The 57,671-nt window shown below is 71.6% G+C and carries 44 protein-coding genes (1 of these 44 running past the window's edge); 25 read left to right on the top strand and 19 right to left on the bottom strand.

Going from position 1 to position 57,671, the window contains the following annotated elements:
* From ACRWK8_RS20225 to ACRWK8_RS20210, 4 genes are all read left to right on the top strand, one after another.
* On the top strand, positions 1-634 hold the 3' portion of the coding sequence (locus ACRWK8_RS20225) for a Bug family tripartite tricarboxylate transporter substrate binding protein (RefSeq protein WP_431872177.1). The gene continues 359 nt to the left of window position 1, outside the view; only the last 634 of its 993 coding nucleotides appear in the window; its start codon lies beyond the left edge, outside the window; its stop codon occupies positions 632-634.
* Positions 631-1,227 (top strand): tripartite tricarboxylate transporter TctB family protein, encoded by a 597-nt coding sequence (locus ACRWK8_RS20220; RefSeq protein ID WP_378737271.1) that lies wholly within the window; start codon positions 631-633, stop codon positions 1,225-1,227. Before ACRWK8_RS20225 ends, ACRWK8_RS20220 begins: the two co-directional genes overlap by 4 nt.
* A 1-nt stretch (position 1,228) precedes the next feature.
* Positions 1,229-2,782, top strand: coding sequence for a tripartite tricarboxylate transporter permease (locus ACRWK8_RS20215; RefSeq protein WP_378737273.1), 1,554 nt, complete (start codon positions 1,229-1,231; stop codon positions 2,780-2,782).
* A gap of 298 nt (positions 2,783-3,080) precedes the next feature.
* On the top strand, positions 3,081-6,068 hold the full coding sequence (locus ACRWK8_RS20210; RefSeq protein ID WP_431872174.1) for an NB-ARC domain-containing protein: 2,988 nt from the start codon (positions 3,081-3,083) through the stop codon (positions 6,066-6,068).
* A 124-nt stretch (positions 6,069-6,192) separates the two neighbouring features.
* Here the strand turns inward: ACRWK8_RS20210 and ACRWK8_RS20205 are convergent, their stop codons facing one another.
* From ACRWK8_RS20205 to ACRWK8_RS20195, 3 genes are all read right to left on the bottom strand, one after another.
* A complete protein-coding gene (locus ACRWK8_RS20205) occupies positions 6,193-7,125 on the bottom strand; it encodes an ornithine cyclodeaminase family protein (protein WP_378737277.1) in 933 nt (310 codons plus the stop codon).
* Positions 7,122-8,471: an MFS transporter gene (locus ACRWK8_RS20200; RefSeq protein ID WP_431872172.1), complete on the bottom strand. Its 1,350-nt coding sequence runs from the start codon at positions 8,469-8,471 to the stop codon at positions 7,122-7,124. Before ACRWK8_RS20200 ends, ACRWK8_RS20205 begins: the two co-directional genes overlap by 4 nt.
* A gap of 145 nt (positions 8,472-8,616) precedes the next feature.
* On the bottom strand, positions 8,617-9,309 hold the full coding sequence (locus tag ACRWK8_RS20195; RefSeq protein ID WP_378737281.1) for a GntR family transcriptional regulator: 693 nt from the start codon (positions 9,307-9,309) through the stop codon (positions 8,617-8,619).
* A 361-nt stretch (positions 9,310-9,670) separates the two neighbouring features.
* Here ACRWK8_RS20195 and ACRWK8_RS20190 point away from each other — a divergent pair, with 361 nt between their 5' ends.
* Together ACRWK8_RS20190 and ACRWK8_RS20185 are read left to right on the top strand one after the other, a co-directional pair.
* Complete coding sequence (locus ACRWK8_RS20190; RefSeq protein ID WP_431872168.1) at positions 9,671-11,275, top strand: sensor histidine kinase; 1,605 nt, start codon at positions 9,671-9,673, stop codon at positions 11,273-11,275.
* Positions 11,276-11,299: 24 nt separating this feature from the next.
* A complete protein-coding gene (locus ACRWK8_RS20185; RefSeq protein WP_431872166.1) occupies positions 11,300-11,971 on the top strand; it encodes a response regulator in 672 nt (223 codons plus the stop codon).
* 58 nt (positions 11,972-12,029) lie between these two features.
* Here ACRWK8_RS20185 and ACRWK8_RS20180 read toward each other — a convergent pair whose 3' ends face one another.
* Positions 12,030-14,570 (bottom strand): FtsX-like permease family protein, encoded by a 2,541-nt coding sequence (locus ACRWK8_RS20180; RefSeq protein ID WP_431872164.1) that lies wholly within the window; start codon positions 14,568-14,570, stop codon positions 12,030-12,032.
* Positions 14,564-15,319: an ABC transporter ATP-binding protein gene (locus tag ACRWK8_RS20175; RefSeq protein ID WP_378737289.1), complete on the bottom strand. Its 756-nt coding sequence runs from the start codon at positions 15,317-15,319 to the stop codon at positions 14,564-14,566. The genes ACRWK8_RS20180 and ACRWK8_RS20175 overlap by 7 nt, the downstream gene beginning before the upstream one ends.
* A gap of 412 nt (positions 15,320-15,731) precedes the next feature.
* On the opposite strand from ACRWK8_RS20175, the gene ACRWK8_RS20170 reads away from it, so the two are divergent.
* Positions 15,732-18,809 carry an alpha-mannosidase gene (locus tag ACRWK8_RS20170; protein ID WP_431872162.1) on the top strand — a complete coding sequence of 1,026 codons (3,078 nt, stop codon included), beginning with the start codon at positions 15,732-15,734 and terminating at the stop codon, positions 18,807-18,809.
* 86 nt (positions 18,810-18,895) lie between these two features.
* Here ACRWK8_RS20170 and ACRWK8_RS20165 read toward each other — a convergent pair whose 3' ends face one another.
* The 3 genes from ACRWK8_RS20165 to ACRWK8_RS20155 form a co-directional block, all read right to left on the bottom strand.
* Positions 18,896-19,729: a carbohydrate ABC transporter permease gene (locus tag ACRWK8_RS20165; protein WP_431872160.1), complete on the bottom strand. Its 834-nt coding sequence runs from the start codon at positions 19,727-19,729 to the stop codon at positions 18,896-18,898.
* 80 nt (positions 19,730-19,809) lie between these two features.
* A complete protein-coding gene (locus ACRWK8_RS20160; RefSeq protein ID WP_378737295.1) occupies positions 19,810-20,646 on the bottom strand; it encodes a carbohydrate ABC transporter permease in 837 nt (278 codons plus the stop codon).
* Positions 20,647-20,706: 60 nt separating this feature from the next.
* On the bottom strand, positions 20,707-22,068 hold the full coding sequence (locus tag ACRWK8_RS20155; RefSeq protein WP_378737297.1) for an extracellular solute-binding protein: 1,362 nt from the start codon (positions 22,066-22,068) through the stop codon (positions 20,707-20,709).
* 175 nt (positions 22,069-22,243) lie between these two features.
* Between ACRWK8_RS20155 and ACRWK8_RS20150 the strand changes: the two genes are divergently transcribed.
* Positions 22,244-23,452: an ROK family transcriptional regulator gene (locus ACRWK8_RS20150; RefSeq protein ID WP_378737299.1), complete on the top strand. Its 1,209-nt coding sequence runs from the start codon at positions 22,244-22,246 to the stop codon at positions 23,450-23,452.
* 13 nt (positions 23,453-23,465) lie between these two features.
* Here ACRWK8_RS20150 and ACRWK8_RS20145 read toward each other — a convergent pair whose 3' ends face one another.
* The gene (locus tag ACRWK8_RS20145) at positions 23,466-24,038 is read right to left on the bottom strand and encodes a TetR/AcrR family transcriptional regulator (RefSeq protein ID WP_431872157.1); all 573 of its coding nucleotides are present in this window, start codon (positions 24,036-24,038) and stop codon (positions 23,466-23,468) included.
* 43 nt (positions 24,039-24,081) lie between these two features.
* The gene (locus ACRWK8_RS20140) at positions 24,082-24,447 is read right to left on the bottom strand and encodes a DMT family transporter (protein ID WP_431872154.1); all 366 of its coding nucleotides are present in this window, start codon (positions 24,445-24,447) and stop codon (positions 24,082-24,084) included.
* A gap of 138 nt (positions 24,448-24,585) precedes the next feature.
* On the opposite strand from ACRWK8_RS20140, the gene ACRWK8_RS20135 reads away from it, so the two are divergent.
* A complete protein-coding gene (locus ACRWK8_RS20135) occupies positions 24,586-24,909 on the top strand; it encodes a DMT family transporter (RefSeq protein ID WP_378737305.1) in 324 nt (107 codons plus the stop codon).
* Positions 24,910-24,914: 5 nt separating this feature from the next.
* Here ACRWK8_RS20135 and ACRWK8_RS20130 read toward each other — a convergent pair whose 3' ends face one another.
* Positions 24,915-25,961: a hypothetical protein gene (locus tag ACRWK8_RS20130; protein ID WP_378737307.1), complete on the bottom strand. Its 1,047-nt coding sequence runs from the start codon at positions 25,959-25,961 to the stop codon at positions 24,915-24,917.
* A gap of 306 nt (positions 25,962-26,267) precedes the next feature.
* On the opposite strand from ACRWK8_RS20130, the gene ACRWK8_RS20125 reads away from it, so the two are divergent.
* Positions 26,268-27,575, top strand: a complete 1,308-nt coding sequence (locus ACRWK8_RS20125) for a helix-turn-helix domain-containing protein (protein WP_431872151.1) — start codon at positions 26,268-26,270, stop codon at positions 27,573-27,575.
* 118 nt (positions 27,576-27,693) lie between these two features.
* On the opposite strand, the gene ACRWK8_RS20120 is transcribed toward ACRWK8_RS20125, so the two are convergent.
* The 3 genes from ACRWK8_RS20120 to ACRWK8_RS20110 form a co-directional block, all read right to left on the bottom strand.
* Positions 27,694-28,869 (bottom strand): hypothetical protein, encoded by a 1,176-nt coding sequence (locus ACRWK8_RS20120; RefSeq protein ID WP_431872149.1) that lies wholly within the window; start codon positions 28,867-28,869, stop codon positions 27,694-27,696.
* Positions 28,866-30,401 carry a hypothetical protein gene (locus ACRWK8_RS20115; RefSeq protein WP_431872147.1) on the bottom strand — a complete coding sequence of 512 codons (1,536 nt, stop codon included), beginning with the start codon at positions 30,399-30,401 and terminating at the stop codon, positions 28,866-28,868. The genes ACRWK8_RS20120 and ACRWK8_RS20115 overlap by 4 nt, the downstream gene beginning before the upstream one ends.
* A gap of 554 nt (positions 30,402-30,955) precedes the next feature.
* The gene (locus ACRWK8_RS20110; RefSeq protein WP_431872145.1) at positions 30,956-31,807 is read right to left on the bottom strand and encodes a TIR domain-containing protein; all 852 of its coding nucleotides are present in this window, start codon (positions 31,805-31,807) and stop codon (positions 30,956-30,958) included.
* Positions 31,808-32,071: 264 nt separating this feature from the next.
* Here ACRWK8_RS20110 and ACRWK8_RS20105 point away from each other — a divergent pair, with 264 nt between their 5' ends.
* The 4 genes from ACRWK8_RS20105 (at position 32,072) to ACRWK8_RS20090 (ending at position 36,803) form a co-directional block, all read left to right on the top strand.
* Positions 32,072-34,132: an acyltransferase family protein gene (locus ACRWK8_RS20105; protein WP_431872143.1), complete on the top strand. Its 2,061-nt coding sequence runs from the start codon at positions 32,072-32,074 to the stop codon at positions 34,130-34,132.
* 175 nt (positions 34,133-34,307) lie between these two features.
* Positions 34,308-34,604: a YciI family protein gene (locus ACRWK8_RS20100; protein WP_378737318.1), complete on the top strand. Its 297-nt coding sequence runs from the start codon at positions 34,308-34,310 to the stop codon at positions 34,602-34,604.
* Between the two features lie 133 nt (positions 34,605-34,737).
* On the top strand, positions 34,738-35,370 hold the full coding sequence (locus ACRWK8_RS20095; RefSeq protein ID WP_431872141.1) for a transcriptional regulator: 633 nt from the start codon (positions 34,738-34,740) through the stop codon (positions 35,368-35,370).
* A gap of 23 nt (positions 35,371-35,393) precedes the next feature.
* Complete coding sequence (locus ACRWK8_RS20090) at positions 35,394-36,803, top strand: PEP/pyruvate-binding domain-containing protein (RefSeq protein ID WP_431872139.1); 1,410 nt, start codon at positions 35,394-35,396, stop codon at positions 36,801-36,803.
* A gap of 57 nt (positions 36,804-36,860) precedes the next feature.
* Here the strand turns inward: ACRWK8_RS20090 and ACRWK8_RS20085 are convergent, their stop codons facing one another.
* Both ACRWK8_RS20085 and ACRWK8_RS20080 read right to left on the bottom strand, forming a co-directional pair.
* Complete coding sequence (locus ACRWK8_RS20085; RefSeq protein ID WP_431872137.1) at positions 36,861-37,964, bottom strand: TAXI family TRAP transporter solute-binding subunit; 1,104 nt, start codon at positions 37,962-37,964, stop codon at positions 36,861-36,863.
* A 64-nt stretch (positions 37,965-38,028) separates the two neighbouring features.
* The gene (locus ACRWK8_RS20080; protein ID WP_431872135.1) at positions 38,029-38,502 is read right to left on the bottom strand and encodes a YkvA family protein; all 474 of its coding nucleotides are present in this window, start codon (positions 38,500-38,502) and stop codon (positions 38,029-38,031) included.
* Positions 38,503-39,198: 696 nt separating this feature from the next.
* Between ACRWK8_RS20080 and ACRWK8_RS20075 the strand changes: the two genes are divergently transcribed.
* The 8 genes from ACRWK8_RS20075 (at position 39,199) to ACRWK8_RS20040 (ending at position 46,981) form a co-directional block, all read left to right on the top strand.
* Positions 39,199-40,464 carry a chromosomal replication initiator protein DnaA gene (locus tag ACRWK8_RS20075; protein ID WP_378737328.1) on the top strand — a complete coding sequence of 422 codons (1,266 nt, stop codon included), beginning with the start codon at positions 39,199-39,201 and terminating at the stop codon, positions 40,462-40,464.
* Positions 40,465-40,527: 63 nt separating this feature from the next.
* Entirely contained in the window at positions 40,528-41,307 is a 780-nt protein-coding gene (gene cpaB, locus ACRWK8_RS20070) for a Flp pilus assembly protein CpaB (RefSeq protein WP_378737330.1), read from the top strand.
* A gap of 6 nt (positions 41,308-41,313) precedes the next feature.
* A complete protein-coding gene (locus ACRWK8_RS20065) occupies positions 41,314-42,714 on the top strand; it encodes a CpaE/TadZ family protein (RefSeq protein WP_378737332.1) in 1,401 nt (466 codons plus the stop codon).
* Positions 42,715-42,772: 58 nt separating this feature from the next.
* Positions 42,773-43,150, top strand: coding sequence for a pilus assembly protein (locus ACRWK8_RS20060; protein ID WP_378737617.1), 378 nt, complete (start codon positions 42,773-42,775; stop codon positions 43,148-43,150).
* Between the two features lie 110 nt (positions 43,151-43,260).
* A complete protein-coding gene (locus ACRWK8_RS20055; protein WP_378737620.1) occupies positions 43,261-43,626 on the top strand; it encodes a TadE/TadG family type IV pilus assembly protein in 366 nt (121 codons plus the stop codon).
* Between the two features lie 55 nt (positions 43,627-43,681).
* Positions 43,682-45,007: a TadA family conjugal transfer-associated ATPase gene (locus tag ACRWK8_RS20050; protein WP_378737334.1), complete on the top strand. Its 1,326-nt coding sequence runs from the start codon at positions 43,682-43,684 to the stop codon at positions 45,005-45,007.
* A gap of 85 nt (positions 45,008-45,092) precedes the next feature.
* Positions 45,093-46,025: a type II secretion system F family protein gene (locus tag ACRWK8_RS20045; RefSeq protein WP_378737336.1), complete on the top strand. Its 933-nt coding sequence runs from the start codon at positions 45,093-45,095 to the stop codon at positions 46,023-46,025.
* Positions 46,026-46,069: 44 nt separating this feature from the next.
* Positions 46,070-46,981: a type II secretion system F family protein gene (locus ACRWK8_RS20040; protein WP_431872131.1), complete on the top strand. Its 912-nt coding sequence runs from the start codon at positions 46,070-46,072 to the stop codon at positions 46,979-46,981.
* A 90-nt stretch (positions 46,982-47,071) separates the two neighbouring features.
* On the opposite strand, the gene ACRWK8_RS20035 is transcribed toward ACRWK8_RS20040, so the two are convergent.
* Positions 47,072-48,034 carry a nitroreductase/quinone reductase family protein gene (locus ACRWK8_RS20035; protein ID WP_431872198.1) on the bottom strand — a complete coding sequence of 321 codons (963 nt, stop codon included), beginning with the start codon at positions 48,032-48,034 and terminating at the stop codon, positions 47,072-47,074.
* Positions 48,035-48,585: 551 nt separating this feature from the next.
* Between ACRWK8_RS20035 and ACRWK8_RS20030 the strand changes: the two genes are divergently transcribed.
* A complete protein-coding gene (locus tag ACRWK8_RS20030; RefSeq protein ID WP_431872129.1) occupies positions 48,586-49,827 on the top strand; it encodes a DUF418 domain-containing protein in 1,242 nt (413 codons plus the stop codon).
* A gap of 22 nt (positions 49,828-49,849) precedes the next feature.
* Here the strand turns inward: ACRWK8_RS20030 and ACRWK8_RS20025 are convergent, their stop codons facing one another.
* Positions 49,850-52,093, bottom strand: a complete 2,244-nt coding sequence (locus ACRWK8_RS20025) for a serine/threonine protein kinase (RefSeq protein WP_431872127.1) — start codon at positions 52,091-52,093, stop codon at positions 49,850-49,852.
* Between the two features lie 475 nt (positions 52,094-52,568).
* On the opposite strand from ACRWK8_RS20025, the gene ACRWK8_RS20020 reads away from it, so the two are divergent.
* Complete coding sequence (locus tag ACRWK8_RS20020; protein WP_431872125.1) at positions 52,569-54,017, top strand: MATE family efflux transporter; 1,449 nt, start codon at positions 52,569-52,571, stop codon at positions 54,015-54,017.
* A gap of 1,933 nt (positions 54,018-55,950) precedes the next feature.
* On the opposite strand, the gene ACRWK8_RS20015 is transcribed toward ACRWK8_RS20020, so the two are convergent.
* Positions 55,951-56,229, bottom strand: a complete 279-nt coding sequence (locus ACRWK8_RS20015) for an ArsR/SmtB family transcription factor (RefSeq protein WP_378737624.1) — start codon at positions 56,227-56,229, stop codon at positions 55,951-55,953.
* A gap of 244 nt (positions 56,230-56,473) precedes the next feature.
* Here ACRWK8_RS20015 and ACRWK8_RS20010 point away from each other — a divergent pair, with 244 nt between their 5' ends.
* Complete coding sequence (locus tag ACRWK8_RS20010) at positions 56,474-57,526, top strand: LLM class flavin-dependent oxidoreductase (RefSeq protein WP_431872122.1); 1,053 nt, start codon at positions 56,474-56,476, stop codon at positions 57,524-57,526.
* The last annotated feature ends 145 nt before the right edge of the window (positions 57,527-57,671 follow it).

The raw sequence follows: 57,671 nt of genomic DNA, 5'->3' as shown, positions 1-57,671 counted from the left end.
GGACGTCGTCCCCATCGCACGGGTGGCCGACGACTACGAGGTCTTCGTGGTCCGCGACGACTCGCCCCTCCGGGACATGAACGACCTGATCGAGGCCTGGGAGGACGACCCGGGCGCGGTGGCCGTGGGCGGCGGTTCGCTCGGGGGCACCGACCACCTGCTGGCCGGACTCGCGGCCCAGTCGCAGGGACTCGACCCGACCGACGTCAACTACATCCCGTTCGCGGGCGGCGCCCAGGCGCTCACCTCCCTGCTCTCGGGCAGCATCGACGTCGGCGTCTCCGGCTACAACGAGTTCAGCGACCAGGTGGAGACCGGGAGCCTCAGGGTCCTCGGTGTCTCCGCCCACGAACGCGTCACCGGACTCGAGGACCACCCCACCCTCCCCGAACAGGGCGTGGACGCCGTACTCCCCAACTGGCGGGGATTCATGGCGCCGCCCGGGATCACCGAGGAGGAGCGCGCGGAGCTGACGGCCATCGTCGAGGAGATGGTCGCCACCCCCGAGTGGCAGGACACCCTCGAACGCAACCGCTGGGACGACACCTTCCAGTCCGGTCCGGAGTTCGAGGCCTTCCTCAAGGACGAGATCACCCGCATCACCGACGTCACCAAGGACCTGGGGCTGTCATGAACCCACAGAGAGAATCAGCGCCGCCCGCGTCGTCGCGGGCGGCCCACCCGGCCCGTGCCTGGCTGCGGGGGCGCAGCGAGGTCTTCGTCGGCCTGCTCGTCATCGGGGTCGGTGCCTTCCTGGGCGCGCAGACCATGGCCATGCACGTCCCGGACACCTCCACGGGGCCCGGCCCCCAGCTCTTCCCCGGCCTGGTGTCCGGACTGATGCTGGTGCTCGGAGCGCTGCTGATCGTCCAGGTCGCCCGCGAACCGGCCGTCCCTCCGACCGACGCGGACCCGGACGCGGAGTCCGCCGGGATCGTCGGTGAGCTGGTCGAGGGCCGGGAGGCCCGGCGCACCGCCACCCACAGTGACTGGCGCACGGTCGGTCTGGTGCTGGGGGCGGTCGTCGCCTTCACCCTGCTGCTGCAGCCCCTCGGCTGGCTGCTGTCCGGCGCCCTGCTGTTCTTCGGTGTGAGTACGGCGTTCGGGGGTCGGCGCTCGCTGTTCGAGGCGGCGGTGGCACTGGTCTACTCGGCGGTCGTCCAACTCGCGTTCGTCGCGGGCCTGGGCCTGAACCTCCCCTCGGGGATCCTGGGCGGGGTGCTCTGACATGGACACACTCGTACTCCTCGGTGGCGGTTTCGCCTCCGCCCTCACCCCCGAGAACCTGTTGTGGGCCTTCGTCGGCGTGGTCCTCGGCACGGCGGTCGGGGTCCTGCCGGGCCTGGGTTCGGCGATGGCCGTGGCCCTCCTCCTCCCGGTCACGTTCAAGCTCGACCCCACGGGCGCCTTCATCATGTTCACCGCCGTCTACTACGGCGGGCTGTTCGGCGACTCCACCACGTCCATCCTGATGAACACGCCGGGTAACAGCTCGGCGATCGCCACCGCGATCGAGGGCCACCGGATGGCCCTGCGCGGCAAGGCCTCCCAGGCGCTGGCGACCTCCGCGATCGGGGCCTTCCTCGGCGCGGTGGTCTCCACGGCGGTGGTCGCGTTCTTCTCCGGCGTCATCATCGACATCGCCCTGCGGTTCGGCCCCGCCGAGTACTTCGCCCTGGCGGTCTTCGCGTTCGTGGCGACCTCCGCGGTGGTGGCCCAGTCCATGGTCCGCGGTCTCATCGCCCTCTCCCTGGGTCTGGCGATCGCGATGGTCGGCATCGACGCGCAGAGCGGCGCGGCGCGGTTCACCCTCGGCGTGCCCTCACTGTTCGAGGGGATCGGTATCGTCACCGTGACCGTCGGTCTGCTGGCTCTGGGCGAGGTGCTCCACGTCGCCTCGCGGATCCACCGGGAACGGGACGACGCGCAGCTGGTCAGGACCGGCGGGACCCTCTGGCTCAAGCGCGGCGACCTGCGTCGGGCCGTCCCCGCCTGGCTGCGCGGCCTGGGCTTCGGTCTGCCCTTCGGCACCATCCCGGCCGGAGGTTCGGAGATCCCGACCTTCCTGGCCTACGGCACGGAGCGCAAGCTCTCCCAGCTGAGAGCCCGGCGCGGCAGGCGCCCCGACGAGTTCGGCAAGGGGGCCATCGAGGGTGTCGCGGCCCCGGAGGCCGCCGCGAGCGCGACGGCGGGCACCGCCATGGGCGCCCTCCTCGGGCTGGGCCTGCCGACGTCAGCCACCGCCGCCATCATGCTGGCCGCGTTCCAGCAGTACGGCATGCAGCCCGGCCCCCTGCTGTTCGAGCGCAACGCCGACCTCGTGTGGGCGCTCCTGGCCAGCCTCTTCGTCGGCAGCGTGATGCTGCTGATCCTCAACCTGCCCTTCGCCCCGCTGTGGGCCAAGCTGCTGCTGATCCCGAAGAGGTACCTGTACGCGGGGATCACCGGATTCGCGGTGCTCGGTGTCTACGCCTCCTCCTACTCGGTCACCGACCTGTGGCTGCTGATCCTCCTCGGCCTGTTGGGGTTCATGATGCGCAGGTACGCGATTCCCGTAGCCCCGGTGCTCATCGCCGTGATCCTGGGCCCCCTCGCGGAGACCGAGCTGCGCCGTGGGCTGGCGATCGGGCAGGGGGACGTCGGAGTCATGTTCACCGGCCCCATCACCCTGGGCATCTACGCCGTCATCCTCCTGGCCGTCGGCATCGTCGTGGTGGCGCGGATGCGTGCGGCCAGACGCGCGGACGCACCCTCGGATCGGACGACCTCCCCGACCGCGTGACCCCGCCCGCCCGTGCCCCGAGGGGCGCGGGCGGGTTCGCTTCGGCGTCTCGTCTCCGTGCGCCCGGAGTGGGGGTGGTTCGTGCCGCGACGCCGGTCCGGCACGCGCCCGGGACGGTACGGCTCGCACGGAACGCGGACCGTGCGCCCTGGGGGTGACCGAGGGGTGAATGCCGGGCTACCGGTCCCCCCGGGTCTGGACACCGGGGCGCAGGCACACCAGGATCAGTTCACTGCCGGGCTCGCCAACCCCCACGGGCCCGGCACACCCGGAGTCCTGGGGGTCACGGAGGACGACTGTGCGCCGACGGCCCGAAGACCTGGGTGTTCCCTCGCAACGGCGGTGGCGTCCGCTGCACACGGGGGTGGTCGGGGTCCTCGCGACCATGGTCGGCCTCGGGACGGTGGCCCAGAGCGTGCCGGAACTGGTCCCGGGCGACGGTGGACTGCTGCTCGCGCTGGTGGGGCTGCTGGGCACCGGCACCGCCGTCACCGCCCAGGCCCTGCTCGAACGCCTGCCCCAGGGGTCGGGGCCGCGAGAGCGGCCGGCTCTGCGCCGACGCCTCCCCCCGCCCGTGGACCACTTCACGGGGCACGCCGCACTCATGGCGGAGTTGTTGGCGGAGTTCGACCGCTTCCCGCGCCCCGGGCCCCGCGGGCTCGCCCGCCGGGCGTTCGGGCAGGAGCGGAGACGGCGCCTCCGAGGACCGCTCGTCATCGCGATCACCGGGGAGGGCGGCACCGGCAAGAGCCAGTTGGCGGCCCAGATCGTGGCCCGGGTCGCCGACCGTTTCCCCGACGGCAAGCTGGAGTTCGAGCTCTACGGCGGCGCCGACCACGACTCATCGGGACGGCGGGAGCCACGGCGCCCAGAGGAGGTCCTCGCCCAGATGGCCGCCGAACTCGGCGGGCGCCCCGCGGACGGTGCCGCCCTCGACGACCTCGCCGGTACGTGGAAGACCGCTACGGAGGGGCGACGGCTCCTCGTCGTCCTCGACAACGCCAAGGACTACGCCCAGGTGGAGCCGCTGCTCCCCAGTGGTCCGGGCTGCGCCGTCCTGATCACCGGCCGCTCGGGATTCCCCGACGCTCCGCCGCCGATGCTGCGGCGCGGACTCGCCCCGCTGTCACCGCCGGAGGGCCTGGAGCTGGTCGACCGCCTGGTCAGCGCTTCGGGCCGGGGGTTGTCCGCCGATGATCGGCGGGCCCTTCCCGACCTGGTCTCGGCCTGCCACGGCCTCCCCCTGGCCCTGTGCCTGGCGGGCACCCAGCTCACCCTGGAGAACGGTCCGGATGTGGTGAGCCTTCTGGACCGTATGAGCACCCTGGACGTTCCCGGACCCCGGGCCGTGGCCCGTTCCCTCGCCTTCGGCCTCCAGCAGTGCACGCCCCAGGAGCGTCTGCTCCTGAACCGGTTGGCCGGGGCCGGACTGACCACCTTCGCGCCCTGGGCCGCCGCCGCGCTGCTCGACACCGAGGAGGAGGAGGGCGGGCGGATGCTGTGGGACATGAGCCACCGCTACCTGGTGACGTACCTGTACCGTGCGGGCGGCTTCGACCGGTTCCAGCTCCACGACCGGGTCCGTGACACCCTGCTGGCTGCGGGCCCCCACGTGCTCGGCGTGCCCGAGGACGAGCGGCCGGACTGGTCGGCCGAGCGGCTGCGCACCTCAGTCGACCGCCTGCTCCGGGCCTTCGAACGTCTCGCCGAGGCCACCGCCCGAGCCGCCGCGCCACACGAGTGGAGCTTCGGCTCACCCGTCCCCGGCCGGGTCGGGCAGGGTGGGGACGCCCCGGCCGTCGTGCGGGCTCCGGCCGATCCGCTGGCCTGGCTGGAGTCCGAGCGCCGGGGGTTCGAGGTGTGCTTCCGGTGGACCGCGCCGGAGGGGGACGGGCGGCGCTCACCCGAGCGCGGACTCCGACTGCGACGGGCCTTCACGGTGCTGTCCCGCTCCGGCCGCAGGCATTGGGGAGCCGTGGGCGAGGCCACCCGGCAGTCCACCGCGCTGGCCCTGGAGATGGACGACCCCTTCTCCTACGGCGTGGCCCTCCTGGAGCGCGCCGAGGTCGTGGGGGCCCAGGGCGACCACGACACGGGCTACGAGCGCGCGCTCACCGCCCTGCGCGTCCTCGAACAGCTGGACCCGCCCGTGGATCCGCGCTGGTCCGCGCGGGCACACCGGGCGGTCGGCGTCAACCTGTACCGCAGGGGCGACCTCGACGACGGGCGGGCGGAGATCGAGCGGGCGGTGCGGACCTTCGAGGAGCACACCGACCACTGGTGGTGGGCGCGGACCCTGTGCAACCTGGCCGAGGTGGACCGGTTCCAGGGGCACCTCGAACGCGCCTACGACCTGCTCTCCCAAGCCGAGTCCCTGCTCGAGGGCTCCCGGGACGTCCCCGAGCAGTGGGCGCGGGTGCGGCTCCAGCGCGGGGAGGTGCTGCGGTTGCGCGAGTACCCGCTCAACGCCTGGTTCGTGCTCTCCGACGGCCTGGAGCGGCTGACCGACGCGCCCGAGGAACACTGGTACCGGGCCCGCTACCTGCGTTCCCTGGGGCAGCTGCCCACCAACGAACTGAACCGGGCGGCGGAGAAGTGCGAGCTGCTGCTCAGCCCCCAGCGTGAACGGGACCGCCGCTACCGGACCGCGCGGAAGGCGGGTTGGCCCGAACAGCAGAGGAGGGCAGTGGAGAAGCTGTTCGTCGACGGCTACCCGGAGTACGCGTACCGGTGCGCCGAGCCCGGCCCGCCGCGCGGACTCCTGCGTCGGCGCGGGACGCTCAGGGACACGTGGCGGGGTGAGCGCCAGGTCGAGCGGCTACGCGAGGCGGAGCGCTCCTTCGAGGAGATCGGCGACGACTGGGGGCGCTGGCGCACCTGCCTGGTGTTGGGCCAGGTGCTGCTGGCCCGTGACGAGGGCGAGGGCAAGGAGGAGTTCCTGCGTGCCGCGCGGGGGTTCCGCGACCTGGGTGACAAGTGGTGGCAGGCACGGGCCCAGCGTATGGCCGCCGAGTCGCTCCACAAGGCGGGGCGGCTCGGCGAGGCGGAGGAGCTGGCGCGGGCGGCGATCGCGGGGTACCGGGGCTTGCGGCATCGTTCGGGTCAGCTGCGGGCCATGCGGCTGCTGGCCGCGATCGTGGTCCGAAGCGACCAGTTGGAGGCGCGGCGCATCCTCAACCGGGCCACGGAGATCGCGGAGGAGGGGGTCCGGTTGGGGGTGGTGCCGGGGTGGATGGTGGCGTGGATCGGGGCCCTGCTCTCGGAGGTCGAGAACAGCAGCTACTGAGCGGGGCCGGGCCCGGGCACGGAGAGGGGCTCCGCACCGCGAGTCACCTCGCGGTGCGGAGCCCCGGTGTCACACGGGCCGGCAAGACGGTCCGGCCCGGGCGACTGGTCCGCCCTCGGACCGGTCAGAGCGCGGGCGCGACACCCACGGCGACGGCCAGGTCCTCCCACGACATCCCGGAGCCCTTGAACACGTTGGGCCGGTCGGTGCGGCGTGCGACCTCGCCCCGGACGAGCGGGGCGATACCGACGAGGTCGGCCTTGGTGAGGGTGCCCTCCTCGATGGCGATGACGACGTCCCCGCACTCACGCAGGGCGGCGTCGCTCTCCTCGACGACCACGAGGGAACGGCCCATCAGGGCGGCGTCGAGCTCGCGGCGGTCGGCCTCGTGCGATCCCATGGCCACCACGCAGGCACCGTCGCGGACCAGTGAGCCGTCGAACAGCGGGTCTTTGGCGGAGGTGGCGCACACGACGATGTCGGCCTCGGCCACGTCGGCCTCCGTGCCAGTCTCGGCGGTGATGCCGCGCTCGGCGAGTTCCCGGAGGGCGGAGTCCACACGGTGCGGGGTGCGGCCGACCATCCGAACGCTCGTGAGCTCGCGGATGCCCGCCACGGCGACGACGTGCTCGACCGCCTGGGGGCCGCTGCCGAACACCACGAGGCGGGACGCCTCGGGTGCGGCCAGCCGGTCGACGGCCACGGCGGAGGTGGCCGGGGTCCGCAACGACGTCAGCGTGACGCCGTCGACGAGCACCCTGGGAGTGAGGGTCCGGGCGTCCATCAGCATGTACACGGCCTGGATGCGCGGCAGGTCGCGGGCGGGGTTGTCCGGGGACACGGACGCGACCTTCACGCCGACCCAGTCGCCCAGGGTCGAGGGCATGAGCAGCAGGTGGCCGTCACCGGCCCCGGCGTGGGTGCGCGCGGGGTCCCGCGAGGGGTCGAAACCGTCGAGCAGGGCGCGCTCGATCAGCTCGAACGCCCGCTTGGGGCCGACCCGCTCGCGTAGTTCCTCCGCGCTGACGAAGGGCAGGCCGGTGTGTGCTTCGGTCATGCGGACACCTTGGAGTTCTCGTTGGCGGTGGCTTCACGGGCCTGGATCAGGGCGCTCTCCTTGCGGACGACGAGGCCGGAGCACGCGACGGCGACGAAGGAGATGACGGCGAGGACGACCAGGTAGGTGGCGATCGGCCACCAGGCGCCGTCGAAGCGGGCCAGCAGCCAGGTGGCCAGCAGCGGGGCGGTGCCACCGGCGAGGGCGGCGCCGATCTGGTAGCCGAGGGTCACACCGGTGTAGCGCACACGGGTCGTGAAGATCTCGGAGGTGAGGGTGCCGAGGGTGGCGGTGACCGGGGGCCAGGCCACGCCGAGGGCGATCACGACGGCCGCGTACACGGCCCAGCTCATCTGGAGGTCGAGCAGCATGAAGAAGGGCGCCGCGAACAGGGCGATGAGCAGGGTGCCCGCGAGGTAGACCTTCGGGCGGCCGACGCGGTCGGAGAGCGCGCCCATGAGCAGGATACCGAGGGTGCTGACCAGAGCGCCGGCGCTGACGGCGTTGAGGACCACGGACTGCTGGACGTCGAGCGTACCGGTGGCGTAGCTGACGACGAAGGTCGCGAAGATGTAGAACGGGGCGGTCTCCACGACCTTGGCGCCGACGGCCACGAGGACGGAGCGCCAGTGGTCGCGCAGGGTGTCCCGGATGGGCAGCTTGGCGACGTCGCCGCTCTCCTTCGCCTCACGGAAGGCGGGGGTCTCGGCCAGGCCCTTGCGGATCCACAGGCCGACGAAGACGAGGACGATGCTGGCGACGAACGGGAGACGCCAGCCCCAGGACTCGAAGGCGCCGTCGGGGAGCAGGCTGACCAGGCCGAAGGCGACGGTCGACATGAGCATGCCGATGGTGATGCCGGTCTGGGGCACCGAGCCGAAGAAGCCGCGACGGTTCTCGGGGGCGTACTCGTAGGCGAGCAGCAGGGCGCCGCCCCACTCGCCGCCGATCGCGAGTCCCTGGATGATCCGGCACAGGATCAGCAGGACGGGGGCGAGAAGGCCGACCTGGTCGTAGGTGGGCAGCAGACCGATCGCCACGGTGGCGCCGCCCATGAGCGACAGGGTGATGACGAGGGTCTTCTTGCGACCGATCCGGTCACCGATGTGGGAGAAGACGATCCCGCCGAACGGCCGGATGAAGAAGGTCAGCGACAGGGTCAGGTACGACAGCATCAACGAGATCACGGGGTCGTCGTTGGGGAAGAACTGCTTGTCGAAGATGAGCGCGGCGGCGGTGGCGTAGAGGAAGAAATCGAACCACTCGATCGCGCTGCCGCTGAGGCTGCCAAAGAGGACACGGCGGTTGGTGGCCGGTTTACCGACCACCGAGTGCTGCGAGGCCACTCACAACTCCTCGGATCAGGGCCCGATGAAGAGGGGCCTCAGGAAGGGGAACTTGTGCAACGTACAATTGCACCCTCCCCGAAGCAAGGCCCGTGACCTAATCGACGCAGCTCAGCTACCTGCTTCGTGTTCCGACCCGCCTTCGTCAGACCTCCGCGCGGCCCGCCCAGACGCCCCGCACGTGGCCCAGGTGGTGGCGCATGAGGGCCTCGGAACCCGCTGTGTCACCGGCTTCGAGGCGGTCCAGCAGGGCGTGGTGCTCCTGCGCGGTGTCGACCAGACGGCCCTCCTCGTGGAGCCCACGCAGCGCCGACAGCCGCGACATCCCCCGGAGCCTGCGCACCTCGTCCACCAGCTTCTGATTGCCCGCGATGGACAGCATCTGGAGGTGGAAGGCCATGTCGGTGGCGATGAACTCGCGCAGCTGTCCCGTCTCGGCGGTCTCCGTCAACCGGTCCGCGAGCGGACGCAGCGCGGCGATCTGTCCGGCGGTGGCGATCGCTGCGACCCGGCCGACCGTGGGGACCTCGATGAGGGCGCGGAGTTCGATGAGCTCGTCCAGCGCCACGTCGCTGAACTCCACCACGCGGTACCCCCGGTGTCGGAGGGTCTCCACGAGCCCCTCCTGGGTCAGCTCCATCATGGCCTCGCGCACGGGGGTCGCGGACACACCGAGGCGTTCGGCCAGGACCGGGGCCGAGTACACGACACCGGGTTCGAGCTCACCGGCGATCATGGCCTCACGCAGGACGTCGGTCACCCGGGCGCGCAGACTGGCGTGCTCCGTGAGCGAACCGAGGACCGGCCGCGAGCGGTCCCGCGGCGCGTCGATGCTCATGTGCTGTTGTTCCTCCCCGACCGGACTGCGTCGTTCCAGGATGCCACGCGCCCCGGCCCGATCCCCTCGAAAGGCCGTTCCCGGCACGCACGGAAGAAGTGGGAAGTGCGACACGGAGGGTCACGGGACGACCGCGACGGGCGCCGAGCGCGCTGCTACGGGAACCCCTAGGGGCCGATCGAGGGGCGGGGTGGGACGCCGTCACCTGCGTTCCGGCCCGGCCGGACGTGCACGTTGAGGCTGCCGTCGCCGGGCGCGGTTTCGCCCAGGCGGCACCACCACGACCGGCACCGCCAGCAGGGAGGGCCCCCTGACTTTCGACAGGGGACACGACCGCGTCCGGCGGGTTAGGTTCCCCACCATGCGCCCTCCCCGTCTCCGTCCCCTCCGAGCGCCCGTGGGGCACCTGGCCCTGGCCACCGTGCTTCTCCTGCTGTCCCTGGCCCCGGTCATGCCGCTGCTGGTGATGGCCGTACCCGCGCCGGCCCTGCTCGCCGGACGGCTCTCCCGTGACCCACGGGTGGCCGGGTACGCGTTCACCGTGGTCGGCCTGGCCGGGGTGGCGGCGCTGGTGTTCGGCGGTCATCCCGTGGGCATGTGGGTGACCGGCGGGGTGCTGGCCGCGTTCGCGGTGGTTCTGCCGTGGCTGCTGGGCCTGTACCTGCGCAGCACCTCCGCCCTGGAACGGGCGGGCTGGGAACGGGCCCGGACCCTGGACCGGGAGTGGCGACTGATGACCGAGCGGGCGCGCATGCGGGAACGCTCCCGGATCGCCCACGACCTGCACGACGCGGTGGGGCACCAACTGAGTCTGCTCACCCTGGGCGCCGGGGCCCTGGAGACGGCCCCGGACCTGCCCGAGGAGCGCAGGGTGCAGGCCGGACAGCTGAGGGAGGCGGCGGGGAGGGCGGCGGAGCAACTCATGGTCGCGGTCGGGGTCCTGCGCGCCGACACCGGGTCCGCGCCCCCGGCCCCGGAGGGAGAGGGCGTCACCGCACTGGTCGAACACTCACGCGAGGCCGGGCTGCGCGTGAGTCTGGAGACGGAGGGCACCCGCGTGCAGCTCCCGGTGATGTCGGACCGGGCCCTGTACCGGGTGGTCCAGGAGGCGCTGACCAACGCCGCCAAGCACGCCCCGAGCACGGACCCACGGGTGGTTCTGCACGGCCTCCCGGACGGGGACGGTGTGCGGGTGACGGTGACCAACCCCCTGCTCCGTCGGGACGGTGCCCCGCGACGGGTCCCCGGCACCGGCGGTGGTCTGGTGGGGCTGCGCGAACGGGTGCGTCTGGCCGGGGGCGAGTTCAGTGCCGGACCCGAGGGTGGCCACTGGGTGGTGTCGGCCCGGCTGCCAGGCGAGGGGCCGGGCCCTTTCGGCGCGGGTGCGGGCGCCGCCGTCCTGGGAGCCTCCCGGGACGGTGAGGCCCACGACGCGGGCCCGGTCGGTGACGGGACGGTGAGAGACGCGGCGGGCGGTGCCCGAGGCGAGAGCGGTGCGGTCTCCGAGGGCGGGTTCGCGGGCGAACCCCTCCACCCGGGACCGGACCTCCTCGGCGGCCCCGGCGACGCCGTCTCCCGCGAGGAGGACGCACACCCGCACCGCCGCGTACGTCGCCGGACCCTGTGGGCGATCAGCACGATCGTGCTGGTGCCGGTCCTCACGGCGATGGTGGGGTACGGCCTGCTCCTGGCATTCAGCATGTCGGAGGCGGCGAACTCCACCCTCGACCCCGAGCTGTTCGAGCGGTTGCGTCCCGGCCAGGAACGGGCCGAGGTGGAGGCCCTGCTCCCCGATCGGGAGCTCCACCCGGGGACCCACACCCCCGACGCCTGGCCCGAGGACCCCGAGGGGCAGGAGTGCCGCTACTACCGTTCCAGTGAGGATGTGGTCTCGGGAGAGGACGACAGATTCCGGCTCTGCTTCGACCCGGACAGACTGGTCTCGGTCGAGGTGCTGCCATGGTGACGGGGGACGCGGGGAGGTCGGAGTGTGATCAGGGTGCTGTTGGTCGACGACGAGGCGATGGTGCGCGCGGGAGTGCGGGCGGTACTGGGTAACGACCCGGACATCGCGGTGGTGGCCGAGGCCTCCAGCGGCCGGGAAGGGGTGGAGCTGGCCTGGTCGCACCGGCCGGACGTGGCTCTGGTCGACATCCGCATGCCGGGGATGAACGGGCTGGAGGCGGCGGAGGAGATCCGCCGGGCCGTGCCCGGGGTCGGGGTGGTCATCCTGACCACCTTCGGCGAGGAGGAGTACGTGGTCCGGGCCCTCGACAGCGGGGTGGACGGGTTCCTGCTCAAGACCGGCGACCCCCGGGAGCTGTTGCTCGGGGTGCGCGCGGTGGCGGAGGGAGGTGCCTTCCTCTCCCCCAGGGTGGCCCGCCGGGTCCTCGACGGTCTGAGCCACGAACGCTCCACCGCCCGGCTGCGCGCCCGTGAACGCCTGGCCGGGTTGACGCCTCGGGAACACGAGGTGCTGGCCCTCCTGACCATGGGGCTCTCCAACGGCGACATCGGCAGGCGGCTCCACATGGTGGAGGGCACGGTGAAGGGGCACGTGAGCACCATCCTGCGCCGTCTGGGGGTACGCAACAGGGTGGAGGCCGCTGCGGTCGCGCACGAGGCCGGTCTGAAGGACGACCGTTCGGGGAACGCCGGGTAGATCGGCTTCCGGGCGGGCCGGGCTGGTCGTGTTCCCCGACCCTCCTTCTGCCGCTGACTCACCCATGGGTCAGGCCCTCCGCCGGAGCGACACGGGCGGCGCGGGCGGCCGGGACCAGGGTCGCGAGCACCCCGACACCGAGGGCGGAGGCGAGGACGAGCCCCAGCGCGCTCCAGGGAACGGCCACCTCCAGGGGTGCGGTCCCACCCACGATCGCGTCCACCCCGACCAGCCCGAAGGGAACACCGAGGAGCACCCCCAGGACGGCCCCGAGCTGGCAGACCACCACGGCCTCGACGGCGAGGGTGCCGTACAGCCCGGCCCTGCTCAGCCCGAGGGCCCTCAGCAGAGCCACCTCCCGGGTTCTCTCCAGGACCGACAGGCTCAGGGTGTTGGCCACCCCCAGGCCCGAGATCACCACGGTGACCAGTAGCATCACCAACGCCAGGGCGACCAGGAGATCGAGGACCTCGGTGAGGTCTCCGCGCTCGCTGAGCGCCCCGCTCAGCGAGACCTCCGGGTCGGCACCGGCGACCAGGTCCATCTGGTCCGCGAGGTGGTCCCGATCGATCCCGGGCGCCGCCACGCCCCACACCATGCCCCTGGTGCTCTCCCGCGCCAGGTCTTCCAGGACCTCCGCCAGCACCACCGGGGCGGCCGTCCCGGAGGCGGTGGCCAGGGCGGACGGGTACACGGTGAAGCCCCGCGCGGTGCCGTCCACCCCGAGTTCGACGCTCTCCCCCGGTTCGACGCCAAGCGCCTCCAGCTGGTCCCCGGAGACCAACATGACCGGGTGGCCTCCCGGGTCGAACCCGGTGTCGGTATCGGTGTTCCCGGCGGAACCCAGGAGCGTTTCGGCACCCGTGACCTCAGCGAGCCGTGGGGAGACACCGACCACGGTGACCCGGTCCAGGCCCTCGACCACCATCTGGGCGGTCCGGGGGGACTCCACGTACGCCAGGCCCTCGATCTCCCGTACCCGTTCCACGGTGCCGGCGGCCACCGACCCCTCGTCGACTCTCGCGCTGACGTCCACCGGATATCGGGAGTTCAGGTCGCCGTCGATGGTGGCCCGGCCGGTGGCCGCGGCCGTGGTGAGCGCGGAGATCAGCCCGAGCCCCAGCACGAGGGCGAGCGTGGCGGTGGCCGCCCGGCCGGTGTCACGCCGGAGGTTGGCCCCGGCAAGGTCGGCGACACCGCCCATCCGTCGCAGCGGCCGGTGCGCCAGCCGGAGCAGCCGGGAGATCGGATAGCGCAGAGCCATGAGGACGCCGACCGCTCCGGCGAAGCCCCCGCCCAGGGCGAGGGGCAGCGACTCCACGCGCGCCCCGGCGACCATGGCACCCAGCCCGAGCAGCGCGCACACGGTTCCCAGGGCGTGCACGGCACGGAAGCGCACCGCGCCGTCCAACGGAGCCGAACGCAGGGCCTCAACCGGTGCGGTGCCGGCCGCCGTGCGCGCCGGGGCCCAGGCCGCCGCCACGGTGGTGCCCACGCCGACCAGCGCGCACCCGGCCAGGAGGAGCGGATCGAGGTGCGGCCCGGCTCCGGCCAGTCCGGTCAGGGAGGCGCCCGCGTACCCGACCGCGATCCCCGCACCGAGCCCGACCAGGGATCCGACGCCTCCGATGATCAGGGCCTCCGCGACGACCAGCGCGCGTACCTGGCCGCGGTCCGCCCCCACCAGGCGCAGCAGGGCGGTGTCGCGGCGGCGCTGGGTGAGCAGGATCGTGAAGGTGTTGGCGATGACCATGGCCGCCGCGAGCAGTGCCATGAGCGCGCACGCGAGCAGGAGGAGGTCCAGCTGCTGGGAACCGCCCGCGAACCGGTCGGCGGCCAGCCGGGCCTGATCCTCGGCGGTCATCACGTACAGGTCCGGCGGCAGCGCGGCCTCCAGGGACGTCACCGCCGTCTCCGGGCTGACCCCGGGAGCCGTGCTGGCCAGCACCGTGAGCGGGCTGTCCCCGGCGAAGTACACCTCGGGCGCGTAGAACGTGAACCGCACCCCGGTCAACGGCTGGAAGTCCAGCGCCACGCTGCCCGTCACCGTCACGTGCTCCCCGGAGGACCGGAGCCCCTCCCCGTCCCTGGTGCCCTCCGTGCCCCCTCCCGGAACCGCCTCGGCGTCGGCCGGGGAGCCGGTGAACCGAACGGTGTCCCCCACACGGAGCCCCAGTGACTCCAGGGTGTCGCTGTCGGCCACGACCTCGTCCGTGCCGACGGGCCAGTCGCCCTCGGCCAGGTCGAACCAGCGCAGCCCGGGGTCGTCCGCGAGCCCGTGGACGTTCGCGGTTCCACGCAGGTCGTCGGTGGCCACCTGGACGGTACGAGCGTGTACCTCCGTGACGGTCTCGACGTCGGGGTGCTCCGCCACCGCGGAGGGCCAGTCCGATCCGGGGTCGGCGGTCTCCGGGTCCCGGTCCACCACCACGTCGGCGGCGGTCAGCGGAGCGGCGGCCACCGCACGCAACCCGGCCTCGGAGGTCGAGGAGAACACCGAGGTGGCCGCCAGGAACAGGGTGCCGAGCACGACCGCCAGCAGGACGGCAAGGTGTCGGGTGGGATGGGAGCGGATCTGCGCCCAGGCCAGGTTCAGCACGGGCGCTCCGTTCGGGTCATGGCGGCGAGGACCTCCTGGGTCGTGGGTCGTTCCAGGGCGTCGCGCAGAACGCCGTCGGACATCGTCAGGACACGATCTGCGTAGGTCGCGGCGATCGGGTCGTGGGTGACCATGACGATCGTCCGACCGAGTTCGGTGCTGGCGGCACGGAGGTGTTCGAGCAGTTCACGTCCGGTGGTGACGTCCAGGGCACCGGTGGGTTCGTCGGCGAAGAGCACCGCCGGCCGGGTGAGCAGGGCACGAGCGATGGCGACCCGTTGCTGTTGCCCGCCGGAGAGCTCCGCCGGTCTGTGGCGGAGCCGGTCCCCGATCCGCAGGGTGCGCACCACCTCCTCCAGGTGGGCGCGGTCCGGGCGCCGCCCGGCGAGTCTGAGCGGGAGCAGGACGTTCTGCTCGGCGGTGAGGGTCGGCACCAGGTTGAAGGACTGGAAGACGAAACCGATCCGTTCGCGCCGCAGGCGGGTCAGCCCCCGGTCGTCGAGTCGGGTGAGGTCGCGCCCCTCCACCAGCACCCGTCCCGATGTGGGGGTGTCGAGGCCCGCCAGGAGGTTCATCAGCGTGGACTTCCCGGAGCCGGACGGCCCCATGATCGCGGTGAACTCCGCCTCCCTGAAGGAGACGTCCACCCCCGCCACGGCGGTGACGGCGGCCCCGCCCGCTCCGTACCGTCGTACGAGTCCACTCGCCTGGAGTACCGCGTCGCGCCGTTCGGTCGGCGTGCTGCTCATCCGGTTCCCTTCCACCACGTGTCCCAGCATCCGGAATCCACGCTAGGAATCAGCGCCCCCGCGCCAACACTGACGACTGACGGGGTGACCCCCTGACCAACGACAGGGGCAGACCGCCGAGCACGCTGCTACGGGAACCGCGGGGCGCCGATCGAGGGGCGGGGTGGGACGCCGTCACCTGCGTTCCGGCCCGGCCGGACGTGCACGTTGAGGCTGCCGTCGCCGGGCGCGGTTTCGCCCAGGCGGCGCCGCCACGACCGGCACCGAACCGCCGGTGACCAGGGAGGAGGGGAACGCGCCCGGCTCACCCGGCGACACCGGGGAACGCACTTCGTCCAAAGCATTGACGAAGTGCCGCCGCGCTGGCAATGTACGCGGCATCTGCCAGGGGACGACCGAACGGAGACCCACCGTGCACGACGACCGGCGGCTGACCGAGGCACGACTGGACCGCGTCCTGAGGGAACGCGTATGGCCCGCGGTGTACACGACGTCGATCCCCCTGGAGGTGGCCCGCTGGGACGCGCCGGGGGAACCGGTCCCCGCGGAGGAGGGCATCGGTGCGCCCCACGAACCCGCGCGGGTGGGCGACGCTTGGGGCCCGGCCTGGGGCACCACCTGGTTCCGGCTACGCGGCCGGGTCCCCGACGACTGGGCGGGACGGACCGTGGAGGCCGTCGTCGACCTCGGCTTCGACGACGCCATGCCCGGTTTCCAGTGCGAGGGGCTGGTCCACCTCCCGGACGGGACCGTCGTCAAGGGCCTCAACCCGCGCAACGCGTGGATTCCGGTCGGCGCCCCCGTGAACGGGGGCGAGACCGTCGAGTTCCACGTGGAGGCCGCCGCCAACCCGGTCATCCTCGGCGACCCCCCGTTCCAGCGGACCGACCTGGGATCCGGGCGCGGCCCCGAGGACCGGCCCCTGTACCGGCTGGCCCGCGCCGACGTGGCCGTCTTCGAGCGGGAGGTGTGGGAGCTCGCCCTGGACCTGGAGGTCGCGGACGGCCTCATGCGGGAACTCGACACGGGAGACCCGCGCCGCTGGGAGCTGCTGCGGACCCTGGGCCGCACCCTGGACGCCCTCGACCTCCAGGACGTCCCCCGCACGGCGGAGCGAGCGCGGGAGGTGCTGGCCCCGGCGTTGCGCTCTCCCGCCGCCGCCAGTGCCCACCGGGTGTCGGCGGTGGGGCACGCGCACATCGACTCGGCCTGGCTCTGGCCGCTGCGCGAGACCGTCCGCAAGGTGGTGCGGACCAGCGCGAACGTGGTGGCGCTGATGGACGACCACCCGGAGTTCGTCTTCGCGATGTCACAGGCCCAGCAGTGGGCCTGGCTCAAGGAGCACCGCCCGGAGGTGTTCTCACGCGTGGTGCGCGCCGCCGAGGCCGGACGCTTCGTGCCGGTCGGTGGCATGTGGGTGGAGTCCGACACCAACATGCCCGGTTCGGAGGCGCTGGCGCGCCAGTTCGTCTTCGGCAAGCGCTTCTTCCGCGAGGAACTGGGGGTGGACACCCAGGAGGTGTGGCTGCCGGACTCCTTCGGGTACTCGGCCGCCCTCCCCCAGCTCGTCCGTCTGTCCGGTTCGCGCTGGTTCCTCACCCAGAAGATCTCCTGGAGCCAGGTCAACCAGTTCCCCCACCACACCTTCTGGTGGGAGGGGTTGGACGGCACCCGCGTGTTCACCCACTTCCCTCCGGTGGACACCTACAACGCCGAGCTCACCGGGGCCGAGCTCGCGCACGCCGCACGCAACTTCCGGGACAAGGGGAGCGCGTCGCGTTCCCTCGTACCCTTCGGCCACGGGGACGGGGGCGGTGGCCCCACCCGCGAGATGCTGGCCCGGGCGGCGCGCCTGCGCGACCTGGAGGGCTCGCCCACGGTGGAGATCGAGCACCCGGAGCGGTTCTTCGCCAAGGCGCACGAGGAGTACGCGGACGCCCCGGTGTGGTGGGGGGAGCTCTACCTGGAGTTCCACCGGGGCACGTACACGAGCCAGACCGCGACCAAACAGGGCAACCGGCGCTCGGAGCACCTGCTGCGCGAGGCCGAGCTGTGGGCGGCGACCGCCACGGTGCGCGCGGGCGTCCCCTACCCCTACGAACGGATCGAGGAGGCCTGGCGGACGGTCCTGCTCAACCAGTTCCACGACATCCTGCCCGGCAGCTCCATCGCCTGGGTGCACCGCGAGGCGGCGGAGACCTACGCACGGGTCGCGGAGGAGCTCCGGGAGGTCATCGCGCGGGCCCAGGAGGCGCTGGCCGGTGACCACACCGGCCAGGCCTCGGCCGGTGTGGTCTTCAACCCGACCCCGCACGAGCGCGACGGCGTCCCCGCCCTGGGCGCCCTCCCCAGTGAGCGTGTGGGGGCCGGGAACCCCGACCACGCCGCCCTCGGCCCGGACCCGCGGACCCCGGGCGGGTTCGTTCTGGAGAACGCGCTCCTGACGGTCCGGGTGGACGAACGCGGCCTGGTCACCTCGATCCTGGACCGGGGCGGGGACCCGGAGGGCCGGGAGGTGCTCGCCCCGGGCCAGCCGGGCAACCTGCTCCAGGTGCACCAGGACCTGCCCAACCAGTGGGACGCCTGGGACGTGGACGAGTTCTACCGCAACACCACCGTGGACCTCTCCGAGGCCGACTCCGTCACCCCCGAACCGCCCGGTGAGGGCGCGGCCGCCCTGCGCGTGACCCGCTCCTTCGGGGACTCCTCGGTGGTCCAGGTGATCTCCCTGGCGCCGGGTGCGAGGCGACTGGACGTGGAGACGGTGGTGGACTGGCACGAGCGGGAGAAGTTCCTCAAGGCCGCCTTCCCGCTGGACGTGCGCGCGCACGAGTCGTCGTCGGAGATCCAGTTCGGCCATGTCAGGCGTCCCGCGCACACCAACACCTCCTGGGACTCGGCCAGGTTCGAGATCTGCGCCCACCGCTGGGTGCACGTCGCGGAGCCCGGCTACGGGGTGGCGGTGCTCAACGACTCCACCTACGGGCACGACGTCACCCGGGACGTCCGGAGCGACGGCGGCACCACGACGACGGTCCGCCTGTCGCTGCTGCGCGCGCCGCGCTTCCCGGACCCCGACACCGACCAGGGAGAGCACCGGTTCCGGTACGCCCTGGCCCCGGGCGCGGAGATCGAGGACGCGGTCCGTGAGGGCTACCGGATCAACCTCCCGGTCCGGGAGGTACCCGGTGACGCCGTGGTGGCGCCCCTCGTGGCGGTGGACGACCCCGGTGTGGTGGTGGAGTCGGTCAAGCTCGCGGACGACCGCTCCGGCGACGTGGTGGTGCGCCTGTACGAGGCCCGTGGCGGTCGCGCGCGGGCAGCCGTGAGCACCGGCTTCCCGGCTTCGGGGGTGCGCGCCGTGAACCTTCTGGAGGAGGAGTACGAGGAGGCCCCGGACCTGCTCACGACCGCCGATTCGGACGGTTCCCTGCGGGTGTCGGCCGCGCTGCGGCCGTTCCAGATCCTGACCCTGCGCTTCGAGCGCTGACCCGACCCCGGGGGCCGGGCTCGCCGTCCCGGGCCCGGCCCCCGGCCTTCGACCCCCGCGCCCCCGCGCCCCCGGCGCCGACCCGGCTATCCCTTGACCGCGCCTCCCAGGGCGAACCGGCCGCCGAGCGCCCGCGAGACGACCATGTACAGCACGACGACGGGAACGGTGTAGAGCAGCGAGTACGCGGCGAGCTCGCCGTACCGCACGGATCCGTACTGACCGAAGAAGGTGAACACGCGGACCGCCGCCGGCATCTTGTCCGGGCTCGTGAGCAGGATGAACGGGACGAAGAAGTTGCCCCAGGTGGTGACGAGCGTGAAGATCGCGACCACCGCGAGCCCCGGGGCCAGCAGCGGGGCCACCAGGTAGCGGATCGACTGCCAGGCCGAGGCCCCGTCCACCCAGGCGGCCTCCTCCAGGGCGAGGGGGATGCCGTCGATGAAGTTCTTGGTCAGCCAGATCCCGAACGGCAGCGTGCTGGCGGCCAGGAACAGCGTCGTGGCGGTCAGCGAATTCAACAGGTTGGCCTGTACGAACATCCCGTAGACCGGAACCATGATGGCCGTGAGGGGCAGCCCGGTCGCGAACAGCACCGTGTACAGGAACGGCTTCCTGAACCGGAGGTTGTACCGGGAGAGCGGGTAGGCGGCCAGCATCGAGCACACGGCGGTGATGAGCGCGGCTCCCCCGCAGGTCAGGATGCTGTTCCAGATCGGCAGGTAGACGACCTCCGGGGTCATGATCGCCGTGAAGTGGTCCAGTGTGAACCCCGAGGGCGGGCTGGCGCGCAGCGAGGGTTCGGGGTCCACCGAGGCGAACACCATCCACAGCATCGGCACCAGGAACAGCACCGCGAGCACGCCGAGGACGAGGTGGGCGAGGAACCCTCCGGCGGCCCGGCTCGGGGCGCTGACCACGGCGCGTTTCCGTCGGCCCGGGCTCCGGTGTCCCGGGTTCCGGTGCCGCCTCACGGAGCCGCCACGCTTCGGATCATCACTCACCGGCTCTCCTCCTTCCGGAGCATCCACACGTAGACGGTCGAGAACGCCCCGGCGACGACGAGCAGCGCCAACGCGATGGCGGTGCCGTATCCGAGGTCGCCCATGCGCAGGGCCTCCTGGTACATCAGCAGGGGAAGCGTGGTGCTCCGGGAACCCGGACCACCGGAGGTCATCACGAAGATCAGGGTGAAGACCTGCACGGTCTGGAGCGTGATGAGCAGCAGGGTGGTGGCCAGGGTCCGCCGCAGGAGCGGGATCACCACGTGCCACAGCACCTGGAAGGCGGAGGCGCCGTCCACCCGCGCCGCCTCCTTGAGGTCCTCGGGTACTTCGGAGAGCCCCGCCGAGTAGGTCATCATGGAGAAGGCGGTGCCCTTCCAGACGTTGGCCAGCACCACCGCCAGGAGCGGGGCCGCGAACAGCCAGTTCTGGGGACCGGAGCCGAACCAGCCCAGGACGGTGTTGAGGGTGCCCTCCCGTTCGAGGAACGCGTACCAGACGAACCCGGCCACGACCTCCGGAACCACCCACGCGCCCACCACGATCGCCCCCACGGTGGCACGCACGGCTCCGTGGCGGTTCTGGAGCAGCAGGGCCAGGGCCAGGCCCAGCACCGTCTGTCCGAACACGCAGCCCACCAGGAAGACGACGGTGAGGACGGTGGCGGTCCGGAACCGGGGGTCGGACAGCAGTTGGGTGAAGTTGTCGAACCCCACGAACTCGGTCTGCGCGGCCTGGGCGCCGGTCAGGGCCGCGTTGGTGAGGGAGGCCCACACCGTCCACAGGATGGGCCCGGCGAAGAAGGCCAGGAGCAGGAACAGGGCCGGGGCCATCGGGACGGCCCACCGCGCCGCCCGGGCCAGGGGCCGGCGCGACCCGACGGTGGCCACCGCTCAGGAGCCCGTCGTGACGTTGTCGGGTCCGACGATGCCCTCCACCTCTTCGGCGTAGATCGTGGCGGCCTCCTCCGGGGTGGCCTGGCCGAGCATCACGCTCTCCATGGCCTCCTGGACGGCCAGTGAGATCCTGGGATACTCGCTGTAGGCGGGGCGGAAACCGGTGATGTCGACCAGCGCGGCGAACTCCTCGGCCTTCGGGGACTCCTCCAGGAAGGCGGGGTCCTCGGCGACGTCCGCGCGGACCGGGATCTGACCGCCCTCGATCGCGAACTTGACGCCGTTCTCCTGGTTGAGCGCGTACGTCATCACCTCCCAGGCGAGGTCGGGGTCGGTGGCGTTGGCACCCATGGAGAGCGCCCAGCCGCCGGACATGCTGGTGGCTCCGGCTCCCTGACCGTTCTGGGTGGGCATCGGGGCGAACTCCATGACCTCCTCCCACTCGGGCCAGGGCTGGTTGGCCTCCTCGATCCAGGACTGGGTGGCCCACGACCCCTCGAGGCTGATCGCCATCCCGCCGGAGGGGATCCGCTCCTCGTTGTTGACCGTGCCGACGTTGGCGTCCAGGGCGTCCTGGGGGTCGAGGGTGAGGTCCTCCTCGTAGAGGGTCCGGACGAACCCGAGGGCGTCGGTGAACCCGGTGCCGCCGGTGACCCACCGCTCCGACGCGTCGTCGAAGAGGGTGTCCTCGGTGCCGCTGAGCAGCATCTGGAAGCCCTGGAGGGAGGCCATCTCACCGGCGGGGGTGCCCGAGTAGACGTTGAGCGGGACCACGTCGTCCCCGAGTTCGGCCCGGACGGTACGGGCCGTGTCGAGGACGTCGTCCCAGGTGCTCGGAGCCCAGGGAGTGTCGATGCCGGCGCTTTCCAGCAGCTCGGTGTTGTACCAGAGGCCGCGCACGTCGGTGCCGAGCATCACTCCGTAGCGCTGGCCGTCCAGCGAGGTGACCGCCACCGCCTCCTGGTCGCTGTACTGGTCGCGTTCGTCCCAGGCGTCGAAGCGGTCGTCGAGCGGCATCAGGTACCCGGCGTCGGCGTCCTGGTTGATGGTGAACGTGTCCTGGTAGATCAGGTCCGGCGCCTCGCTGGGCGATCCGTTCATGAGGTTGACCTGGGTCTGGTAGTCCTCGGCCTGTGCCTCGATGGCGTTGAGTTCGACGGTGACGCCGGGGTTGGCGTCCTCGAAGTCCTCCTTGACCTGGCGCATCAGCGAGTCCATCGCGATGAAGGTGCCGAACTTCTGGTAGACGACACGGACCGTGTCCTCGTCCCGGTCGGCGCCGGTCGAGCAGCCCGAGGCGACCAGCGCCAGGAGCGGGACGGCGACCGCCGCACGGATGTTCCGTCGGGTTCTCCTCATCGTGGCCCCTCACGCAGAAAGTGGGGTGCCGGGCACCCGGAGCCCCCGGCACGTGACTCACATCACTTGCTTACTAAAAACCTTGGATAAAGACAATGGGTGAAGTGGGCCCTTCCGGGGCGGTTACCCTCGGGTGGTCAGTCAGCGGGCCCGATCGGGCGGAGGGAATCGGCGTATGCGCACAAGCACCAACCTGCTGTGGCTGGGCGGGCTCAACCAGAGCAGGGTGCTCGACGCCGTGCGCCGCTCCGACGGGATCAGCCGGGTGGAACTGGCCGAGCAGACCGGCCTGACCGCCCAGACCGTCTCCAACATCGTGCGCAGGCTCCTGGAGGACGGGCTGGTCCTGGAGGACGGCCGCGCCACGTCGCGCGGCGGCAAACCGGCGACGGTGCTCCGCCTCAACGCGGGCGCCTACTACGCGGTCGGGATGCACATCGACCCGGCCTCCACCACGCTGGTCGTCACGGACCTGGCCGGGCGGGTGGTGGCGCGGCGCCGTCGGCGCACCCCCACGTCGCAGGGGCCGCAGAGGGTGATCGACGCCCTCAGCAGGTCGGTCCGGGCCATCGTGGCGGAGGCGGACGTCCCCGACCGCATCCTCGGGCTCGGGGTGGCCACCCCCGGCCCGCTCGACACCGAGGGTGGCGCCGTGACCCCGCCGCACCTGCCCGGCTGGAGATCGGTGCCGCTGCGGGAGGCCCTCGCGGAGGGCACCGGGCTGAAGGTGGTCCTCGACAACGACGCCACGGCCGCCACCATCGGCGAGCGGTGGTCCGGCGGGGAGGAGCGCTCCTCGGACATGGCCTTCGTCTACGTGGGGACCGGGGTGGGCGGCGGGCTCGTCCTGGACGGACGGGTCTACCGGGGCACCACCCTGAACGCCGCCGAGATCGGCCACGTGACGGTGGACCCGCGCGGCCCGGAGTGCCCGTGCGGGAACCGGGGATGCCTGGAGACCTACGTCGCGCCGCACGCTGTCGCCTCGGACGCGGCCAGGCGCCGGGGAGAGGCCCCGGCGGACTTCGAACGCGGGCAGGCCCGAACGGTCGCGGCGTACCGCAGGGTGTGCCGTGAGGCGCACGCCGGTGACACCGTGGCCCTGGAGGTGGTCTCCGCCGCCGGACGCCGCCTCGGGCAGGCGGCGACCACCCTGCTCAACCTGGTCGACGTGCCGTTGGTGGTGCTCGGCGGCTGGGGCATGTCACACGTCGGGGACCTGTACGGCACCGCCCTGCTCGACGCGGTCTCCGAGCGCTCCATCGCCCGCTCCATGCGGCGGGTGCGGGTGGAGACGTCGAGCATCGGCGAGGACGTCGGCGCGATCGGCGCGGCCGCGCTGGTGCTGCACGCGGCGTACGCGCCCGAGGTCACCAGCGTGTGAGCGGGAGGGCGGGTCAGTCCTCGCGCAGGGCGTGACCGAGGATCTCGGCCACGCGGGCCTCGGTGAGGTCCTCGTCCCCGAGCAGGATCCTGGCGCACAGGCCGTCGGCGGTGGCGGCGAAGCGGCGGACCGTCAGTTCGTCGACACCCTGTTCCCGGGCCACCTCCGACACCGCCTCGCGCCATCGCCGCGCCACCGGCCGCAGGGCCGGGCGACGGGCGGCCAGCAGGTTGAGTTCGCGTTCGGCCAGGGCGCGGGCACGGCCCTCACCTCCCGCGCCGGAGATCACCCGGGCCAGTCCCGCGACGGCCCGCACGGCGTCCTGGCCGGGCTCCTGGAGGGCCGTGAGCTGGTCGATGTAGGCGTCCGAGGCGGCGGTCAGCGCGGCGACCAACAGGTCGTCCATGGTCTTGAAGTAGTAGACGGCGGAGCTGGCCGGGACGTCGGCCTCCCGGGCGACCGCCCGGTGGGTGACCCCGGCGACACCGTCGCGTTCCACGACCCGGAGCGTCGCGGCGATGATCTCCTCCCGCCTGCGCTCGCCCCGGGCCCGTCGTCCGTCGACCCGCTCCGTCGTGCCGCTCACGATCTCCTCCGTCAGTGCTCTGGCGGCGACGATACCAGCGGGTTCAGGCCTCGCTGTGCTCCCCGGGGACCTCGGACGCCACGCTCGTGCGGGCCCGGCCGAGTTCCAGGGCGAGGGCTCCCGTCATCACGAGCACCAGCCCGCCGACCTGCACCATGGTGAGTTCGTCACCGAGCAGCACCAGACCGATGACCGCGACGATCGCCACCCCCGAGGACGTCCACAGTCCGTAGGCGACGCCCACGGCCATGCCCCGCTTGAGGGCGAGCGCGAGCATGAAGTAGGCGACCAGCACGGCCGGGACGGCCACCAGGACCGCGACAGGGCGGGTGAATCCCTCGGAGAGCCCGGTGGCGGTGGCGCCGACCATCTCGGTCAGGAGTGCGGCCGCCAGGAAGAGCCAGGCCATGTTCGTTCCCCTCGTTCGGTCGGCCACGCCTCACGCGACCAACTACTTGAACTATCGTTCAGATAGGTGTGTACTCTGATGCTAGATCTACTTGAACCATCGTTCAAGTTTTTGAGTCGGAGCACCCCAGGAGAACCCGTGTCCCTCGCCTATCTCTTCCTCGCCGGAACGATCGCCCTGGAGGTCGTGGGCGCGATCGCCAGCCGCTACTCGGACGGCTTCACCCGCCCCGCACCCACCGCGGTCACCGTGGTCACCATCGTCGGCGCCTACTACCTGTTCGCCCTAGCCCTGGAAGAAGGGCTCGGACTGGGCGTGGCCTACGCCGTGTGGGCTGCGGTGGGCATCGTGGCCGTCACCCTCATCGGGGTGTTCGCGCTGCGGGACCGGATCACCCGCGTCCAGGTCGCCGGGGTCGTGATGACCGTCGCCGGGGTCCTGGCGCTCGAACTCGGCGGGTGACGGACCTACTGCTCGGGGTAGACGGACTGGATGCGCTCGGCGACGTCCGGGAAGCCGCTCCGCTCCAGGATCTCCACCTGTTCGCGGACGAACGCCGCGCGCTCGCTCTCCCCCGCGACGGAGTCGATGAGCCCGCGCAGGATGGCGACCTGGACGTCCTGTTCCATGCCGCCCTCGTCCACGTCCTGCTCCGCGGGCCACCAGTAGCTCTCGTAGCCCTCCTCGTCCACGCCGCTACCGGCGGTGGGAGCGTGCTCGGGCTCCTCCAACAGGTCGGGCAGCTCGTGTGACGGGGCGGGGAACCTCGGCTCCGGTTCCAGGTCGGGCTCGGGGCCGGGGCCCGGGCCGCGGGACAGCGCCTCACGCGTCCGCGCGGCCTCACGCTCGGCGGCCCACAGCGCACGGTCCTTGCGCAGGTGGGCCATACGGCCGAGACGATCCTCGTCCTCGTCGTCCAGTTCGAGACGGACGTTCTCCGCCCAGACCTGGATCGTGCCTCCGGCGACCGGCTCCTCCACCGCGAACACCGACTCCAGCTCGCTCTCCGCCACCGCACGGTCCTCGGGGTGGGCGTCGCGGAGGATCTCGCGGGCGCGCAGCACGACCGAGCGGACCGCCGGGCCCGCCGGGTTGCGCAGGCTCAGGTCGACCCGGTGGGCCCACCGCCAGTGCACGAGCGCGGAGAACCCGAAGGCGTAGTCGTCCAGGGCACTCGGGAGGTCGATCCGACGCGTGCGGACGCCACGAGTCCCGCTCTGGCCACGCGGCGCCTCGACCGGCGCGGGCTCGTCCCCCTGGTCCGAGCGGTCCCGGAGTTCGTCCCCCGAACCTCGCACGTCGGTCTCCTCCCGCCGCTCGGTCTCCCCGGTGCCGCCGGTCACCAGCTCCGTCACCGTGACCAACAGGTCCGGGCGTGCCAGGACCACGCCCAGCAGCGCCATCGTGAAGGGCAACCAGAGCAGAGTCCATTCCCCGACCAGCGGAAACAGCACCGCGGGGACGATCAACACCACGATGACCGCCACCAGGCGGATACGGGCGAAGGTGGCCACGGGGTGTCTCCTCGGGCGGGGGCAGGGGGCTGGGCAGGAAGGTTCCTCAGGCCAGTGTGCCCGAGAACCGGCGCGAACGCGTCACCAACGCCGAGTCGGACCCCGCCCCGAGCCCGCTTCGGTCGCACTCCTCCGCTTTCCTGAACGCTGACCCCCGCCCGGGACGGAGTTCCTCACGGCACCTGTTTCCCGACCCGGACCGTCGGATATGACCCCTGTGTCCGACCGGTGCCCCGGGTTGTTTCCCTCCGCCAGTGCTGGCTGGCACCGGAACACATCCGCCCAACCCCCCATGAGGTGACGAGAATGTTCGGTGCCGAGCTCCGCCGACGTCGGCAGGATGCCGGGATGACCCTTGAGGACCTCAACCGGAGAGTTCACTTCAGCAAGAGTCACCTGAGCAAGGTGGAGACCGGGGCGAAGAAGCCCTCCCAGGACCTGGTGCGGGCCTGCGACACGGCTCTCGGAGCAGACGGAGAGCTCGCAGCACTCGCCCCCGGAACCACCGAGACACGAGCCGCCCAGGCGGAGCCTCCCACGGCAGACCAGGAGGTATGGCTCATGAGCATGACCCCGGACGGCGAGACGGGTTTCGCCGGAATGGACCGCCGGACCGCCCTCTCTCTCAGCGCCCTGACCGTGCTGGGAGCAGGTCTGGGAGGTGCCACTGGAACGAGTGGCAGCTCCCAGCGAGGGCACACCGACGCCGAACTCGCACTCGACAGTTTCCGTGCCCAGTTGGGCGAACTCAGGACCATGGGGCAGCACATGGCCCCGTCGATGGTGTTCCCCATCGCCATCGTCCAGACCAACGCCCTGCGCCAGCTGGCGAGGACCGCTCCCCCGGCCCAGCGCCCAGCCGTGCTGAGGCTGGCCGCGCGGTTCGCGGAGTACACCGGGTGGATGGCCCAGGAGAGCGGGTCAGACCGTTGGGCTCAGTGGTGGACCGACACCGCCGTGTCCCTGGCCGGAGCCGGTGGCGACGCCGAGATGGGCGAGTACGCCTTGGTGCGCCGGGCCCTACTGACCATGTACGCCCACGATGGCCCTCAGACCGTCGCGCTGGCCCAACGCGCCCAGCGCGCGCCTGAGACGTCGCTCCGTGTGCTCGGGCTCGCTGCCCAACAGGAAGCGCAGGGGCACGCCTTGGTCGGCGACCTGAGGTCCTGCGAACGATCCCTGGAGCGATCCCGGGAACACCTCGCCGCCGACGAGGTGGAAAACAAGAGTGGCAGGGATGGGGACCCGGAAGTTCTGGGATCTCGGCACGTCGGCGACCCGGTGGGGGTGACCCGGGGCTGGTGCCTGGTCGATCTGGGCCGGGTCGAGGAGGCGGCCGAACTTCTGGACCAAGAGTGCGCGTCGCTCTCCCAGAACGCGATCCGGGCGCGGACCCGATTCGGGGTGCGGCGGGCTCTCGCGCACGCCCTGTCCGGGGAGGTGGAGCAGTCCTGCACCATCGCCATCGAACTCCTGACCGCAGCGCCGAGGATGGACTCGGCCACCGTCCGTCTGGACCTGCGCCGCCTCCATCAGACCCTGGCGCGATACCACGGCCACCGATCCGTGCGGGAGCTCTCCCCGCGTCTCCTCACCGCTCTGAGCACGGTCTGACACAGCGCGGTCCCCACCCCGAGTCGGGGCGGGGACCGCGCGCCAGCGGAGGCGATGAGGGCCATGCCCGGAGAGCTCCCCGGGCACGGTCCCGCGCTCGTTCAGAGGTGCGTCGAGATCAAAAGGGCACCCCGTCACCATTGGGTGAGCGCACCGCCTCCGGCGCGAAGTGGGTGAGGCCGACCAGGGGTGGATCGTCACCGTCCGCCTCGGGCTCGAGCGGGTAGCGGCGACGGATCATCTCCGCGATCTCGGTCAGGGAAGCCAGTTCGAAGTCCTTGATCAGCCTGTCCACGAGCTGGACTCGCAGGTCCTCGTTCTCCATGCCGTCGATCTCGTCCATGAGCCTTCCGACAGCTCCCTCGAGCGCACCCTCGACACTCGTGGACGCTCCGCCACCGGAGGGCAGGGCGACCGTCACCTCGTCCGCCCACTCCCGGCCCTCCGGCCACTCCCACACGGGGCTGTCCGGTGAGCGGCCCGGGAGTTCGGTGCCGTTGAGGAAGGAGAACGACTCCGGGGAGGCCGACCTCAGCCGATCCAGGAGATCGGCTGAGTCGACGCCCTTCGAGGCCTCCGCGACCCGGGTGAGCACCTCGATCAGTCCGTGGGTCCGGTCGACGTCGGCGTCCCCTCGCACCAGGTCCCACACGATCGCGCTCCCGGGGGTCGCCAGCACGTCGTCCGCGTAGTACCTGCGCTTCGCGGACTCCACCGAGCGCTCCACCTCCCAGAGGACGCTCTCCTTCCGAGCCTTGGCGATGCGGGCCAGCCGGGTCTGGTCCTCCTCGGAGAGCGCGAGCGTGACGTCGTCCGCCCACACCTCCACGGCTCCGCCGAACCCGTGGGACGCCACTCCCAGCGTCGCCGCGACCTGGTGGAGCGCCATGTCGTGCTGCTCGGGTTGGTACCCCTCGCTCACCCGCCGGGCCTGTTCCACGACGAGCTGTCGGGCCAGGCCCTCGGGGTTGCGCAACCGGTGGTCCGGCTCCCCCACCCAGCGCCACCAGACCATGGCGGAGAGGACGAACGGGTACTCCCTGTCCTGACTGGGTGCCAGGGCCGCCTTGATCCGGGCGTTCTTCGGTCCGCTCTCCACGAACGGGTCCGGTGGACGCACCGTCTCCCCGGGGGTCGCCGCCTTGGTGCTGTTGACCATGAGGGCGAGCACCCCGATGAGCAGCAGAGGCGGCGCCAGGACCAGTGCCCACCAGTCGATCGTCAGGTACAGGACCACCCCCAGCGAGACCAAAGCCGCGGTCAGGATCGCGCCGCGACGCTGTGCGGGACTCATCCGTGCTCCTTCCTCGGTGTTCCGTCCGGGGTCGAGGTGTCCGCCACCGGTGGCTCACGACCGTCCAGACCCTCGGCGGCGTCGACCATGCGCACGAGGAGCTCGCCGTCTGCCCGGTGCAGCTCACGTTGTTCCGAGGTCGCCGTCCCGTCGGCCCAACGCAGCCCTGAGGTGTAGAGAGTGGGCAGCGTCCCGGCGGAGACCGAGGCGGCCAGCAGCACCTCCATCAGCCGCCTTCCCGACCCGATCCACCGGGCCGCGTACGTCCGCGTCTGGGCCCGTTCACGTTGGAACAGAGCACCCAGCCCCGACTTGAGCCGCCACTCCACGGCGGTACGACCGGAGCGCTCCCGCAGGACACCGTTCAACCGGTCGGGAGACGTGAGGTCCCAGAGCAGGTCCCGATCCGTGCCGTGATCCCAGCTCGGCTTGTGGCAGTTCTCCCGAAGGCGGTCGCAGACCCTGACCAGAAGCCTGAGGTACAGGGGATGTGCGGTCGTCAGTGTGGCCAGTTCGGCCCGAGCCGCGTCGGCTGCGGCCGCATCCTTGTTCCTGGCTAGCAAGTGCAGGCGAACGACGGCCTGCCCCGGGTGCGTGGCCGCCAGCTCCTGCGCGCAGACGGCGACCAGGACCTGACCGAAGCCCGAAGCGAGGGTCGTGTTCTTCGACTTCGAGTAGATGAACTGGCGACCGTTCCAGCCGTACCGTTCGTGTCGCAGGACACTCGTCAGCAGCACGGCCGCCTGTGGAGCGGTCCACCTCCGCTGTCTGGACCACTCCTCGACCCGTGGGAAGAGCGCGTCAAGGTCCGCGATCCGCAGCGTCTGTTCGGCCCAGCGTTGCGCGATCCGGTCGCGGTCCACGGGAGACAGCGACCGATCAGCGATGAGTGTGTCCACCCACTGGCCGAACGAGGTGTGGAGCCGGGGGTGTGCGTCCCAGAACGCCGAGCGCAGCATCCTGGCGCGGCCCGCCCGTGTGAAGTAGGCCCTGCGCTCAAAGCGTGTCTCGATCCCGCAAAGACGAAGCTCCTCCTGGAATCCTGGCCGATCAAGCAGAGGTGTCTCGTCGTGAGGAAAGGCAACCTGGGACAGTAGCAGGTCCACGCCGACGGCCAGGTGCTCGACCGGAACCCCCTCCATCAGGGAGGTGGCGAGCAGGATCGCCCGGGGGCGCCCCTTCACGAGCTCGAGGTCCTCCGGCGGCGCAGCTTCCCCTGATTCCAGAGCCTTGCCCAACCAGTCCTCGATTTCCCCCTCGTAACCGGCTTCCCTGCATGCGGTGAAGGTACGCCGCGCCACCTCCTCGATCTCACCCATGGTGGCGGTGGCAGCCCAGATACGGACCCATGATGTGGCGTGAGAGGTCGAGAAGTCCGGAACACCACGAGAGTCCAGGTGCCTGTTCAGCACTGCGAGCGGGTCCGGCCGGTCAACGCGTACCAACAGGTCCCGCAGTGACGAGGAGAGTTTCTCCTCGTCGCCGAGTTCGACCAGCACCACCAGGGAGGCTCCGGCGCGATGGGCCCGCACACGCAACCACTCCAATTCGTCGCGCAGGGGAGTCAGAGAGATCCCGCTTTCCCTGGTGAGGTCGACGAGCAGGCGATCGCCTTCCTCAGGAAAGGTTCCGCTGAGGGCTGGCTGACCTTCGGGTCCGATGTGAACGAGATCGTCCTGAACGTCCCCATCCACCTCCCTGCCCTCAGGCGCCAAAACCATCAGCGCCGCTGTTCTGGCACCGTCGCCCGACGCGGAGCTGAGGACCACGGCACCGTGGTCGGCGATGACGGTTCGGCAGTGGACCTCATCGAAGTCGAGCGGCGCGACGAACCGTTGGCGCAGGGTGGCCAACCAGTCCCCGGCGACGATCCTACGGTCCTGGACGTGCGTGACACCTTTCCCGGAATTCGACCCAAGCCTCTCGGAGTAGGCACTCAGGTAGTAGTGGTTCAGGTATTGGTCTCCACTGACGTTGTTGACCGTCGACCCCTGGTTAACATCGCCCGGTCCGGTATGCGTGGTGGCGCGGTCACCGGCGACGGACGTCGCGGGCGAACCGGAGGGACGCGCGGTCTCCTGAGTAGTCACTCACGCCCCCGTCCGTCTGCGCGGCCGGTGTTCTGCTCCTTGATGCTCTGGTCGCCGGACACGTTGTTGACGGCCGAGTTGTGGTCTCCGGCGACGTGGTGCACGGTGGAGTTCTGGTTAATATCACCGGTACCGGTACTAGTGGTCGTGTGGTCTCCGTTGACGACCACACCGTGGTTACAGAAGTCCCTTGCCTGGATCGCGGTCCCCTCGACGTTTTCCATGGTGTTGCCCTGACCGGCTGCCGCCCCTTCCGCCGCACCAGCTTCCTCCCTCGCGCGTACCCTCTCCTCGAGCTTGGGGGCCGCGATCAGGACCGCGTCAGCGATCTCGTCAAGATCTGGGCCCACGGTCCGGTGTCGGAGCCGCCGGTACTGGCAGCGGGCCAGGGGAACGATGTCATCAGGAAGCTGGTCAGCGCGAAGGCGGGATGTCGAGTCGATCAAGACGGGGATCACCGTCGCCCCGGCCTCAAAAGCCGCAACGATCTCCCAGCGTGTCCAGTCGTCGGGGTCGTCGATCGCCCTCGACCCGTCGTTCTCCCCCTTCTCCAGCCAGCGGTTTCCGATCACCGCCAACAAGACCTCGCAGCCACTGGCCGCCTTTTTGAGTCGACGCTCGAAGTCGGCTCCGGCCGGAATCGAATCACTAGCTCGGAACACCTCGCTCTCACCGAACCTCCGGGAAAGCTCTCGCCCGAGATACGTAGCGACCTGCTCGCCGTCGCCGGTCCGATAGTTGATGAAGCAGCTGTTCAAGGATTTTCCTCCAAACTGAAACTGTCGTTCTTTTAAGAGAACTTCCATCGACCCGCTTAGAGCCTTGGCAATGACGGTCGATATCTCCACCGCTCGCCTTTTCCAACACTCCGATAATGTGCCCTGGAAGCTGATTCATAAAGGCCCATGGGCTTGTTTCCCGGCGCCCCATCATGGGGAAATGGGAAATTCTCTTTCGGGGTTGGCTCCGTGCCATCGCGGGCACCGCCACCGGAGGGTCCCGGGGCACGGGGGTAGAGCGCCGCCCCTCGGGCAGGCGAAGACTCAGGAAACACTGGCGAAAGGCTTCCGCGTTCGCTCCACAAAGGCCGCGGCGGGGCACAGTATGACTGCATGCGATCACCCGACTTCACATCGCCGCAGGCCGGGGCCGATCCGGAGCGGGCCCGGTCCAGGGGCCGTGGGAGCCGCTTCCGCCCCGAGGTCCAGGGGCTGCGCGCCGTCGCCGTGCTGCTCGTGCTCGTCTACCACCTGAACCCGGAGCTCCTGCCGGGCGGGTACGTGGGCGTCGACGTCTTCTTCGTGATCTCCGGCTTCCTCATCACCTCGCTGCTCCTGCGTGAGGTGCGTGAGCACGGCCGGGTGTCGCTGGCCGGGTTCTACGTCCGCCGGGTCCGACGCCTGCTGCCGGCCGCCACCGTGGTGCTCCTGACGACCGGAGCCGCCTCCCTGGTGCTGCTGCCCGTCACCCGGCTGGGAGACACCGCCTGGCAGATGCTGGCCTCCGCGGCGTACGTGGAGAACCTGTACCTGGCCGACCGGACGATGGACTACCTGGCGGCGGAGACCGCGCCGAGCCCGGTCCAGCACTTCTGGTCGCTGTCGGTGGAGGAGCAGTTCTACCTGGTCTGGCCTCTGCTGTTCGTCCTGTGGGCGCTCTTCGCGCGGGGACGGCTCCGCGTGCTCACCATGGCGCTGACCTCGGTGTTCGCCGCGTCGTTGGTCTGCTCGGTGATCCTGACCGGGAGCGGGGATCCCTCCGCGTACTTCCTGCCCACCACCCGGGCCTGGGAACTGGCGGCGGGCGGACTCCTGGCGGTGTTCCTGGCCGACCGGGAACTGCCGCGCCCCCTGCGTCCGCTGTTGGGGTGGGCGGGACTCGCCGCGGTCGTGGCCTCCGCCGTGTTCTACGACTCCGGTACCCCCTTCCCGGGGTACGCGGCGCTGCTCCCGGTGCTGGGTTGTGTGGCGGTGATCGCCGCCGAGCGTTCCGAGGGCCCCTCCGCCGCCACGGTGCTGAGCACCGGACCGGCCAGGTTCGTCGGTGACATCTCCTACGCGCTGTACCTATGGCACTGGCCCCTGATCGTGTTCGCGCTGGTCCTGCTCGAACGGGACACCCTGGGGCCGCTCGGGACGGTGGCGGTCGCGGCGACGTCGCTCCTGCTGGCGTGGCTGACCAAGCTGTGGGTGGAGGACCCGGTGGCCCGGCACGGCCTGGTGCGCACCGGGCGCGGCGCCCTGTCCGTGGCCCTGGTGGGCCTCCTGGCCGTGGCCGCGGTCTCCGCCACGGCACTGGTGCGGGTGGAGCGGTTCCAGGTGAGCGACTTCGACCCGGAACTGCACGTGGGCCCGAAGGCCCTCGGCCTGCCCTCCCCCGAGGGAGCCTCGATGTATCCCTCACCGATCGGCGCGGAGGACGACACCCCCGAGGCGTACGACGACGGCTGCCACGCGGGTTTCGACCGACGGGACCCCTCGGATCCGTGCTTCTACGGCCCCGACGACGCGGAGACCACGGTGGCGCTCACCGGGGACTCGCACAGCACCCAGTGGTTCCCCGCCCTGGACGAGGTCGCGAAGGACCGGGGCTGGCGGCTCGCGGTGTTCAACAAGTCGGCCTGCGCGTTCACCGCCGCCGAGGTGGGCCGTGAGGGTGAACCGTACGAGGAGTGCCAGGCGTGGAACCAGGCGGTCGTCGAGGAGATCGAGGACATGGAACCCGACCTGGTCATCAGCAGCTCCTCGGTGGCCGGACTCCCCCACGGCCTCCAGCCGGGGCCGGAGGCGCGCGACGCCATGGCGGAGGGGATGGTCGAACTGTGGGAGGAGGTCACCGCGTCCGGCATCCCCCTCGTCGCGATCCGGGACACGCCGCGCACCACGTCCGACGTGCTCGACTGCCTGGCCAAGAACGCCGACGACCCCTCGTCCTGTGACCGCCCGGTGGCGGACGCCCTGGAACGGGACGACCCCCAGGAGCTGGCGGTACGTGAGGTCGAGGGGGCCGCGATGGTCGATCTCAACGACCTCATCTGCACGGACCACACCTGTCCGGCGGTGGTCGGGAACGTGGTCGTCTACCGGGACTCGCACCACCTCACCGAAACCTACGCACGCCTGCTCTCGGACGACATGGGCACGAGGATCGACAAGGTCCTGGGCGGTTCCTGAGCTCACCCAGGGGTGCCTTCGGGGCGGAGGGCGAGAAGTCGGGTCGGCTCGCACCGAACGGAGTACCGGGCACGCGGGCGGCGGCCCGGACGGGGACGCCCCTCCTCCGACCTGGCATCCTGGCTCCGGACCGACCACCCCTGCCCCCGGGCAGCCCGAACAGGAGGCACCCACCATGGCCGTCTACGCCGTCACCTACACCTACGCGGAGAACAGCACCGAGGCGCGCGACCAGCACCGCCCGGCGCACCGCGCCTACCTGGACGAACTCTCCCAGCGGAACATCAACCTCTGCTCGGGCCCCTTCGGCCCCGACGACGCCCCCGGTGCCCTGCTGCTCTTCCGGGCGGACTCCGCCCAGGAGGCTCTGGGCCACACCGAGCCCGACCCGTTCCGTCTGGAGGGCCTGGTCACCGACGTCTCGGCGCGGGAGTGGATCCCCGTCCTGGGCCCGCTCGCCCAGGAGTTCTGAGTCTCGACCCTCGGTGACGGGCCCGGGGAGGGGCGGGCCCGTCACCTCCGGGGGTTCACCCCGCCTCCCATTTCGCATGTTCACATCATTCAGATGATTACAGTATCTTGATGCGGAACGCGGAGGGAGGTCCATGGAGCCAGCGAGCACACCGCACGCCACCGAGCCGGACCTGTCGGTCCTGCACGCCCTGCGCTGCGCCGGGTTCTCCGGCACCGCGCGGTTGTCCGAGGTGACCGGTCTGGGCGAGTCGGAGACCGAGTCCACGCTGATCGACCTCGCCGTCTCAGGACTGGTCACCCGCACCTCGGGGTCCTTCGGCGGTTGGGGCCTGAGCGAGGCGGGTCGCACGGAGGGCTTCGCGCGGATCAGCGCCGAACTGGACGCCACCGGAACCCGTTCCCTCGTCGAACACGCCTACGGAGGCTTCCTCGATCTCAACCCGGAGCTGCTGGACCTCTGCACGGCCTGGCAGCTACGGACCGTGGACGGCGTACCGACCGTGAACGACCACACCGACCCCGACCACGACGCCCGGGTCCTGGGGCTGTTCTCCGACCTCGACCGACGTCTGGCGACCGTCTGTGACGGCCTGTCCGCGCGGCTCCTCCGCTTCGACCGCTACCGGGTCCGGCTCTCCGGTGCCCTGGCGAAGGCCCGAGCCGGGGCCCCGGGCCAGGTCACGGACGACGCCGCCTCCTATCACGCGGTGTGGGCCCAACTGCACGAGGACCTGCTGGTCACCCTGGGTCTCCCCCGGTACTGACGGACCACGGAAAGGCGGTCGCGATGGCGTGGACGCACCCTCTCTCCGCGCGGGTCGAGCACGGCCCGGACCTGGTGGGCGGCAAGGCCCACGGACTCCTCACCCTGAGACGCCTGGGCCTGCCGGTACCGGCGGGGTTCGTCGTCACCACCGAGGCCTGCCGCTCCTTCCTCCGCGAGGGACGGGTCCCCCGTGGTCTGCGCGGTGAGGTCGCCGCGGCCGTCACCGCCCTGGAGGCCGAGACCGGACGCCGGTTCGGTGATCCGCGCTCTCCTCTGACCGTGTCCGTACGCTCCGGCGCCAGCGTCTCCATGCCCGGGATGATGACGACGATCCTCAACCTCGACCCGTCCCACGACGCGGACGGCACGGACCCGCTGGAGGCGCTGCACCGGGCGATCACGGAGGTGTTCTCCTCCTGGGACACCCCGCGCGCCAGGACCTACCGCGCACTGCACGGTGTGCCCGACGACCTCGGCACCGCCGTGACCGTGCAGGTGATGGTGCGCGGGGACCGGGACGAGCACAGCGGCAGCGGGGTCGCCTTCACCCACGACCCCAACACCGGTGAACACGGCCCCTTCGGTGAGGTGCTGTTCGGCCGCCAGGGGGACGCGGTCGTCTCGGGCACCACCCTGACCAGCCCCCTCGGCGAGCTCGCCGAGCGCGAACCGGCCGTCTGGGCGGACCTGCTGACCGCCCTGGACCGGGTGGAGGAGCACCACCGCGACGCCTGCTACGTCGAGTTCACCCACGAGTCCGGGCGGCTGTGGATACTCCAGCTGCGCCCCGCCCGCCTGGTCGGAACCGCCGCCGTCCGCGTGGCGGTCGACCTCGCGCAGGCCGGTGTGATCACCCGCGAGGAGGCCCTGTCGCGGGTCGCCCCTCCCCACCTGCGGCACGTGCGCACCCCGCGCCTCGCCCTGCCCGACGGACGTCCCCCGCTCGCACGGGGCGTGGGCGCCTGCCCGGGGGTGGCGGTCGGCCGGGTGGCGACCAGCGCGGAACGGGCGGTCCGGATGGCCGCGCGGGAACCGGTGGTCCTGTTCCGCCCGGAGACCTCCCCGCTGGACATGCGTGGCCTGGCCGCCTCGGCGGGCATCGTCACCGCACGGGGCGGCCCGGCCAGCCACGCCGCCGTGGTCGCCCGGTCACTGGGCACGCCCGCCGTGGTGGGTGTGGGAGACCTGACCGTCGGGCACGAAGCGATCCACGTGGGGGGACACCACGTCCCCGAGGGCACACTGGTGACCGTCGACGGCACCGGCGGTGAACTGGTCCTGGGCCGCGCCCGCGTCACCACGGGCGGTGCCGGGGCTCGTCTCGAACAGCTGCTCACGTGGGCCGACGAGGTCTCGGGCGGGTCCGTGGAGACCGGCGCGGACACCGAGGAGTCCCGCCTGCGCGCCGCCCACGCCGTGCTGCGCGCGTGAGTGCGTGGGAGTCACACCGGCCGTCCGGGATCGGCGGCACGCCGCCGAGGGGTCCCTTCAGAGCGCGCCCCGCTCGCTGAAGTAGCGGGCGGCACCGGGATGGACCCGGTCGGCGGCGACCCCGCTCAGCGCCTGTTCGACGGTGGCGGTCACCTGACCGGGCACGCGGTCTCCGAGGTCCTCGTACACGGCGCCGACCAGCTCGTACGCCAGGTCCTCGTCGAGGTCGGCGTGGGCGTAGAGGGCCTCCCAGGAGGCCATCATGTTGACCTCCCCGTCGTGACCGGGCAGCGTCCCCGCCTCGACGGTGAGGCTCGTGTAGGAGGGGTCGACGCGACCGACCGTCGCCACCACCTCCTCCGGGATCTCCAGGACACGCGGTTCCATCCCCTGCCGCTCGAAGTGGTCGAGCTCCGCGTTGCCGACCTCGTCCAGGAGGACGTAGACGTCGACGTCACCGTCGATGAGGACCTGCTGCGGGGTGTGGGTGTCGAAGTCGTACCCGGAGGTGACGTCCATGGCGAGCGGGTCCAGCCCGGCGGCGAGCAGGACCAGGTCGCTCAGTTCCAGGGTCTCGGGGTCCTCCCAGGCGATGAGCGCCGTGGTACCGGCCAGATCCTCCAGGGTGTGGATGTCGGAGTCGGCCCCGACGACGTACTGGAGGGTCAACGGCGAGACGTTGCCCAGGACCATGACGTTCTCGGGTTCCCGGACCGGATCCCCGTCGAGCACGTCGAGGGTTCCCTCCCGGAGCCGGGTGTACCAGGTGTTGTGTGTGAGGACGACGTCGTTGCGGTAGGACGCGCCGTTCCTGGGCGCGTCGATCTCCCTCTCCAGGGCCAGGAACTCGGCGCCCGGGTCCAGATGGTCGCTGGCGACCTGCTCGGAGAAGGTGACCCCGTCGACCTCCTCGGTCCACGTCTCACAGATCGTCCGGGCCAGGCGCGAGGTCGACAGACCCCAGGCGGCCTCGCCGACCAGGTAGTCGCCGGCGTAGGAGGGCGTGTCCGCGTCCTCGTCCACGTGCACGGGTTCGGATCGGCCGACGAGCCCGGGGAGCGCCCAGTGCAGGGCGCCCCCGAACAGGGCGACCGAAAGTACCGTGGCCCCGACGATCAGCGGGGTCCGGAGACGCCCGGGCCTTCTGGGGGATGTGTACACGATTTCCTTGGGGATGATGGTGCGGCCTCGGACTCCCCGGGTCCCGAGGGACCGGGGGATCCGGTCAGCGGCGCTGTCTCTGGTGGGCGGCCGCCCGTTCCGGGCCGGGGTGGTGGCCCGCGGGTCCGTTCTCACTCTGGCCGGGGCGCTGGCTCTGGTGGGGGCCCGGGTGCCCGCCCTCCTGGTTGGCCCGGGCGAAGGCCTCCTGCGCGTGCTGCCCGCGCTCCCAGACGACGAAGCGTTCGCTCTCCCCCAGCGCCATGGTGGTGAGCCAGACGGCGACGGCGACGTCGTCGACCAGGCCGAACACCGAGAAGATCAGCTCGGGGACGAAGTCGATCGGAGAGATGATGTAGCCGACCAGGACCAGCATCATGAAGAGCTTGCCGCCACCGAGCTCCGGGTAGCGTCCGCGCAGCTTCGCGCCGAGCATGCGCGGGATCGCCCGGACCCGCTCCCACAGCGAGACCTTGCTGTCCGAGTTCTGGATGACCTGCCAAGCGGCCGCACCGGCCGCGGCCCGGTTTGCCTTGCGCATCGTGTTCGTCTCCTCAGGGGGCACGTGACTTCTCAAGATATGACGCGAAGTCTCCCTTGTTCGTTCCCCCTGGCACGGAGGACAACCCCGAACGAGACCGACGCGACACCCCGCGCGCCCCACTCCTCGAACCCCGAGTTGTCCACAGGGGGGACCGGTGGCACTGGTGGGCCCGGAGCAGGAGGGGCATGCTGGAGGTGACGGCGCCTCTGCCCCCACTCGCCAGCACACCGCCGCCGCTCGTCACCGAACCCACCCGCGCGACCTCCCACCGGTGGCGCCACCGGCCGACGGAGGTCGTCCCGGGGCCAGCCGCGACGACGCCGGAGGACCAAGGGGACAAGGAACACGCAGGACATAGGATCTCCCGCATACGGCCCACACGACCCGAACCGGTCCGCAGCACTCCGGACACACGACCGGCCGACCCGCCCCCGACCGACTCCCGGTGACCCGACCCGTTATGCAGGTCACCTTGGCCTCATTGACGAAAACCCACCACATGGCGCAACCCGTGCCCCAAGGTGGTGAATACCGGGCCTCCCGCTGCACCGCACCCATTCGTTACGATGCGTGCGAGTGGCACCTGAGACGCGGGGCGCCTCCGAAGCAACCGACATCGCCCGAGCGCGCAGAACCGATGGAGCCTTTCCAGTGTCCAATGCCCTACCGCGGTCGGAGACGACCGTAGCCCTGTTGGCGGACATCCCCAGCACGGGCCACGTGGGCGAGACCGGAGCACGGCGGTTCGCCATGACCGGCGACGACGTGGGCGCGCGCAGCGCCGCCTTCGTCGCCTTCGCCATGGAGGAGGTACGCGCGGGTCGCCGGGTCGTGGCGCTCTACCCCGCCTGGCGGTCCACCGACGCCCAGAAGGCGGTCAACTTCGCGCGGGGCGCCCTGCGCACCGACCACATCGCGGGGATCGGCGTCGATCTGTCCCCCCTCGCACTCTCCCTCATCGCGGACCAGCTCGCCTACCTCGCCCCCTACCTGCCGCCGGGCATGGTGGCGGCGCTCAGCGCGGAGCTGCCCAAACACCTGTTGGCCGGGGCCTGGCTGAGAACGGTGTCCGGTCTGTCCACCCTCCCCACGAGCCTGCGCCAGCACATGGGTTCGTACGCGCCCACGGTCTCCTTCCTCGCCTACTGCGCCCCCTCCGCCCAGGTGGGCCGCCTACGGCCCTCGGACGTGATCAGTGAGCTGCCCTTCCGCCCGGTCCAGCCGGTGCAGCTGCTGTGCTCCACCCCGGACCCCAGCATCACCCGGGCGTTCGACGAGAACCTGCCCCAGGCCATCCAGCCGGTGGCCACCCGGACCCTGCCCGTCCAACCCCTCGGCAGCACCTACTGGGGCACCAGCAAGTACGTGGAGTTCGTGGCGTTGAGCGCGCACCCCCAGGCCCTCGCCTACGCCGCCGGGGCGCTCCGGGCAGCGGAGTGCACCTGGTGCGGTGAGCCCGTCACCGCCACCTCCTGTCCGTTCTGCGGGGGTGCCAGCAGCGGTACCCCCACCAGGACCCACCACACCGGCCCCGCCGCCCCGGCCCCCGCGTCCCGGAACGGTGTCGCGCGGGACGCCCGCGCGTACCGGGGCCCCTCCGGAGCCCAGGCCCCCGTCTCCCCCGCACCCCCGGGCGCACCCGACTCCCCCGTGTCGCGGCCCGACACCGTGCCACGAGCGACCCCGGGCCCCCACGGGAACCCCGACCACTCCGACCCGCGTGCCACACAGGCGGCCCCGGCCCCTCAGCCCACCGTCGTGCCGCGGGGCGCCGAGCCCCACCGGACCGGGCCGAACCCCCTCAACGGGACCGGCGCTCCCCCCTCGGGCCCGTACACCGACCGACCCCCCGTACCAGCGAACGGGCACAGGCCGCCCGTCCCGCCGAGCCCGCCACCGGGCACCGCGAACCCGGACACGATGCCGAGCCCGGAATCCCCCAGGACCTTCTCCCGCTAGGGTCCGCCGCTCCGACGCCCGGACGGACGGCCCCCGACGACACGGAAACGGATACCACCCCCTATGAACCCCCGTCAGCGACGCGGCGTACTTCTCATGGTCGTGGCCGCTATCGGCGCCGTCGCCGTGTTCGCCTCCGTCTTCACCTACGTCAACGGCCAGCAGGACCAGGGGGGCAGGGTCGCCACCGTCCTGAGACTCGTCGAGGACGTCGACGCCAACCAGCCCCTGGGCCAGGACTCGTACGCCCCGGTCGAGGTACCCGCGTCGTACTTCGACCCGGAGGTCTTCATCTCCGACCTCGAGGAGATCGACACCCCCGAGGGCCAGGAGCTGGTGGCCGCCAGCCACCTGACCGAGGGAGCCATCCTCCAGCACGGCATGGTCAAGCCCCAGCCGACCCTGACCGCCGGCGAGCGCGAGATCGCGATCATGGTCAGCGCCGAGACCGGGATCGCCGGCAGGATCCAGCGGGGGTCGGTCGTGGACATCTACGGCACCTTCCAGGCTCGCGACCACGGTGAGGCCTGCGCGACACGGATCGTCACCGAGGTGGAGGTCCTGGACATCGGGGAACTGCGCAGCCAGGAGTCCGACGCGGGCGGGGTGACGGGCGTCGTCCCGGTGACCTTCCGACTCGACCCGCAGACCGCGCTCCAGCTCGCCTACGCCGAGGAGTTCGCGACCAAGCTCCGTATGGCGCTGGTGAGCGCGGCGGACGGCGGCGATCCCGGTGACACCCAGGTGTGCAGCGGTGACTTCGAGGGGATCTTCGAGAACGCCTCCGGCGGAACCGGCCAGGGCGACCAGAGCGACCAGCGGCGCACGCCGCATGAGGGGTAAGTACCAGTGAACTTCCGAGTCCTGGCGGGGATGCCCAGCTCCGAGACGGAGATGGTGATCGCGGCGCGCTTCGAGGAGCTGGCCGGGGCCGACCTCGTCTCGTCCCGCCTCACCAGCACGGACCTGATCAACGCCGCGGGCGAATACTCCGACCTCGACGTGGTCCTCGTGCACCGGGAACTGGGCCCCGCCCCGGTCTTCGACACCATCCGGGACCTGTCGCACCGGCATCCGCAGCTGGCGATCCTGCTGGTCTCGCCGTCGATGGACCCGGACACCTTCACCGCCGCGATGGAGGCCGGAGCGCGGGGCGTGGTCCCGGCCGACTCCGGGGCGACCGAACTGGAGACCCGGGTCGCCAAGGCCGCCGAGTGGTCGCGGACCCTGCGCCGGCACCTGGAGTCGGCGTCGCTGGAACTGCCCGCCTCCGGGGTGCGGGGCCGGATCGTCACCCTCAGCGGGGCCAAGGGCGGCGTGGGCACCACCACCTGCACCGTGCACCTGGCGATGGCCGCGGCCCGGCGGGACCGGCTGGTGTGCCTGGTCGACCTCGACCTCCAAGCCGGTGACCTGCCCTCCTACCTCAACCTCCAGCACCGCAGGTCCATCACGGACCTCGTGGACGCCGCCGACGACATCAGCCCCGGGATGCTCGCGGAGACCCTCTACGTGGACCCGCGCGGCCCCCACGTGCTCCTGGCCCCCCAGCACGGCGAGCGCGGCGAGGACGTCACCGCCCGGGCCACCCGCCGCATCCTGAGCGCCCTGCGGTCCCGCTACGAACTGGTGATCGTGGACTGCGGCTCCACCATGAACGAGGCGACCGCGATGGCGGTGGAGGTGGCCGACAGGTCCGTGGTGACGGTGACCCCGGACGTGCCCGCGCTGCGGGGCGCCCAGCGGCTGATGGCCATGTGGGAGCGCCTCCAGATCCGCTCGCACGAGGACGTCTACTCCCTGGTCACCCGGCACAGCCGCAAGAACGAGATCCAGCCGGACTTCCTCCAGCAGCTGCTGGGCACCAAGGTGCTGCGCACACCGGTCCCGGCGGCCTACCGGGCGCTGGAACCCGGGGAGAACAACGGGGACCCCACGAAGGTGACCGACGAGGGACTGCGCAAGGCCTTCGCGCGGCTCGCGTCGGAACTGGACCTGCTCGTCCCCCCCACCGCACTCTCGGGGGGAACCGGGCCGGGCGGTCACACCACCCCGTCGGGCGGGCTCCCCCAGGGGCTGGCCGGGCTGGCCTCGCGTCCGCAGCCGCCGGGCGGCCCGACCACCCGGGACGTGTCCGGGTTCCTCAACGCCATGGGCCAGGACCCGGCCTCCGGGCACCAGCCCCGGCCGGTCGGGCCCTCCCCCTGGGGTCCGGGCCCCCAGCACCCGGGAGGGGGGATCGGTGGCTGAGGACCACCGGGAGTCCGGGAGGAGACGGGGCACCGGAGACGACCGCGGCGCGATCTTCGTGGAGTTCGCGGCCATGGTTCCGTTCATGATGCTGGCACTGGCCCTGGTGTGGCAGGTGCTGCTGGTCGGAGTCACCTCCATGTACGCCTCCCACGGGGCCGCCGAGGCGGCCCGGCAGGCCTCCGTCACGCCGGACGACATGGCCCGCATCGACGAGGAGGCGCGCAAGCGGGTGCGGGCGCCCTGGGACGGTGAGGACGTGCTGACCACGGAGATCGTCGAGCGCGACGGCGACCGGTTCGCGCGGGTGAGCCTGGACATGCCGGTGTTCCTTCCGGGTGTGACGGCTCCGTGGCCGATCACCGGGGAGGCCAGGGTGGTCACGGAGGTGCGCCCGCGCGGGGGCACCGAACCCGAGGGGGTGGAGTCCCCCTGAGCGGCACTCCCACCGCGCGCGGCCGTGGATCCCGGGCTCCCGGGACGGGCCGCCCGGTCACTCGCGGAGCGGGGACGGAGCCCGGTACACGGGCCCCCGTCCTCCGGAGGCTGCTGTTCGGCGACCACCCGCGTTCGGACCGGGGCGGACCCATCCTGGAGTTCGCCGCGACCCTGCCGATCCTGCTGTTCACGGTGGTGGTGGCTATGGAGGTCTTCCTGGCCTTCACCGCCGTCGAACGCATCGAGTCCGCCGCCAGGGCCGGTGCCCGGGCCGCCGGAACCCAGCAGCTGACCGGGGCCGAGGAAACCGCCCGCACGGCCCTGCCCGGCTGGCTGGACGACGCCACCATCACCAGTGGGACCAACGACAGCGACGGGTACTTCGTGGAGGTCTCCCACCCGCTGCCGATCGTGTTCTCGTCGGTGGACCTGAACCTGACACTGACTCGACGGGTGGACATGCCGAACGTGTGAGGCGGGCGGAACCCGCGCGACCAGGACGGCATCGGCTAGGGAGGACACGAGGGACATGGGGCTGAAGGACCGGCTGGAGGAGGACCGCGGCGTCGAGGAACGCGCGGACCGCGGCAGCGTGACGCACTGGCGTCGGCGCCTCCTGGAGGAGATCAACCTGGAGGACCTGACCCAGCTGACGCTCGCCCAGCGCCGCGTCCGCCTGGAGAGGGTCGTCGGGCACATCCTGTCCCGTGAGGGCCCGGTGCTGTCGGACCGCGAACGGTCGGTCCTGATCCGCCGGGTCGTGGACGAGGCCCTGGGACTGGGCGTGCTGGAGCCGCTGCTGGCCGACGAGAGCATCACCGAGATCATGGTCAACGGCCCCGACAACGTGTTCGTGGAACGCGGTGGCCGCATGGAGCGGATCGACGCCGCCTTCAACGGCGAGGAGCAGCTCTACCAGACCATCGACCGGATCGTCTCCCTGGTCAACCGGCGCGTGGACGAGTCCTCACCGATGGTGGACGCCCGGCTGCCCAGCGGCGAGCGCGTCAACGTGATCATCCCGCCGCTGTCCCTGTCCGGTCCGGTCCTGACCATCCGGCGCTTCCCCAAGCCCTACCCCATCGAGGAACTGGTGCGGATGGGCAGCCTGGACCAGGCGACCGGGGTTCTGCTGTCCGCGATGGTGCGCGCCCGGTTCAACATCGTCGTCTCCGGCGGAACCGGCACCGGGAAGACGACCTTCCTGAACGCGCTGTCGGCCTTCGTGCCCAGCCAGGAGCGGATCGTCACGATCGAGGACTCCGCCGAGCTCCAGCTGATGCAGGAGCACGTGGTGCGGCTGGAGTCGCGGCCCGCCAACATCGAGGGCCGGGGCGGCATCGCCATCCGTGACCTGGTGCGCAACGCGCTGAGGATGCGTCCGGACCGCATCATCGTCGGTGAGGTCCGCGGCCCCGAGACCGTCGACATGCTCCAGGCGATGAACACCGGCCACGACGGGTCCCTGGTGACGGTGCACGCCAACTCCGCCGAGGACGCCATCCACCGGCTGCAGACCCTGGCCACCCTGGGCGACGGGAACATCCCCTACGACGCGATCCGCGACCAGATCAACAACGCGGTGGACGCGGTCGTCCACCTGGGCCGCTGGCCGGACGGTTCCCGCCGGATCAACGAGATCGCCGTGGTGTCCTCGCGTCGCCGCGAGGAGTTCCGGCTGGACCGGCTCATGGAGTTCGCGGCGCTCCCGGCCACCCCCGACCGCACCGTCGAGGGGCGGTTCCGGCACCACCCGCTGCCACGCCACGTCGCCGGTCGCATCCACCACGTCGGGGAGAGCGTCCCCGCGGTGTTCGGGGTCGTGTCCGACGACCCCGTCCGGGACAGCCGTTGAGGGCCCGCACCACGTCCGCGACGGCGTTCCCCCCGCGAGGTACGACGCCGGGCCGACCGACGGCACCGGCCCGAAGGGAGACCGGGTGAACTGGCAGATTCCGGCGATCCTCGGCGGTCTCGCCCTGGTTCTGATCCTGGCGCTGTGGGCGCTGTGGGAGTTCGTGGCCAGCGCCGAGCAACGGCGGCTGATCGCCGCGCGCAGTGCCCTGGACCAGGCGGAGTACGCCGCCTCCACGCCCATGGCCAGGTTCGACGCCTGGCTTCGGCGCACCCAGTGGGGCGCTCGGCTGGCTCGCCGTATGGCGCGGTCGGGCACGGACATGCGCCCGGCCACCTTCGTCGTGGCGCTGGCGTCCGGCGCGCTGCTGGCCGTCCTGATCGTGTGGCAGGTCCTCGCGCCGTTCTTCGGTCTGCTGGCCGCCGCGGGCGTGGCGTTCCTGTTCTTCTCCTATCTGCGCCGGGCCGAGTCCAAGCGCCGGGAGGAGTTCACCAACCAGCTGCCCGACCTGGCACGGGTACTGGGCAACGCGACCTCCGCCGGGCTCGCGCTGCCGACGGCGGTGGCCATCGCCGCCGACGAGCTGGACGGCCCGGCCGGGGAGGAGCTCGGCCGGATGGCGGAGTCCATGAAGCTGGGCGCGAGCTTCGAGGAGGCCATCGCGGACCTGCGCCAGCGCATGCCCTCCCGTGAACTGGGCGTGCTGTTGTCCACGCTGCTGGTGTCGTCCCGGTCCGGCGGATCGCTGGTGACGGCTCTGCGCAACATCTCCTCCACGTTGGAGAGCCGCAAGGAGACCCGGCGTGAGGTGAGCACCATCCTCAGTGAGACGACCTCCACCGTGTGGGCGCTCGGGTTCATGTCGGTGGGTGCCCTGTTCCTGATCAACGGCATCGAACCGGGGATCATGCGCACGATGACCAGCTCCGCCTCCGGGGTCGCCGTGCTCTTGGTCGTGGCCGCGCTGTACACGACCGGATTCGTGCTGGTCGCCCGCATCACCCGGTTCAAGATGTAGCGCCCCCACGTCACGTCCCCGCCCGCACCTCGAAGGACACCCCCATGAACCTCCCGCTCCTGATCCCCCTGGCGGCCGGCCTCGCCTCGGCCCTGGTCGTGCTGCTCGGTGTCTACGGCCTGCACCTGACCCAGTCCCAGACCCGGGTGACGGTGGACGATCCGGTCAACGCCCCGGTGACCACCAAGAGCGACGACACCTTCTTCCTGCACCGGATCACGGAGCGGATCGGTCGCCCCTTCTCCAGGGCGCTGATGGGATCGATGAGCGAGAAGGCGAAGGCGTCCGTCTCCTCCCGGATCGAGGCGGCCGGGCGACCGGACGGCCTGACCACGGAACGCTACGTGCGGCGCAAGGTCGGTGAGGTCGCCATCTACGGGACCCTCGCGGTCGTGGTGCTGCTGGCCGGTTCCAGCCCGCTGCTCGCCCTCCTCGCACTGGCCTTCGCGGGACTGACCGACCTGAACCTGTACGTGCAGACCCAGGAACGCGCCGACGAGGTGCAGACACAGCTGCCGGACTTCCTGGACGTGCTCGCGGTGACGGTGAGCGCGGGCATGTCCTTCCGCGCCGCCGTCGCCCGGGTGGCGGTGTCGATGCCGGGGGTCCTGGCGGACGAGTTCACCATCGCGCTCCACCAGATGGAGCTGGGCACCTCCCGCCGGGAGGCCTTCGAGTCGCTGCGCCGCCGCAACCGCAACGAGTCGCTCAGCAAGTTCGTCACCGCCATCCAGCAGGCCGAGGAACTGGGCGCGCCGCTGAGCGACACCCTGGTGGACATCAGCAGGGACATGCGCCTGGCCGACGCCCAGTACATGCGCCGCAAGGCCCAGCGTCTGAATCCGAGGGTGACGATGGTGACCGCCGCGACCCTGCTCCCGGGTCTGCTGATCCTCATCATCGGCTCGATGTTCCTGGGTACCGAGATCGACCTGAGCACCCTCCTCGGAGGGTAGGGCCACCGGCCTCCCGGACCGTGTCGCGGCTGGTGGCGCGGCGCCCCGGGGACCGGCGGGCGGTCCCCGGGGCGCCGCACGTCCTCGGGCTCAGGCGGGCGGGAAGGGGATCCCGGACAGCGTCGGGATCAGGGCCTCCTCCTCGAAGTCCAGGTGGGCCTCGAGTTCCTCGGTCAGCCGGTCGAGCTCCGCCATGAACCGCACCGGGTCGGCGGTGCGCACGTCAGCGAGCAGGCCCTCCAGCTCGGCCCGGACCCGGTCGACCACCCGGTGCTCCTCCACCAGGCGCTCGACCGGTTCCCTCAGGTGCGGGTACCCCTCGGCGAGCGCCGGGAACATCGAGTCCTCGCTGGTGTGGTGGAAGTGCAGGGACTCGCAGAAGGCCAGGCAGTGCTGCCGGATCTGGAGGTTGAGACCGACCGGCGGAGCGGTCGACGCGGCGTCGCGTTCGGCCAGGTACCGCTCGGCCTCCGCGCGCACGTTGGTGAGCTGACCCCGCAACCACGCGTGGATCTGGAGCAGCTTGTCCGCGAGGGCGCGCACCTCACCGGAGCCGAGCTCGGGCGAGGGCTGGAGCTCCACCACCGGGATACGGCGCTCCACCTGGTCCTGGTAGTCGCCGTACCCCGGATGGCGGCTGACGATCTCCCGGAAGATCCGGTCGCGCTCGTCGCCCGCCAAGGGGACCGCGATGGACTCGCGGGCCTCGTCTCCGGGCATCTCGACGGTCACCATGGGGTGGGCGAGCAGGTTGCGGTACCAGTCGGGGTCCTTCGGAGAGCCCCCGGCCGAGCCCACCACGTGGACGCGGTCCTCGATCCGCACGAAGCCGAGCGGAGTGGTGTACCGCTGACCCGAGCGTGCCCCCGTGGTCGTGAGCAGCAGCAGGTCCCCGCCGGCGAACGGGCCGCCCACACGGCCGCCGTTGGCACGGAACTCCGCCACCACCGGTGCGTTCAGGGGGCTCACCCTGGGCTCGGGGCTCTGGTGGGGCCCGGCCGGCGGCTGGTCCGGGCCGCCGGTGTTCTCCTCGTTCGTGTTCCTGTCGTCGATCTCCGTCAAGGGACGGTCCTCTCACTGGTCGTGGAGGCGGACGTCCCCGAGGGCGCGGATGTCGCGCTCGGTTCCGGGTGCGGTCAGGGCAGGGCACCGGGTGGCCGTCAGGCCGGAAGGGGCTCGGGGAGTCCGCCGGAAGGTGGTGCCAGGTGCACCGGTTCGGCGGGTGTACGGCCGGGGCGGGGCGGGGCGGGGCAGCGGCTCGGACTCCTACGGCCCGGTCTCTCACCGGGCCCGAGGGGGAAGGGTCTCGACAGCGGCGTCACACCGGCGCCGCGAACGGCTCAGCCGATCAGATTCGGTACGCGAAGTGTGTGCTCACGATGGCTCCCCGAACAGGTCATGGCGCCTCCATGTTCTCCGGCCGGCCCACTGCTCTTGGCCGGAAACACGCGACGCCCGACCATCATAGGCGCTCGTTCGGGTGGGGACGGACCCACCCGAAGAGTCGGGAGGGCCCCATCGGAACGGCGTCCACGGCTCCGTACCTTCGTGGACGGGCCCCGAACCGGCCCCGCCCCCCTGTCTCCGCCCGTGAAGGAACCGACATGAGCCCGTCCCGCCGTCCTCCCTCAGCCGTCGCCCCGCCCGTGCTCGGGCCCGGACGCTCCCTCGCCCCCGACCTCGCGCGGGGCTTCATGCTGCTGTTCATCGCGCTGGTCAACGCCCAGTTCTTCCTCACCCATCCGGACACCGTTCGCACCCTCGCCGACCAGGTGCTGACGTTCGTCCAGAGCACGCTGGTGAACGGGCGGGCGATCCCGCTCTTCTCCCTGCTCTTCGGCTACGGCACCGTGTGGATCATGCGCCGGGTCCTCGACGCCGGCGGCGGGTGGGTGCACGCCCGCGTGGTGTTGCGCCGTCGCGGACTGTGGATGCTGGTGATCGGGCTGGCGCACGGGGTCCTGCTGCTACCGGTGGACATCGTCGGGGCGTACGGGCTCGGTCTGCTGCTGTTCGTGGGATTCCTGCGCGCACGGGACGCCGTCCTGCTCTGGACCGCGGGCGCCGTCGCCCTGGCCTCCGCCGCGCTGAACACCGTGCTCGGCCTGGGTGACGCGTTCGGCACCTCCCCCGGGGACACTGACCCGGCGTCGGCGGTGCCCTCGCTTGTGGAGTCGGGCTTCCTCGCCGCCAGTGCCGAACGGTTCGCGGAGTGGACCCTGTACACGCCGGTGACCCTGGTGCTGGTGGTGATGCCGCCGTTGCTCGTGGGAATGTGGGCGGGCCGCCGGGGCATCCTGGAGCGCCCTCGGGAGCACCTCACCCTGTTGGTGCGCACCGCCGTCGTGGGCCTGGGCGTCGCGGTGGTCGCGGGGCTGCCGGACGCCCTGGTCACCGCCGAGTTCCTGCCGGAGCCGGAGCCTCAGGTCCTGGTCTTGTTGTGGATCGTGCACGACCTCGCGGGCTGGGCGGGCGGGCCCGGCTGGGCGGCGCTGATCACCCTGGTCGCCCTGTGGCTGACCGAGCGGGCCACCTCGCGCGGGGACGGCGACGGCTCCCCTGGCGCGATCGCCACGGCGATCGCGGCCGTGGGAGAGCGTTCGCTGAGCTGCTACCTGGCCCAGGCGGTCGTGTTCACCGTGGTGTTCGCTCCCTACGGCCTGGGCCTGGGCGCCACCGCGAGCGCCTCCGGCGCGGTTCTGGTCGCCGTACTCACCTGGGGGCTGACCGTGGCCCTCGCGGAGATCTCGCGCCGTCGCGGCCTGCGCGGACCGGCCGAGGTGCTGTTGCGCCGGCTCACCTACGCCCGCACCCGTCTGCCCGGCTCCCCGGAGGGGCGGCGGTGAGGCGGGGTCGGGAGCTCGGAGGTCAGCCCTGTCCGGGGGCCCCGTCCACCGGGCACAGGGTCATGTCGCTCTCCCCGGGGACGGTGCTCGGCAGGGCGAAGTAGCCCGACCCCAGCCGACTCCCGTCCCGCCACTCCTCCGTGCCGTCCACGTCGTAGCAGTGCCCGCTGAGGTCGTGCACCAGGGCTCCCGCGTACTCGGACGGACGGTAGGCGACACCCGCCCGCTCGGGGGCTCCCGGGAGCAGCACGGTGATCTCGGCGAACGGGTGCTGCGGGCTGAGTTCCGTGAGCGTGGTCATCGGCTGTCCCAGCTCACTGCCGCTCCCGCCCCTGACGGTCTCCTTGTCGATCCCCCCGTTCAGTTCGGGGTCCAGGGGCGTCAGGGCCAGGAAGTCCTCCTCGTACACACGGTGGCTGCCCACGGTGGGGTGGTAGGTGAGCTCCGCCGTGAACTCGACCCCCGCGCCGGTGTCCCGTGCGCCGGTCATGCACACGCTCATCACCGGGAAAGCCTCCAGACTGGGGGTGACCAGACCGAAGTCCATCGTGTCGTGGTCCAGCGGCGAGACGAACGGCCAGACGTCGGGACTCGTGTTCGGCTCGCCCTCGGGGCCCGGGACGAGGAGCGGGGCGTACGAGTCCGGCGAGACGGTGTCCGTGGTGAAGGGGCGCCAGGGAGCGTGTTCGCTCTGGGCTCCCCTCCGCTCGGCGTCGTCGCAGGGCAGCTCGGTGGGGGCCGCCGCCCCCTCCTCGGTCTCCTCCTCGTCCTCGGACGCGGCCGGTTCCTCGGCGGCTCCCTCCGAGACCACGGTGTCGGCGGGCGACTCGCTCAGGGCGTTGACCAGCAGGTAACCGCCCCCGAGCACCGCGACCATTCCGGCGGCCCCCACCGCGAGCCAGAGGCCGACCCTGCCCCGGGAACCGGCGCCGTCGTCCTCGTCGAGGTCGATCCCGCCGCTGTCCACGCCCGACAGGTCGTGGCCTCCGGTCTGTGAGGGCCCGAACAGGTAGTCCGCGCCGCCCCTCCCGGCCGTGCCCGCGCCGCGCGCCCCGGGCGGGGCCCCGGGGCCGTCAGCCGTCGGAGCGGGGAGGGCGTGCCCGTACGCCTCCGCGGCGGCCTCCGGCCCCCACTCCTCGTCGTCGGCACCCGTCTCGGCGCCGCCTCCGAGGGTCGTCTCACCCCGGAGGGTTCCGGGGCCGACCGCGGCCCCCTCGGAGGCGGTGGCTCCGTCGACCGACGCGACCGCTCCGGTCTCCGCTCCCCCGTCACCGGTCCCCGCCGCAGCCTGGGCCGGGGCGTGCGCGGACCGGACCCAGCGCTCGGGGTCGTGCCAGCTCAGGTCGGGAATCGGCCAGTGCCGCGCGATGAGCGCGCGGAGCTGGTCGGGCCAGGTGTCGGCGGTCGACTGCTCGTCGATGCCGAGCATCAGCAGGCACTCCAGGTAGGCGTCCTCGGCGGAGGGGCGCAGCTCCGGATCCGGGGAGAAGGCGCGCAGGAGCAGCGAACGCAGCTCCTCCGGAAGCGCCCTGAGATCGACTCGCGCCTCGCGGGTGCGGCGGGCCATCTCCCAGAGGATCTGTCCCGGCACCCGTCCCGGGGTGTGCCCGGCCGGGGAGGCCCCGAACGGCGGCTCCCCGGTGGCGGCGAACACCACGAGGCAGGCCCAGGCGTGCACGTCGGACCGTTGTGTGGCGGGTGCGCCGTCGTAGCGCTCCGGGGACAGCCAGCCCAGGCTCGTCCCGCTCTGTACGGAGGCCGTGTCGTCGATCCGGCGGGCGATCCCGAAGTCGAGCACGCGGGGCCCGCGCGCCGAGGACACCACGCTCTCCGGGCGCAGGTCACCGTGCACGGCACCCGTAGCGTGGGTGGTGGCGAGTGCCTCGGCCATGCCGGCCGCCAGCGCCAGCAGGGCGTCGCCCCCGACGGGGCCGTGCAGCCGCACGTGCTCACGCAGACCGAGTCCGGGAAGGTACTCGATAGCGGACCACGGCCGTCCCTCGTGTGTCCCGAGGTCGCGTACGCCCACCGCGCACACACCGTCGCTCCGCTCGGCGGTCGGGGTCCCATCGACGGCGAGGGCGTCCCACCCGGGGCCCGCGATCCGGAGGGCGGTCGGTTCGTGGTCGGGGGAGACGGCGGCGAACAGGGTGCTCACACCGTCGGCGCCCAGACGTCCGATGACGCGGTAGCCGCCCACCTGGAGCGGGTCACCGTCGGTCAGGGGGTTGACGTTCGGCGGCGGATCAGGGAGGGAGAAGTCCATTGGGGGCAGCTTTCCACACATCAGGGACGGTTGTGGTGGGCTGTGCCGGGATAGCACATTCGATCCCGTTGTTCTGCGAACCTACCTAATTCGTGAGGGAGCCGACACAGTGATCCCCCCGTTCTCCGTGCGCACGGGACCCGCTCACAACGCATGCCCCGCCCTGCGCGATCACGCGCCCGCACCCCGGAGGGCGGGTCGGTAAGCCCTGTTCACCAAGGATCGTGGCGGTCGTCGGGACGTCCTTGCGCCGCCCGACGCCACCACACCGAGGGGCACCGGTGGCGGACACGGTGGGTGAGGACGTTATGGGAAGGAGAGGAAATCGGTGTAATCCACCGTCAACCACCCCGGCCACGACCCCGGGGCAGCTCCACCCTCTGGCCCGGCCACACGGAGGGTGCGGAGGGTCCCGCAGAATCGTCACGAACTCCCGCTGACAGCTCGACGCCCCCACTTCCCCGCGGAGAAGACGATGGCCGACGACGCCAGGAACACCGCGCAGCACCCCGCCGACCACACCCCCGAGTCCGGCGGCACGTCCCCGCCCTCGGCGGACCCGCCGAGGGACGCGAGCACGAACGAGCACCCACGGGAGCCCCGCCCCTCCTTTTCCCGGCTGGTCGGCGCCATCGCGGGCAAGGCCCTCCCCCTCTACCTCTCCATGGTCGCCACGGTGTTCGGCACCCTCGTCACGGCGGGGGTGCTGGGGCACACCGGCACCACGGTCCTGGCCGCCTACTCCCTGACCATCGCCCTGTACAACCCCGCCTCGATGGTCGTCCAGGGCGCGCTGCGCGGTTCGATGCCGTTCGTCGCGCGGAACACCGAGGACCCCGCCGCCCTCGCCCCGGTCCTGCGTGACTCCCTCTGGCTGTCCCTGTGCCTGGGCCTGGTCGGCGGTTCCGTGGTGGCGTCGGTTCCCCTGGTCGCCCGGTTGATCGGAGCACCCGCCGAGACCGTGGCGGCCTTCGGCCCCTTCCCCCAGCTGATGGCGCTGGCGCTGCTCGCCAACGCCTTCCAGTCCTGCGCCACGGTCCTGTTGATCGGCCTGGGGCGGTCGAAACAGGCCATGGCCGTGGGCCTCGTCGGAACCGCCTCGTCCGTGGTCCTGATCCCCACACTGGTGCTGGCCCTCGGTCTGGACATCGCCGGCGCCGGCCTCGCCATGCTCCTGACCGCCCTGACGACCACCGCGCTGGCCCACGTCCTGCTGAGACGCGGCACCGCGTTGACCACCCGGTCTCCCGGAGCGTGGAGACCGGACTGGTCCGGCGTCTGGCGTATCGCCCGGGTCGGACTCCCCATGGGGTCGACGATGCTGATCAAGTTCGGCGTGCTGGGCCTGCTCGCCATGGCGGTGGCACGGATCGGCACCACCGAGGCCGCCGCCCACCAGGTGATGGTGACCCTGGTGACCTTCGTCTTCCTCCCCGCGACCGCTGTCGGCCAGGCCGCGGTCCCCTTCATGGCCCGTGCCGCGCGGGCGGCCGAGTCTCCCGGGGAGAGTGCCTCGGGGTTCGGCGAGGTCCGCAGAGCACTGGTCGCGGGACTGACGCTGGCCCTGCCGGTGATCGCCCTCAGCATGCTTCTGCTCTGGGTCGCGGCGGGCCCGATCGTCGGCGTCCTCACCCCCGACCGGGCCGTCTCCGCGCTGGTCATCGGGTTGGTACCGGTCGTCTTCGTGGTCGTTCTCGCGGACGGCGTGCAGGCCGTGCCCGGGATGGGGCTGCTCGCCCTCAGACGCACCGCCCCGACCCTGTACACCTTCGCGGTGTGCTTCGGGCTGCTGGCCCTGGCCGCGTTCCCCGTGGCCTCGGCGGGTGGCCTCGCCTGGCTGTGGTGGACCTACGCTCTGGCCAACCTCGGACTGGTGGTGGGACAGGGTGGTGGCTTCCTCCGACTCACCCGGGACCGGAACTGACCGATGAACCCCCGTTCCGGAGGAGGCACCGTCCGGGGTATTCGGGGCCGACGGTTCCGGAACGGTCCACTTCATGCGCGACTCGCATAGAACTCATGATTTCGCACCGGAGTGACGCCCCGAGCCCGTCCCGCCCTCCCCTGCCACACCCCCACCACCAGCGGCCTCGGCGGAGTCCCGCACCGACCGCCGAGGCCACTCCATTCCCCTGCGAAACGACGCTCCATTTCCTGGAATCGTCCATTCGCATTCCTCCGGAGAAACACACGGGAAAGCACGGCGGCACCCCGTCGGCATCCCTCCGGTCGTCGCCTCCCGCCACGCGCCACCGACGGCCCGTCCGCAGGGCGGGAATTCCCCCCACCGCCACCCCACCTTCCGGAGCAGCGGGAGGGCGGCAGTCGTACCGACTCGTCCTCGCCTCCAGGGAGGACCGCCCCGCCCAGCCCGCCCCGGGCATCCTTCACCCTGGGGTCCCCTCCGCCCCACCGTCGCGTGACCCAGCGGATCCCCCCGGCAGCCCCGCCCTCCTCAGCCAGTCCCACGCCCCCACGAGGGAAAACCGGACAGTCAACCCACCGAACGAGACAACAGTCGATGTCTCCCTTCAGGTCGAAGAACGCCCCCGAGGCCCCCAGCGGCCACCAGGAGCCCCGGCCGTCGCGCGGCCGACCCCGTGGCGGCCGAGGCCCCGTCCTCGCGCCACGGGGCCTCCTGAATCCACAAGGGCTCCCAGGCAGCGGACACCCCCGAAACCGTTGTTACGAGGGTGTCCGGTTTCCGCCAAGCGATGACTTTAGACACCAAACCGCCTACAAAAGACGGCACGCGGCTCCGACCCGAACCAATCCGGACCCCGCCAATGACCACCCTGAGTGCGCCACTCAGCCAGGTCGGAGAATCAGTTCGAGAAATTGCCGCGGAACGGCTGCGGAGCACCCTCGATCTCAGGCATACTCAGACCGTCGGTCGCCCGGTCGGCGCTGGCTTCGAGCCCGATGCCAGCGCGTGTCCTGGCGTCCGCGCCATGCACTCGACGTTCCGTGCGTCCTTTCGTTCCCGGGGCCCGTGGGTGGGTTCTCGTTCACCACAGAACGAGGCTCCCGGGGATGGACAGAATGGTTGCGCGAAGCGATAGAGTGCACCTGCGGGATCTCGCTTTCTCCCGTTCGTCACACGGGAGAGGCGCGAGTTCGATGGGGAGTGACTTCGTGGAAGTTGCGATCTAGGGGGAACTTCCGCCAAGAAACACTCTCACCCGCCCAGGTGGCAGGGGATTCGGGGGAATTCACGTTCACCGAGCACGTGAATGCTCCCTTCGCCACCAAGGGGCCCCAGCCCTCTGTTGCCTCCGGGCGACAAAGCCACCGGGGGGAAAAGGGGAACAGAGGGATCGCGGCCCCGAACCATGAGGAAAAAAGGGGGGCACTCTCCCCTCCCGGTGTCAGGGGGAGACACGGGAGCGGAGGCCAACCTCAGGCGCGGCCCCGGATCGTGTCGGCTCACAGGGAGCCGACGGCGACCGGGGCCGCGACTCGTGACGACCGCTCCACAGCCGAGCTCATCCCACGAAAGCGGCCCGGTGTCGAGCCCTCACCCGGATCCCGCATACGACCCCCGGGTGGTCGTCGCCGCTCCGCTGGCGGAGGCGTTCCGCCCAGAAACCGAACCCGGACGGGAACTCGGCGTGACCGGGCTTCGTTGCGCCTGCGTGAGTGAAGACATGAGGTGTTCGCGCCGCCGGGCCGCGGCGAGGCGTGTCCTCCGGATCATGGGGCGCTCGCGACCACCAGGCCGTCCCTCGCCGAACCCGTGGAGCTCGAACGGCCACGGGCCCGACCCCGGCGCGTCGTCGCGCCGGAGACGCTCCCTGCCGCCGATCGTGCCGACGGCGACTCCGTCGTCACCGGCGAAGGCCTGCGGGAAGCCCGCCCTAGTGCGCGTCCCGACAGCTCAGCACGGTCTCCAGCAAGCCGGGGAAGCGCCCGTCGAGCTCCTGGTCGCGCAGCGAGACGAAGCAGCGCGTGCCCTCGGTCCGGTTCTGGATCAGCCCTGCGTTGCGGAGGATCTTCAGGTGGTGGCTCAGGGTCGACTGCGCGATCGGCAGGTCGATGTCCTTCCAGGCCCGCTCACCCTCGAACTCCGCGAGCATGCACACGATCCGCATCCGGGTGGGTTCGGCCAGCGCGGAGAGCACCGTGACCAGATCCACTTCGGACAGGGCCGGATGCTCGCGCCCCTTCGCCGTCCCCTTGGGAACCAAGACCCCACCTCCGCTTCCTCTGCCACACAGCCGTTCCGCGCGTCCGCCCGGGGGCCGCACCGTCCCACCCGACCCCGCCCCGCGGCCGAGCCCATCCGCGATCAGGATTTGGTGTGCGTTCAGCGGCGAGTGTACCGTCACTGTTCGATGTTCGTCGATCATCGAACGATTCAGGCCAGTGGGGGTAACTGAGATGACGGAAAACACCGGGGCCACGAAGACCGGGGCATCGGGGGCGGGGCCCGCCCTGTCCGTCCTGGACCACGCCAGCATCGTCGAGGGCTCCACCCCCGGCGAGGCCCTGCGTGACGCCCGTGAACTCGCCCAGAACCTGGAGCGGTGGGGCTACACCCGCTTCTGGCTGTCCGAGCACCACAACATGCGGGCCATCGCCAGCGCCGCCACCTCGGTCTCGCTCGGCTTCATCGCGGAGGGCACCTCCACCATCCGGGTGGGTTCGGGCGGCGTGATGCTCCCGAACCACTCCCCGCTGGTGATCGCGGAGCAGTTCGGCACGCTGGAGTCCCTCTACCCGGGACGCGTCGACCTCGGTCTGGGACGTGCTCCCGGAACGGACCCGCGCACCATGCGGGCGATGCGCCGTGACCACTCCGCTTCCTCGACCTTCCCGCAGGACGTCCAGGAGCTCCGGTCCCTCTTCGAGCCCGCGAGCCCCGGACAGCCGGTGCGCGCCGTTCCGGGCGAGGGCCTGCGGGTGCCCCTGTGGATCCTCGGGTCCAGCCTGTTCGGGGCCCAGCTCGCCGCGCACCTGGGGCTGCCGTACGCCTTCGCGTCGCACTTCGCACCGAGTGCGCTCTACGACGCGCTCGCCGCCTACCGGGAGGACTTCGCCCCCTCGGAACAGGCCTCGAAGCCCTACACCATGGCCGGGATCAACGTGGTCGTCGCGGACACGGACGAGGAGGCGAAGGACCTGTTCACCTCGCAGCAGCAGGCCTTCCTGGGCATCATGCGCAACGCGCGCGGACTGCTCCAGCCCCCGGTCCGGAGCTCGGCCATGGACACGATGTGGCGTCCCGGCGAGAAGGAGCAGACGAGCGCGATGCTCCGCTACTCCTTCGTCGGTTCCCAGGAGACCGTGCGGAGCAGGATCGACCAGTTCGTCGCCGACACCGGTGTGGACGAGCTGATGATCTCCTCGATGATCTACGACAAGACCGCCCGCTTCCGCTCCTACGAACTGCTGGCCGACGCGTGCGGCCTGGCGGCGCCCGACGGGAGCTGAGGTCGGCACGAAACCCTGACCGGGGGTACTGGTCAAGGGTGCGGGACCGGATCAGGCAGGATCCGGAACCGTCTCCTCCGGTGACAGGGGTGGGGGGGGGGGGGGGGGGGGGCGGGCCCCCCCCACCCCCCCACCACCCTCCCCC

Origin of the sequence: Nocardiopsis eucommiae, assembly GCF_965344335.1 — a bacterium.
Taxonomy (GTDB): Bacteria; Actinomycetota; Actinomycetes; order Streptosporangiales; family Streptosporangiaceae; genus Nocardiopsis; species Nocardiopsis eucommiae.
The sequence above is the reverse complement of the archived record's forward strand: the minus strand, read 5'-3'. Positions and strand labels throughout refer to the sequence as shown.

Bases quoted from the DNA above. Each gene is read 5' to 3' on its own strand.
- ACRWK8_RS20095 (WP_431872141.1), top strand. From the start codon at position 34,738: ATGGAGCCAGCGAGCACACCGCACGCCACCGAGCCGGACCTGTCGGTC.
- ACRWK8_RS20190 (WP_431872168.1), top strand. From the start codon at position 9,671: ATGCGCCCTCCCCGTCTCCGTCCCCTCCGAGCGCCCGTGGGGCACCTG.
- ACRWK8_RS20140 (WP_431872154.1), bottom strand. From the start codon at position 24,447: ATGGCCTGGCTCTTCCTGGCGGCCGCACTCCTGACCGAGATGGTCGGC.
- ACRWK8_RS20010 (WP_431872122.1), top strand. From the start codon at position 56,474: ATGACGGAAAACACCGGGGCCACGAAGACCGGGGCATCGGGGGCGGGG.
- ACRWK8_RS20160 (WP_378737295.1), bottom strand. From the start codon at position 20,646: ATGGCCCCGGCCCTGTTCCTGCTCCTGGCCTTCTTCGCCGGGCCCATC.
- ACRWK8_RS20155 (WP_378737297.1), bottom strand. From the start codon at position 22,068: ATGAGGAGAACCCGACGGAACATCCGTGCGGCGGTCGCCGTCCCGCTC.
- ACRWK8_RS20090 (WP_431872139.1), top strand. From the start codon at position 35,394: ATGGCGTGGACGCACCCTCTCTCCGCGCGGGTCGAGCACGGCCCGGAC.
- ACRWK8_RS20195 (WP_378737281.1), bottom strand. From the start codon at position 9,309: ATGAGCATCGACGCGCCGCGGGACCGCTCGCGGCCGGTCCTCGGTTCG.
- ACRWK8_RS20120 (WP_431872149.1), bottom strand. From the start codon at position 28,869: ATGAGTCCCGCACAGCGTCGCGGCGCGATCCTGACCGCGGCTTTGGTC.
- ACRWK8_RS20220 (WP_378737271.1), top strand. From the start codon at position 631: ATGAACCCACAGAGAGAATCAGCGCCGCCCGCGTCGTCGCGGGCGGCC.
- ACRWK8_RS20215 (WP_378737273.1), top strand. From the start codon at position 1,229: ATGGACACACTCGTACTCCTCGGTGGCGGTTTCGCCTCCGCCCTCACC.
- ACRWK8_RS20050 (WP_378737334.1), top strand. From the start codon at position 43,682: ATGGGGCTGAAGGACCGGCTGGAGGAGGACCGCGGCGTCGAGGAACGC.
- ACRWK8_RS20080 (WP_431872135.1), bottom strand. From the start codon at position 38,502: ATGCGCAAGGCAAACCGGGCCGCGGCCGGTGCGGCCGCTTGGCAGGTC.
- ACRWK8_RS20105 (WP_431872143.1), top strand. From the start codon at position 32,072: ATGCGATCACCCGACTTCACATCGCCGCAGGCCGGGGCCGATCCGGAG.
- ACRWK8_RS20175 (WP_378737289.1), bottom strand. From the start codon at position 15,319: ATGAGCAGCACGCCGACCGAACGGCGCGACGCGGTACTCCAGGCGAGT.
- ACRWK8_RS20025 (WP_431872127.1), bottom strand. From the start codon at position 52,093: ATGGACTTCTCCCTCCCTGATCCGCCGCCGAACGTCAACCCCCTGACC.
- ACRWK8_RS20205 (WP_378737277.1), bottom strand. From the start codon at position 7,125: ATGACCGAAGCACACACCGGCCTGCCCTTCGTCAGCGCGGAGGAACTA.
- ACRWK8_RS20030 (WP_431872129.1), top strand. From the start codon at position 48,586: ATGAGCCCGTCCCGCCGTCCTCCCTCAGCCGTCGCCCCGCCCGTGCTC.
- ACRWK8_RS20100 (WP_378737318.1), top strand. From the start codon at position 34,308: ATGGCCGTCTACGCCGTCACCTACACCTACGCGGAGAACAGCACCGAG.
- ACRWK8_RS20125 (WP_431872151.1), top strand. From the start codon at position 26,268: ATGTTCGGTGCCGAGCTCCGCCGACGTCGGCAGGATGCCGGGATGACC.
- ACRWK8_RS20040 (WP_431872131.1), top strand. From the start codon at position 46,070: ATGAACCTCCCGCTCCTGATCCCCCTGGCGGCCGGCCTCGCCTCGGCC.
- ACRWK8_RS20020 (WP_431872125.1), top strand. From the start codon at position 52,569: ATGGCCGACGACGCCAGGAACACCGCGCAGCACCCCGCCGACCACACC.
- cpaB (WP_378737330.1), top strand. From the start codon at position 40,528: ATGAACCCCCGTCAGCGACGCGGCGTACTTCTCATGGTCGTGGCCGCT.
- ACRWK8_RS20150 (WP_378737299.1), top strand. From the start codon at position 22,244: ATGCGCACAAGCACCAACCTGCTGTGGCTGGGCGGGCTCAACCAGAGC.